Source organism: Plebeiibacterium marinum (genome assembly GCF_026013615.1).
Lineage (GTDB): Bacteria > Bacteroidota > Bacteroidia > Bacteroidales > Marinilabiliaceae > Saccharicrinis > Saccharicrinis marinus_A.
Map to the genome: position 1 here is coordinate 1 of NZ_JAPDPI010000038.1, position 52559 is coordinate 52559.

A 52559-nucleotide genomic window follows, 5' to 3' on the forward strand; every position below is an offset into this window, starting at 1 on the left:
TTTGAAAATCATCAACGTCACAAATGTTTATAACATGTTAATTTATCAAGAAAATATTTATATTTTATTTTTACTCAAGGTTTCGAACACTAAAGGGCAATGTACTTACCCAAACGGCTGCAAAATTATCTAAAATTACGGTATGGCCGCAATTGGAGATAATAAGTCTATTCTTTTATCTTTTAAGATGAACCTCATATAATTAAATAACTTAAAACAACGTTATCAGAGGTCATTCAATTTGAACAACCTCTGATACATATTTTATTTATAGAGTGCCGAAGCTAGTGCCTCTAAATCTCCTTCCAGAGTTGGATAGGCTTTTTTAACAACAGCAACAAAACCTTCTTTTGTTTTTTCAGTTGACAAAATTTTGTTGACTTTCTTCAAATATTCTATTTCAAACTCTACCGTTTCAATATCTGTTGTTGCCATTCCGTGGCCTCCGATAACAACAGAGCAACCTGACGCTTTGACTTTTTCTAATTCTGAAAGCACAGCATTTACTGCATCCCGATTATGTATTTGTAGCGGACTTGGATGTGCTTTAGCTGGGGTAAAATGTGTGTAATATACTTTCTTTCCGATAATGATACTAGAAGCAGGAAAATCGGATGCTACACCAGGAGCAAATTGAAATTCAACCCCTGCCCAATTCTTTTTGGCATCTTTAGCAATAACTTCGGTTTCTGAGTATTTGGTAACATCCATTTTATCTTTGAACACATCGCCAAAATGGTTCATCATACCTCCATAAACAGCACCTTCCGAAAACTCAGGCATTCCTTCTACACGCACAAACAAAGACTCATCATAACCTGTAAATCCGGCAATGTGATAATCAGCAATTACTTTAACTACAGGTTTGCCTAATTGAGCAATATAGTCTTTCATCACTTTTATATCATCATAGAATGCTACTGGCTCAATAATTACAACTCCATTCTTACCTTCAATAATATAATTGATGTCGCCCAATGGGTCTCCGGTAACAAAGGAGTGTAATTTAAATTTGCCCAAATCTTTAACCTGGAACTTTTCTTGTGCTTGAACACAAACTACTATGCCAATAAAGGCTAACGCCAAAACTAACCTTTTCATAACTGTATTTTGAATGAGTTAATTGAATAAAATATTTACTTGTCGTAAACTCCATTAACTTCTTTGCCAATCACCATGATTTTATTGAAATCAGGAAGATGAGCTATTTCAGGAAGTATGGTTGTTCCGAAATCAATATAAACCAGTTTCTCATCCGATTCATTTTTAACCACGTGTGCACCTTTTTCTCCTGTAGGAAATCCGATAACATCTCCGGCTTTAACTTTTATTTCGCCATCTAAGGTACGCACAACTCCTTCTCCGCTGATAAAGTAGAAGACCTCTTCATTGGCTTCGTGGTAATGGTAACCATACGCATAATTCCCCGGTTCTACTTCTACAAAATTGGCTCTACATTTTGAAGTTTCTGCATCAGGGATAATGGTTTTTACAGTAAAGGCGTTGCCATCCCGGTCAATTTTTTCTCCATTTAAAGTGTCCAGGTTTTTAACGATTAAATTTTCCATAATAAATTTGTTTTTATTGTTATTAATGACACAAATGTGAAACATAAAATGAGTCTGTGCAAACGGGTTCGTAACCTAACAAATAGGTTAGAATTATTGAATAACAATGATTTACAGCTAAAAACTTTTTATAAAAAAGTTAATCACTAAATAAACTGTTGTATTCGTAATATTACATTACTCTCCAAAAGAGATTATTTTGTAATTTTGAAATCAAAAAATGAAAACAATACAACGATTAGATCCATTATACCCAACCTGCCCCATACGAAATATTATTGACCGCATAAGCGATAAATGGTCGCTTTTAATTTTGAGTACCTTGAACCAAAACGGTATTATGCGCTATAAGGAATTAAATAATGCTATTCCTGATATATCACAGAAAATGCTTTCCTGCACCTTGAAACGACTGGAAGCAAATAAATTGATTAACCGAAAAATGTATGCAGAAATACCACCCCGGGTAGAGTATTCGCTCACTGAAACCGGACAAAAGTTAATGCCTGCCATAGGTATGATGGTGGAATGGGCTTTGGAGCATTATGATGAAATAACAAAGTAAAGGGAGGATTTTAAGGATATTTTTAGGTTCTTGGCAATTTTAACTCTCAAAGAGGGCTAAAAATTGCCAGGAACCTGTATTTATTTACTAAAACACCTAATATATTTTTGGGCATATCTCTTGCCTAATTCCCTTTGAGCTGTACTATTAAAATGAACACGATCACCTTTCTCTTCCAAATCTTCTGCTTTTATTATTACAGCATACTTGTCCTTTCTCGCATATTTGCGATTTTCTTTATTTATCTGATGCCATAAATCTGGTTCTTTCGAAAATGCACCCAATTCACCTATCAATATAGGTAACTGATTGTTTTCAACATCATCCCTAAATGAGTTAAACAAATTTTTAAGGTTATCTTGTCGTTTTAAAATACCATTTTTATTAGCATCTGCTTCTCCCTGATGCCACAAAACAGCTTTTATTGTTCCATATTGTTTCCCCAGTGCTACTTTTTCTTTAAAGTTAGAATATAAAGGCACATTCCTGTGTGGAATATCTTTTATCCATTTATTAATTGAACTGCCCCCTACTGCTGTTGGAAGTAGCAAAAGATAAATATCTTCAGGAATGTTATTTAATAGATTTTTTGCAAAAGACAACCCGCACCCCAATCCTTTATAATCCGGGGTATAAAAGTGTATGGGTTCTTTTGCAACAATAACACCATTGTTACTGTTTATCGTTAAAATTCTATTGTTTGGCACTGTATCCTGGGCTTCAACAAGTCCACGACCTGCCATATTTGATTGGCCAGCTAATATAAATACCCAAACCTTACTTTTATCAGGTATATCTATTGCTTTTATTTCTTCCCTGGGAAAATACTTAGTTCTGTTGGTAGTTGCTTTTTGTGCAGATAAAATTAACACTTGTAGCAATATGATTAAAATCAGGACGTATTTCTTATAGTATGTTGTCATATCTGCTTATTCTTTTTTTTCATTATGCTTATCAATATCTATCCGGCTAATTGCAAGACCAGTATCTAACAGATATATTTTTATTTCTGCATTACCCTCTTTCTGTATATTCAAATGGAATTTTGCTTCAGCAAATCCTTGCAATACATGTTTCTTCCATTTGCCATCCTTTCGGTCGTGGTTTACATCAAAAAATTGAGGTTTGCTATCATTTATCACCAAGGCTAACAGCAACTTTCTACCTTTATGAATAGACCTGGAAGGCAAGCACTTTATGGAAACATCATAGTTACCTTTTTCTGCGGAAATACTGTAAGTTACACTTGGGGCACTTTTATAATTCTCATTCGAATACGAAGGGGTATTAAACGGATATCTTGAAATACTGTGCCCATCCAATCCGAGCCCTTTTACAGTAATGATTTCATTGCCTTCGCTATCTTGCTTGTCTACATACTGATCTGCCAGAAGGGAAATCTTGCTTTTGGCAATATTTAGCTCAAAAGGAGCGTCACGATGAATGTACCTGGTATCATATTCCTGCTTATAAAGGGATTGATCTTCCACAACTTCGCGCACTGCAACATCTGGCATTCCATATACCTTCAAATTTCTGGGCGAATCTGTAATAATACCATCCCACTTGCCATTCTCTATATTATGGTTATAAAAATCAGTCATTGCATGTATCTCATTAAAAGCATCTTTTGAATATTTTGAGAATAGTTTGGCTTTTTGAGGATTGCTTTTTAATACTTCAAAACTCATTGCTGCATAACAAATTTTTTTATTCATCAATGCCATACCCTTTACCGGATATTCTACCAGCTGGAAAAAAGCACTTAATAAATGTTCCGGTATTTTAGGCTTTATGTCATTCACCATTTCTAGCATTTTTTCACTTGCAGCAAGACGTTCCGTACGTGTTTGCTTATCGTAAGTTGCGGTAACTAAATGCTCTGGCTTTCCTGTTTGAGCCAGCTTATAATATTCCTTCTTTATTTTTGCAATATCAGAAGCCAGCTGAGTACCAAAGGTTTTGTTGGCCCAATATGTAAGATATTCTGATACATTTTGAGGATTCCATTTTTCTGCCTCCCAGGCCAAATCCATAAAAAACTCGGTTTCTAACTCGGCAGGTTTTATATCCCCTACATTAACCACCCACAAACGATCAGCACCAAACTGGTAGGCTTTAGTCATCTCGTATGATATCAGAGATGGAGAAATAGTACTTAACCACAAATAGTCGTGGGGACTTCCTAAATAAGATAGGTGATAATAGATTCCACTCGAACCTTTTCGCTTTTGCTCATCCGGGTTCGACAAGCGCCTGATATATCCATAGTTATCATCTGTCCAAACCAATGTTACATCATCTGGAATCTGCAAACCTCCATCATATAGCCCAAGTACTTCTTTATAAGGACAAAACAATTGAGCTACCTGGTCTTCCCCTCCAAAATGGCTTTTAAATATTCCACGTTGGTCTTTGATGATGGTATCCAACAAAGCTATTTTGTCTTCCTCCGTTTTTGGCCCCTGAATACCACCATCTCTAACCCCTCGCATACCAATGGTATATAACGATTCATAATCCTTAGTCTCAGCTACGCGATCATCCCAATAACGGAATACTTGTTTTTTATTAATATCATAGCGATATGGTTTGGGCTCTTCTGCATATTCATTTACAAAGTTTTTCTGCCATTCAAACGTATTGCTTCTTAGCATCTGATCGCAATGAGTAGATCCCATTACAATTGCATATTTATCGGCTACCACAGGATTATCTTTATAATAAAAAAATGCTTTGGTGCTATCATGCATTGCAGGCCATATAAAATTTCCCCGTAATCTTAAAAGTAATTCATATACAAGCGCATAAGTTTTAGGACCAATATCTTTTACATCTGTATCAATATTTTTTCCTGCCCATACATTAAGTCCCCAATCCTCATCATTTATAAAAATACCCCTGTATTTTACGCTTGGCTCATTTGAAATAAAAGTACCATCTGTAACATACAGTTCATCTCTTTTTTGAGGCTTTACATCAGCCCAATACACCCATGGAGAAACACCTGACATTCTGGATAATTCAAAAAGGCCATAAGCAGCACCTCTTCTATCGCTCCCAACAATAACAAGAGCCTTATCAACACCATCAAAAGGCTTAATTACTGTTGAAATAGAAAAACATTCCCATTTATTTTTTACTGCAGATACATCAACCTTTCCTTCCGATATAAAGGCATCAATATACTTGGATCGTCCAATTGTTCCTGCAATAATTACAGTTGCTCCTGCTTCATTTTCATTATGTATCACGCTTGGTTTTTTACCTGTAATATGATTTATATCTCCGGCTACAGCGTTTGCAACGATAGAAACCACCTCCGCATCTCCTTTATCAACTAATATTGATGAAACAAACTCTTTATTTACAAGGGGCATTGCTCCTGAAGTATCAGAAAACACCACATGTAATTCTTTTTCAGTACTCTGCTGACAGGATACCAGTATAAATACCAACAATAATCCCGGAACTATACATTCTAATAATTTCATATTTCTAGCTTTATCTATTATTTTAAATAACTCATTTCCTTTAACCACTTCTCACATAGCTCAACACACAGCTCAGTACTTCCAGGATTGTTATTCATGTAAATATGATGCCCTCCATAAGGGAAAATATGGGGAGATGAAAGAATTCCTTTTTGGCAAAGAGCCTCATAAAACAAAACACTGTTCATTACGCTCACTCCATGATCATTAGCTGTATGTACAATAAATGCCGGAGGAGTGGATTTTGTAACCTATTGTTCGCATGAAAAGCGTTTGATCAATAAAATTTCAGGTTTCTCTCCCAGCAAATTAGAAAGGCTTCCTTTGTGTCCAAAATAATCCATAGTTATCACAGGTGAAATTAATATCATAAAACTTGGTATAAATGGAATACTGTCGAGTTCATCATTAATTAATGTAAAATCATGCAAATATGTACCTGATGTTTATAAGCACCTCCCGGACAAATTAAAACTGCAGCTCGTTTATTTTCTTGTTTTGATGCAAAAAAAGTATAGATACCCGGTTGACCTACTCGTTTTATTCTTTCATTTGAAATACTATCAACCATCTGTATTCCTTTTGAATTAGGCATATTACCTTCTTTCCCAATTGCATGAAATTGCTGAAAAATAGATCAATAGTGCAGAAAAATACAATACAAATACTAACAAGTAGTGAACTTCTTATTTGAATCTTCATTATAAATTACCAGCTTATTTTTTATTCTGAAATAGAATTATTAACTAAGTTATTCTCTCGAAAATAGCTTGATAAATCCAATTGTTGTTTATTAATTTCGTCCACAAACAATCGGGCTATTTCTATAGCACCTTTATTATTTAGGTGAGTAGAATCTTGTTTTCTACTCGTATAATTGTATATCTCTTTAGATTTCTCTGGCCCCATTTCTGTCACTAACTTACGGGTTAAAGTCTCCATATCAACATAAGGTACCATAGATTCCTCAGCCACTCGTTTTGAAGCTACAATATAATCACCATGGGTATCCTTTAAGCTGCCATCTTCATTAAACTGCCGGCGAACAATAGAAGAACAGATAATGGGTGTACCTCCTTTAGCTTTAGATTCTTTAATAAACCTATCCAAATTAGCCTTAAACGATCCATAAGGCTCCGTATGACGTGCTGTATCAGGCTTCTCATCATTATGCCCGAATTGAATAATAACATAGTCTCCTCGTTTAAGGCTATCGCATACTACCTGCCAACGCCCTTCATTAATAAAACTCAACGAACTCCGTCCACTGGCTGCATGGTTATGAATAGTTGCCTGTTCATTAGTAAACAACTTCAATCCTTCTCCCCAACCCGACTCAGGTGCTCTTGATGGCTTTTTCCAGGCCATAGTTGAATCTCCAATTAGCCATATTGATGTATTCTTTTGAGATGTACAGCCAAACAAAGAAATGCAAATAAAAATGTAAATAAAACGCTTCATGATACTACATATTTAAGTTAATTTCCTTCCGGTTTTTCTGCATCAAAAGCTGGGGTCAGAGGCCAGTAAAAATTATCCACAAGATCAGGATTTGCCGGATTAAAAGGTTTAAAATCATCAACTATATAATTTTTAAACTCATTCATGCAAATCATTTTGGAAACAACACATTTAGCAAGTTCATATGCCCTATATGCATTAAAATGGGTATTATCTTTCAATTCTCTGTTTACTCCGGGAAAAGTGTTGAGAGGATAGTGAACAAAAGCTTTTTTAGAACCTTCAACTCCTAAAGCTTCATATAAGGTTTTAGACATTGCATTTAAGTCAATCAACCGAATGCCTTCCTCTATAGACAATTGTCTCATTGCATCAGGATAGTCTCCGAGTGTATTCACTAATTTTCCTTTTTCATCAAATTTTCTTCTATTGGTTGAGGTTACCAAAACAGGTATACCTCCTTTACTTTTAGCCTCATTAATAAAAAAGCGCAATTCATCCTGATACGTGGTAAATGGCTCTACATAGCACGAGCCTTTTTTTTGATCATTATGGGCAAATTCCATAAAAAGGTAATCACCAGGTTGCATTACACTTATCACCTTTTTCAATCTGTTTTGGTATTTAAAAGATTTAAGCGTAAGCCCGGATTCTGCATAATTGGCAACCACAACCTTGGGTGACAAAAAACGGGGCAACATTTGCCCCCATGAAGCCCAAGGTTCTCTTGCCTGATCGGTTACGGTTGAGTTTCCTGCTAAAAAAATAACAGGTAAATCTTTTACCTCCTCAACAACAATTGATGATACAGATGGCCATGATCCGTTAAATTCCAGACAAAGATTGTTATCCCAGTTTGTGGAGCCAAATTCTCTTTTATTTAACCTTATACGCAAACTATCATTTATTTCAGGCCTGCGTACATCCACAACAAAGCTTTTTGTAACAGATTGACCTTCAGTCGTAGTTATATTTTCCAACATTAATCTGCGTGATTCGGCTTTTACTGTTGTTTCTGATTTCTTTGATGCACTCCCAAGTGTTACCGTAACTTTGTATCTGCCTTCTTCCAGATTTAATTGAAAAAAAAAGGGTTGTTCTGAAGTTATACAATCATCCATTAACCTATCCCCTTTCTTTGCTTCAACTGAACAAAGCTCTCCATTTGGACAAAGCATACCATACCCCAAGTTATCGGAATAAGTTGTCTCGGGAGTTACGACAACATATCCTTTTTCAACCTCGCTGCTTCCAAGGTCAAATTTCCACTGTTTATTAGATTCTGCAATTAATGGTTGCGTAAACTGTATTAAAAGCAACATACAAACTGCGAATAATATATTTTTAACTCTGAACATATCTGATAAATTCATTCATAACTATTTCAAATTATTGTATCATAACCTTTTCAGTGGCCTTTTTACCATCTTTATCATACGCTACAATTACAAAAACACCAGAATTGTATTGGCTTAATGATATTATTTCCTGATCCGATTTAACAGTTATGGATTCCTGTAGCTGACCTACAATTGAAAAAATATTAATTTTTGTCAAGCCCTTCATTGATACCGTAATTTCTCTACTATTGTAAAACACTTTCAAATCTGTTTTATCTTTATTGACATAATTTGTTGATGTTGTAATTCCGCTTAACCTGCCAATTTCACGCATAAAAATATTATGAGCTTCATCTGTATATCCATAGTAATTGAATACAGTCATTCCATCAATCCTTATATTATCATTTCCAATACCAAAAAATACGCGTTCACCTTTAGGAGTAGCAGGACTACTACCATTATGGCACGCCTGATTTGCAGGGAAACGCACGAAAAGCGGGAATCCATAACTTGTTGTTGCCATCACTGTTCCGCTACAAATATCTGCAGCAACATCTGGTAAAATATCATATTGCCCACTCCACCATGCAACTGGTGTATTTATTCCTTCAAAAACTACATCTGAAGTTTCTAATATAGTAGCCTCCAAAACTGCCTCTTGTGTATTGTCATGAGAAGCTGTAGTTGTATTAAACCACCCCATTTTATCAGAACGTAACGCCCAAAGATTAGTGCATATAACGGGCACTTCCAGATTATTCCAAAGATCAGCATTCGCACCCGTAAAATTGCTACTACTTATTCCCCTTCCTATAATTACCAATGCAGCATTTTCCAATTGAGCTTGTTGTTCTGTTGTCCAATCACTAATAACCGGAAGGCTAATTGCAGTAACTTCATAACCATATGATTTAATACGATCTACTACTTCAAGATCAGCATTAATATTTGTTCCTGCATAAACATTGATAAGTGATTCGGAATCATTATATATATAAATGATACCGGTTGATTGAGAATAAATACCTGTACTATAAAGGCACAATACTATTAAAATAAATAATTGTAGAGTCTTTTTCATAACTAAAATAATAAAATGTTAATATTAAAATGTAGTAAACAAAGGTTGCATATAGGAAAGCGTTAACAACATACTTTATAATTGTCATTTAACACTTTCCATCTTTATTCTGGATACTCTATTGTTAATTAATTGAATATTTATAATACATTATCAGTTCTTTACAACCTTAAACTGATGTATTTCCTCATCAATTAAAGCACGTATTACATATATGCCTGAAGAAAGCCCTTGAAGACTTAAAGTTATTTGTCGGTCAGATGATGATATTGTGGAAATATTTAATCCATCCATGGTATAAAGGCTAACTATTTTAACATTATCTGTTGTAAATGAAACATTGACAAAATCTATTGCCGGATTTGGATATACCGTGATTTTCTCCCTGCTTAAGTCCTCTATTCCATTGCTAATGGTAACTTTAATTATACCTTGTGTTTGTAATTCACTGAGATCCCATACCAAACCGTTTCCCGGTGTTGCTGGCGTAATCGATTCAAACTCGCCAGTTATATCAGCACAATCAAATAATAAATATTCATCCCCTGCTGCAAAAACTTCAGTTCCAGGATTGACTATATTTAAGCCTCCGGCAATATTTACACTTCCTGCTACTTGTGTGTAAGATGATTGTTTTAACGAAGGATCCAATATCACTTTGTATACAGAACCAGTCATAAAAGAAAGGTTATTAGTCAATGACATTTTTGAGTTTACTACTCCTGTCCCCGGATAAAAAGTACCTCCATTATTAATAGTAACTGCACCCGAAATTATACCTCTGCCACTTAATGTTCCTGTTTCATTAACTGATACAGCTCCTAAACCTGTAGCACTTCCTGATGTATTATTTACAGTTAAGATACCTCCATTAATTTTTGTAACTCCTGTATATGAGTTTTCATTGCCGCTTAAAGTAAAATTACCTGTTCCTACTTTTTCCAGACTCCCCGCAGAGATCTCCCCTTCAAATTCTGTATCAATATTTTTGTTACCTATGATGTAATTCTCTGAACCACCTAAAATACCTGAACCTGACAATGCTCCTAAAATTAATGTAGTACCTTTTTCATTTGATGTATATACACGTGTATTAACAATTACATGAGCATTGGGTAAACCACTGCTATGGTTGATTCTTAATTTTCCATTGTATTTACTTGAATAGGTTGAAACAGCATTTAAGGTTCCATAGAACTCGCTCATATCGCCGTTTAAATCAGTACGGACATATGGAATATTCATATTTAAGTACCCTCCTCCAAAAAGCTTACCTGTATAATACCCACGGGCATCCATATTTATTGTACCTGTTTTATCCTCTGGAACTTCAATATACCAGGCCAATGTATTATATGAATTTGCATTACTATTACATTTTACCGTTCCTCCTTGAATAGAAATCGTATCTCCTGGAGTAACTTCATCATACAATAACTTAAGAGTACCTTCTTGCAATACGGTTTTTTGAATATTAGGATTTTGCACATAAACTAACTGACCTGCTCCTGTTTTTGTTAAAACACTTCCTTCAATTTCCTCATTCCACTGAACATCATTCAAGGTATTTATTGTAGCCCCCTTACTTCCTATTGAAATAGCCCGGTCTGAGTTGCTTGTCTCATTAATTGTGACAATTCCCCCATTAATTTCGAATAGTGAGGCGTCAGCACTAATTGATCCTAGCGCTCCTTTATTTTGTACAGATGGCATGCTATTAATAACCAGTTCTCCTCCTAAAACAGAAACTTTCCCTGAAAAATCGTTATCATTTAGAATAGATAACTTTCCACTGCCTGATTTTGTAAATGATACACTGCCTGAAATATAACCCTCTCCATCAAAATTATAATCTTCAGATGCATCAACAGTAATTGACGAAGGTGTAACTTCTGACGCAATATTTACATCCTTGATTTCTGCATTATCATTGAATATTACCTCATCCTGATCAACGAAATAATATGATTCGCTATTGTTTAGAAAATTATTTGTAATAGCTAAATCCCAGTCGTTTGAGCTACTAACCCCATTCCATGTAATTATTGCATTTTCGCCTCTAACAGGCCATATATATAAATAAACTTTCCCATTCTCTACCAATATTTTTGCTGGAGTACCAGATATACCTTTAACGGATATATTTTCAATTGCTCCATTAATATCTCCTGTTACAGTTACTAATAAATATTTTCCAGGTTCTAATTTTTCAACTCCATCAGCAAGGTGTGGTCTTATATTAAATACAACTTTATTGCTAAAAGAAAAATTTCCGGTAACAGTCAAAACATCATTTTCCGTACTCTCTGGTGTATATAAATCAAATCCTAGTGAAGATGCTTCATCCATAGATAAACCATTAGTAACAGAAAGACTTCCGGATTGGTCACCTGATCCTATTTCCAATGCTGAACCATATTTTAATGTTAATCCGTTTTGTAATGCTCCAACTGCATTTAGTTTACCAAAGAATTCTAATTCAACCGGACTACTCTTTATGGTTCCATTAAAATCCAAAGTTCCATTCCATATTTCAGTTTTTCCAGTATAATCATGAGTACCGTTCAAGGAAAATGACCCTAATCCTTGTTTGATAAGTTTCATTGATCCACTTAATTTACCAACTGTTGCATCCAATGAATAATTACCAACAGAATTAACTGTAACAGATTTAGGATTTACTGTTTCTGCTAAAGAGAGACTTACATCCTCACCGGCAGAAACATCGAATAAAACTGCTCCACCATCAGTATATGAAACATCGTTTCCATCCAAATTAAAATTAGTAGATGTTGTATTCCAATCTCCGGTTGTATAAACATATTTTTTATTAGAAATAATAGGAGGGGGAGGCGCTAAAAGTCCTTCTTTTTCTCCTACAAAATAACTTACATGGGGAGGTTGATTGTAACCACACATTTGCCAACATATTGCCTGACGATACTGATGATCGTGCATTAGCGAATAATTACGGTAAATTGTTGGATCAATTGTAGTATAAATACGAATCTCTGTATCATCTTCGCTTCTCCAAACAACTTCTTCCCTCCAATCTCCAAATAAGTCAGCCTGTAAACATGGCGTTCCTTTTGTATAATTACACGATATAGCTCCATCTGCAACCAGAATATTTCCTTGCCCATTCTTAATAATACATCCTGTACCATAGCCTTTAGTTGATGTAAAGTTGGTATGATTAAGTGTTTCTTCTAATAAATCACCATCCCAAAATATTCTAAAATTTGATGCTCCTTCAATGCTTCCAATATCCTCTCTGGTTGTGGCAGAATATTTATGAACACTACCCCATAGTTCTGCCCCATAAAATTCATTACTAACATTAGCAGCCATACAACGTCCACAATCCCGTCCAAATATATCATGAATCAATATCTCTCCAGTTGCTCCATCGTATAATGCTGTACCAAAAACAGGATTTTCTTCTAAACACCTCCAAATTTCAGTTCCCTTTCTATAAGGATCTAAATCCCCAACATGCAAAGCATCTCCATGCCCCATTTCAGTTGAATATAATCCATTACCATCATCATCAACAGTCATACCTCCCCATACAATTTCATCTCGTCCATCCTGATCTACATCAGCCACAGTATAATTATGATTTCCTTGTGCATAGTATGGATCCGATTCAGTCGTTGCCCTAAATTCCCAACGTGGAACTAACTTCATATCAACAACATCATAGGTTCGCATAACTGTTTTCGTATAGATACCACGACCAATAAACAAACTGGGATGTTTTCCATCCAAATATGGAGCACCAAAGAAGAACTTATTTGCACGATGTCCATATGAGTCGCCCCACCATTCGGCTGAAATACGAGGTATAAAGTCCACTCGATCAAGTTCAACTCCGGTTTCTCCATCTATCAATGATAAAAACTCCGGACCTTCCGTCATGTACTGCATATTGCTATTCTGATTTACTGAATATCGATAGTTTGTAATCCCATCACCATCGGTATCTCCTATCTCAGTACCATCTCCAAAGATGGTTCCTTCCGAAGTACGCATAAATACTTCTGCTTTTCCATCCTCATTAAAGTCAAACGTTGCAATATTAATTTCCACACTACCGGGAGATAAAATATTTGGACCAACATTGATTTCCCATAACAATGTTCCATCTAATTTATAAGCTTCGAAATATGAAAATTTAGTTTCGTTCTCTACACTAACATCCTTTTGTCTTCGTTTAACAATGATTTCATATTCACCATCACCATCCAAATCGGCAGTTGTCGCATCATTAATCTGATAATCTTCAGTATTTCTGACTTTCATGGGTATAGACAAATACTGCTGAGCTAATGGTGATATTGCATCACATTGAGATTGCTCAATTCCATCAACAATTGCACTTACTGTATAAGTAGACTCTGATGTCCCATTTGCATCTTCATAATTCGAGACACTTAATGGTTCTGTATTAAGTTTGGTACCATCACGATAGATATTAAAGTTTACTCCATCCCATTCATAGCCGAGTAACCTCCAACTTAAAAACACGCCGTTTGTTGTTTTAACTGCAATTAATCCTCTGTCTAATTCTTCCATCTTTCGTTGCCCAAAAGAGTTAAAAGAAATCAGTATAAAAATTGCTAACAAGCTAAAAAGCAAAGAAATTCTTTTCATTTTTTGTAGATTTTAATTTTATAGATTATTTAATATTTATTGATCATAACTATTAAAAAATGGAGCAAATGGTTCCTGAACATTTTTAGGTTGTCCAAAAATTTTCTGAAGTGATTCTGACCAATTATTTTCTAATGGAATTATAGTAAATTCTCCCCTAATTTGTTTACAATTCTCAACCCTTATCTTTTGTTCTGGTGTACTATTTTTATTAAAACGTCCTGACACTTTTGCATTATGACTTACAACAATTCCTTTTTGTGAACGCTCCACTGCTATATTATCTTTATCCGATATCAATGCGAGTCCACAACCTAACGAGTCTGTAAAAAGTGCCAATTCAACCTCTTGCCTGTTACCCTGATAGTTTAAGTCTTGAGAATTCATGTGATATATTCCAAATTCAGAAAGTCGACTTTTTCCCGGATAGGCAGGATATGGTCCTTTTCCTACCCATCGGAATTCACTTAAACGATTGGGAATGATAAATGACATACCTAAATCAAGTGCAATACCTTCTGCATCTCTGGGTGTTAGGGTATAACTAACTTCAATACTACCATCATTATTCAGTGTATATGTTACCTGACCATCAATAAATTGTCCTTTTACATCCACTCTCTCAAAACTATAGTTGATTACTTTTTTGTTTGGAAGATTTAACTCCAATTCTTCGTTTTGTGGATGCAATAAATAAGGATTCCAAAGCGGACAATTTCCTTCTCTCTTTTTCTCAATAATCGTAATTTCAGACATGGTAGTCTTTCGGCCCATTCTTGCTAACAAACCCTTAATTATTAAAGGATCTGAAGACGCATTTTGCAATTGAATTTGATTATTCTGAACATCAATTATCGATAGCTTTTCATCATTGCGTCCCTCTTTATCTGACTTAACATCAAAAAGTCGGGTTAAATTTTTATCAAAATCTTCAATAACTATTGGATATGTTTTTTCATAAAACGAATAATGCTTTGTATCTGTAAAAGTTAGCTTTAAAGCATAAAACGAAGAGTTTAATTCTTTAGGAAGAGCAATATCCATTGATACATATGAAGTATCGTGTGGCTCACCTTTTAATGATAAGTTTCCTTTTGAAAGAATTGAAGTATCTGCTAGCAGTTCCCAATTACAAACAATTTGATCAAGATTGGTAAAATTATAACGGTTACTCAAACCTAAGGTTACCTCATTTTTTTGGTCTCTTTTTAAATGTAAGGTATCATCAAGGGCCTTAACCGGAGTATAAACTTTACGCATTTCATAATAATCTACCTGAGGCACCCGGTTGGCATACATTACACCATCAGCCCCTTTATTACCATAATTATCATAACATGTTGTTGAATCTATCCATACAGATGTTGTAAATTCGTCAGCATTGATTGCTGTATCTGACTTTACAAGAATACCCTGATCATAAAGATGCCAAACTGCACCGCCAGCAAAAACAGGATTGCTGTACATAATTTCCCATAATGATTCTATCCTATCTGCATCAAGACCAAGAGCATGAGCATACTCTGTTATAATCATCGGTCGTTTAAATTTCTTAGAATACGATTTTAAATGTGCAGCTACCGGGTAATGAGGTGATAAAATATCAATTTCTTTGGGTATAGTGTCACAAATTTTTCTAAAATAAGAACCTACTTGTGGGAAACTATACGGTCGGGTTGGATCAAGTGATTTTACATAGCGCCCAGTTTCAAGACATATCTTTGTTAGTGGATTTTCATTACCTACACTCCACGCAATAACACATGGATGGTTTTTATCGCGTGCAATAGTTGCTCTTGCCCGCTCTTTCAAGTCCGAAAGGTATTCATCTTTATATAAGTGCTTATCTCCAAAACCAAATGGTACTTCGTCTATAATATAAAACCCTAAAGAATCACATAATTCCATAAAACGAGGGTGAGGAGGATAATGTGATGCACGGATAAAATTGGCATTTCCTTCACGAATCAGTTTAAGATCTTCAAGCATTTCTTCCTCTGTCATGGAACGACCATTTACAGGCGATAAATCATGATGGTTTATGCCTCGCAGTTTTACCACTTTCCCGTTTATCTTGTACACACCATTCTCCCAGGTTATCTCCCTTATTCCTACTTTTTGATTATATGTTTGCAGTACTTTCTTTCCTTCAGTTACCTCAACTTTTAAATTGTACAAATAAGGTGTTTCTGATGTCCATAAATTAGCTTTATCCAACTTTAAAACTTGCTGGTATGGTATGGAATCAAGCCTATCAATATTAGATAAACCATTCATTTCTGCCGTTGTAACTATCTTTCCATTGGCATCCTGCAATTTCAAATAAACCTTCTGATTCTTTTTAACTTTATTTGTGGCAATAAGTGCTTCAACATTAACATCCGCATTACTACCATCAACATGGGTTGTTATTGTCAAGTCCTTAAGGTGCGTTTCCGGTACACTATATAACGTTACATCTCTGAAAATACCAGAAAGCGACCAACAGTCGTTGGTATCAAAAGCCCAACCACGAGAGCGGGTGGAAACTTCCACAGCAAGTTCTACTTTTGTTCCCGACTCTACGAAGGAGGATATATCAAACGATTTACGGTTAAATGCACTATTATATTTACCAACATATTTACCATTGATCCAAAACTTGTAACCATAAAGTACTCCATCAAAAGCAATATGTATTGAATTACCTTTCCATTCTTGCGGAACATTAAAAGACGTGCGATACAAGCCTGTCCCCTCTTGTAACTCTTTACCATAATAAGGTTTGGCAAAACCCTGTAATTCCCAATTACCAGGTACTTTAATATCTACCCAATCCGTATCAACCACATCAGTCAAACAAAATACCGAATCTTCTTTTAACTCAATAGAATTCAGATATTTAAATTTCCATATTCCATTCAACAAAACCTTATCTTTTGTGGAAGAATTAGGGATTAACACCTGTGCTGTTAAATCACATAATCCACAAATCAATCCCATAAGAAATAATCCTACTGCAAATAATCTTCCTTTCATGTGTTTATAATTTTCTTTCATTTGCCACATGGAACTCTCAAAAAATTTTAATCATTACCCTGCGTGTAATTTTTAAGATTAAAATTTACATGTTCGTTTCACCTGTTTATAAATAATTTTCAAATTTTCCTTCTGTAATTTTCGTTGCCTCTACGCTCTTTCCTGCACTTTGCCCTTAGCTCTCCGCACCATACCACTAAAGTCTTTTATCTAACGATCTAATGTCTATTAGCTCTATTTTTCATTTACTGTTCCCCAAAGATTCACTTCTCTCGAAGTTTGAATCTTAATATCTTCCATAGTTATATCACTTACATTTCGGATGATGCTAGCCTCTTTTGCATTTTCTATTACAATATTTTTTAGTTTAATACCCGATATCTTAGAATCTTCATATCCTAATAAGAAAAGAGGGAATCGCAGACTTTTACAAGTCACATTTTCAAGCCATATATCCTTTACCTGGGGTGTATGCTCATGCCCTTCACCATCTTCATAAAACAGATTAATTTTCAACAGAGACTCAGAAACCTTTCCAACTTCAAGATTTCGCATATAAACTTTTTCAATAACTCCACCTCTGGCCGAATTTGTTTTGATACGTATAGCTCTTGTCAGGTGAGGGCTATCCATATTACAATCCTCCACAAAAATATTTTTTGCCCCGGCTGAAATCTCACTCCCTACAACAAATCCGCCATGTCCATCCTTCATTTTGCAATTGCGAACAATCACATTTTCTATTGGTTTATCAATTCGATGACCATCTTCATTTCTGCCCGACTTTAAAGCAATACAGTCATCGCCCGTATTAAAGGTACAGTTGTCAATCAATACATTCTTACAACTTTCTGGATCACAACCATCAGTGTTTGGTCCTCGACTATCCACGTTTACACCTTTTATTATTACATTATTACATAACACCGGATGTAAGATCCACATGGGTGAGTTTTTTATAGTAAAGCCCTGTAGCAAAACATTTTCACATAAATAGGGTTGTAAAAACTGAGGACGGAGATAATGTCCCTCTCCAAAAACTCTTTCAGAGACTGGAACTCCCTTTTTGCACATTTCAAATAGAGCAGGTCTGTTTTCCGGGTCAAATTGATTTGGATCACCTTCTTTCCATCCATTTTTTGTACGGCCATGCCATGCCCACCAATTTTCTTTTGATGCCTGACCATCTAAAATGCCTTCTCCGGTAATGGCGATATTTTTTTCTTTGTACGCATAAACCAGTGGAGAATAATTCATCAACTCCACACCTTCCCATCGTGTATGCACAACAGGTAAATAATCATTTGGATTAGTAGAAAACATTATTCTTGCACCTTTAGCCAAATGAAGGTTAACGTTGCTTTTTAAGTAGATTGGTCCGGTTAAATAATCGCCTTCTGAAACAACAACACGCCCACCACCTGAGTTATGACATGCATCAATTGCATTTTTAAATGCTTTGCTACAATCTGATATACCATCAGCAATTGCCCCAAAATCTGAAACATGAAATGTTTTATCCGGAAAAACAGGTGCTTTAATATCTTTTAGGATTTCATTTGCTTTTTGCCATGAATCCATAGGTTTGGTTTGTTCTTTAGAATCAGAATATGAGCATCCACCTATCCACAGGGTAAAAATTAAAAATACGAGTATAATAATATGTCTTATATACATGATTATAAATATGATTTATAGTCTTCAATTTAGCGAGGTTATAAAACAACAACAAGCCTTACACTAACATCAGTATTTTTTGAATAAATAAAAGATGCCTGCCGGAATTAACAACACATCAAAGGCAGGCACCTCAGAGTAAATCTATTTTTAAATAAGGAGTGATAAATCAGTAATTCTCATAACCCGGATTTTGCTCTAACACGGCACCGGTGTTTCGCTCAATTTCACTATATGGTATTGGCCATAAGTTATGATACTCTGCAATATTTTCGTAATATGAATTACACCGGGTAACTCTATCATATAATAACCCTAACCTTTGTAGAGTTAACCTTCTTTTCTCCTCAACGCCTAGCTCTCTCATTCTTTCATCTAAAATATAATCCATATCAACATCAGCAGCATCAACCGGAGTTGCATTTGCCCTGTTTCTGATTACATTAATATCAGCTGCAGCTAAACCAGCCTGATTATCTTTTAAATAGGCCTCAGCTCTCAACAAATAAGTTTCTGCTAATCTAAACATATACTGATCCGTATATGTTGAACCTGCAGAACTTTTTAATTTCCCGGTTTCAAAATCCTCATATAAACCATCAGGATGATTGCCTGGTGTTGTTACCTTTGATTGATATGCATAAATATCCCGACTTGGTATTGTTATACCTTCAGGAGGATTCATGGTAGATAACGTTTCACCATAAAATTCAGGATACTTTGGATTGTTATAAGTATATACTCTAACAAAATTATGATTTGCATTTCTAATATCATTATCAAAGTCACTTTCCCATATCGTATTACTAAAATAGGTTGTAGAAATAGCCCAACCAATTCCACGGCCTCCGGTATAATCACTTACCGGCCATAAAAACGGACTGGCTCCATCTACTCTTACATTTCGCATAAAAGGTGCGTGATGTCGCTCTAAATAACATCCACCTTGTTTGCTGGAGGATGTTCCTCCACCTTCAACATCAGTCTCGAATTGAATAACCCAAATACCTTCAGTATTTCCTGTAGCTCTGTTTTGGTTATTCATCCTGTACAAGTCCCAATAAACATCTCCCGGAGTTTCACTTGAACGACTACCAAACCTGTTTTGCATTAAAGCTGTATTAGGATCATCAATAACTTTAGTAGCTTCAATTATAGCTTTTTTTGGTTCATCATTAGCTAAGTAAATTTCTGCTAATAAATGAGATGCTGCTAATGTACTTATTTCACCATCTTTAACTTCAGTAATTCCATCCAGATGATTTACAGCAAACTCCGCATCTTTGATACATTGTTCCAGCACATCTTTTTTTGAAGCTCTGGTAAAATCATACTTTGGCTCTTTTACTTCTTCCAAACTTAGAGGCACACCTCCATAAAGATAAGCTAACGTTCTATATGTAAAAGCTCTAAAAAATCTGGCTTTTGCCTCCAGTTTTGTTTCCTGTTCCTCTCCCAGATTAACATTTTCTAATCTTGATATAACAGTATTTGCTTCTGCAATAATTTTATATAAGTCCTGCCAATGTACCTGTGACTTTTTCTGACCTCCGGACGGGCGCATCGCATTGGTATATGGAGTCCATCTTCTTTCACTTGCCTGACCATCATAAACCAAATCAGTTCCGTATAAATAGTCCAATGGATAATTCTGATCCTTGCTATAAAACTCCTTTCGTACTTTATTATATAAGTTGTTTATAGAAAGGTTAAAATCATCATAAGTTACAAACGCATTCTCCGCGGCAATAAAATCTACCGGTTCTTCTTGCAGGAATTCATCGTTGCATGATTGCAAACAACCTGCTATTAACAATATAAAAATATATCTAAATCTCATCTTCTTTCCTTTTTAAAACGTTACATTTAATCCCATTGAATACCCTTTCAATACAGGACGACCACTATCTGATAATCCATGTCCTGTTTCAGGATCCCAACCTCTCCATTTTGTCCATGTTGCAAGGTTTTTACCGCTTAAGAAAATTTTTGCTGCACTTATACCAACTTTATCTAAAATATTTTGAGGCACATTATAAGCCAGACTAACATCCTGTAGTCTTATAAAATTTCTGCTGTGCAATTTATTTGCTGAAACCTTAGGATTTGTCATATATCTTGGATTTTCACCATCCGGATTTGATGGCCCCCAGAAATCTGCATCATCAAGGCAGTTCAATAAAATAGAATTTTCATTAAGCGCTCCCCCTGTGTTAGGTTCATTAACTTTCAAATAACCATCTTTTCCTCCTTGTACCGTATTTAAAAAGAAACTCAAACTAAAATTTTTATAGGTTACACTATTCAATAAACCGGCTCTGTATGCAGGTTCTGATCTTCCTAAAATAACCTTATCGTCGATTGTAATTTCTCCATCTCCATTTTGATCTATAACCCTACGGGTTCCCGGATAATAACCTTCAGGAATTTCATCATCAATCTGGTAAATATCTCCTGCCTCATAACCATAAATTGCACCAATTGACTCACCAATAAATAAATCATCAGCAATAATATCATCTTCTTTTCCATCCCCATCTTCATCCAGACCAGTTAAGGTAACTATTTCATTTCTGTTAGTAGAAAAGCTTAATGTTGATGTCCATAGGAAATCTTGCAATTCAACATTTCTTGATGTCAATGAAAACTCAAAACCTTTATTTCTGATGTTCCCTAAATTCACATTAATAGAAGTAACACCTGTAATTGATGGTACAGATCTTTTAAATAGTTGATTTTTGGTTTCTGTATTATAGTATTCTGCATTACCCATAATCTTTCCACCAAACAACCTAAAATCCATACCTAAGTTGATTCCATCTGTCGATTCCCACTGCAAATTACTATTTGCTAAAGTACTAACATATTGTCCAAACTCAGTTGTACCACCATCTCCAAATAAATAGGCATCATACCTGTTCATTGTCGCCAATGAAAAATATCTACTTGTTAAATTACCGATAGATCCATATCCTCCTCTTAACTTTAAAAATTCAATTATGCTTGAATTAAAAAATTTTTCATTTGTTACAACCCATGCCAATGAAGCAGAAGGAAATACACCCCACTTTTCATTCTCAGCAAATCCTGAGTAGCCATCTCTCCTCACAGTTGCTGTAAATAGGTATTTATCATTGAACTTATAATTAACTCTTCCCATCTGATAGTTTAATGCCTCATCCCATCCATCTGAAGAAACAGACTGAATTGTTGCTTGTTCCAGGCTGTTATAACTTAAAGTTAAGCTTGTATACCCTTGTCCACTTGCATTTGTAGACTCTGATTCTCTTTCAGTTGCTCCATATAATAATGTAACTGTTAAATCATGTTTGTCTGCAAATAACCTTTTATATGTTAAAATATTATCAAGAGTATATTCATAACGAGAAGTATGGTTTTTATATGCAGATCCTGTTTCTCCTGCTCCATATTCGCTAGAATAATAATGCTTATCCCATCTCAAATTATTTCCAAAGTTTAATCTATAAGTCAGCCCTTCAATAAAAGGAATTTTCATATCTGAATAAAAATTTCCTGATAGGTAATTTGAAGTTTGATAATCATCTGTATGATATGTCATAAAAGGGTTAGCCATTACTGTTTTTGTTGGATAAGGTATTAGCTCACCATCTTTATCATAAGGAGTTAATAATGGAGAGTGACGTATAATACCACTTTGTGTAGGCTCTTTACCACTATAGTCAGTAAACGTTGCAAACGACTGAGTTCCAACGGTCCACCAATCCTTTAAATCAACATCAATATTTGCTCTAAAGTTTTGTCTCTTGCATAGGTCATTAATAATATAACCCGATTGATCTGTATATCCTGCAGAAAGTAAATAAGTAGTATTTTCGGAACCACCAGATATACTAAGCTTATATTCTTTTATTGAACCATTTTTTGTTGCAGCATCCCACCAATCAAAGTCATTATCTAAAATTTCCCCATTATCATCCAATACAGCAACATTTAAGTAATCCTTTGGATCAAAATCAGGATTTGCCTGCGTATAATCTGGTCCGACATATGCTTCTGACCAGTATAAATCTCTGATTTTTTTGTATATAACCTTCACGATCCAAAGGCCTGACTTTTCGCGTTGGTGTTTGAGTAGTATAGGTTGTTGTTAAAGAAATTCGAGGAGCTTTATTTTTCTTCCCTTTTTTGGTTGTTATTAATAATACACCATTAGCACCCTGAGCTCCATAAATTGCTGTAGAACTCGCATCTTTTAAAACATCTACTGATTCAATATCATCAGGATTTAATGAGTTAAGAGAACCTGTATACATCACTCCGTCAACCACAATTAAAACGCTTGTATTTCCACCCAACGAAGTTTGTCCCCTGATTGAGATGCTTGGCGTACTACCTGCACTATTTACCTGGCCAATATTCAATCCCGGTATGGCACCTTGTAAACTTTGAACAATGTTAGGATTAGGAGCATCCTCAAAAGCTTTTAAGTTTGCTCTGGATACAGCACCTGTAACATCAATCTTTTTCTGGGTTCCATATCCTACTACCACAACTTCGCCTAACTCTTCCAGATCATCAGATAATTCAACATTATAACTTGACTGTGCACCTATGATAATCTCTTTTGTTGTCATTCCTATGAATGAAAACTGTAAAACATCACCCTGCTTTGCTTTAATAATAAAATTTCCATCCAGATCGGTTTGTGTTCCGTTACTTGTGTCTTTTATCAGTACATTTACTCCTGGTAAAGGACTACCACTTGAATCATGCACTCTTCCAGAAATGTTTTTTTCCTGGGCATTTATTATTTGCCCCACAAACATTAATGAAACAAGAATGCAACACTTTAATAATAATTGCTTCATAAATTTTTAGATTTAATTTGTAATAATCATATTCAATTTTACTTATTGAATACTTTTTTCTGCTTTGCTTTTAAAATGTCATACAACAAATTAAATCCTTAATTATTACAGGTAAAAGGTCGTGCATTGACAAATGAAATCACATCTTGACAATACAACAACACAACCCCTTTCTTCTTAATTTTCAATCACATAACACACTTAACCTGATAAAAATATCACATCCTGAAAGTTTTAATTTTCTTTTATTGGCAAAACATGATCGTATTTGTCAATACTTGATTTATCCCTGTAAAACGATTTACTCCAAGCGAATTTTTAACAGAAATGGCAGTATACTGAGAGGTAAATGGAAACAGGGTTTCTTCAAGGTTCCTTCAAGGTTTCTTCGAGATTTCTTCAATAAAAGACCGTTTATATTGAATGAAATTAAAATAAATTATAAATTAATTTTTTAATATATAGCTCCAGGTTACCTATTAAACCCATCGCAATATGCTTTTAATTTGATAGTTCCTCAAAATATTTATCTGTTTTCACACAGTCTGTTTAGTGCAGACATATTATAAAAACCGGATATTATTCGGATTTTCTTTCATGAATTTGTACATACTTTGTTGGCCGGCAACCAAAATGCTTGTCAAAAGTGCGGGAAAAATTTGTGGGCTCTGTATAACCTAAAGAATAGGCAATTTCAGCTACTTTCATATCGGTAGTTAATAACATTTCAGCTGCTTTATCCATTTTTACACGTACAATAAAATCGTGGGCAGTGCTTCCGGTAATAGCTTTAAGTTTCCGATACAATTGGCGTTGACTGATTTTAAGCTGGTTGGCTACAATCTCAGAATTAAAGCCAACAACATCAATATTTCTTTTTATGATGCCAACTACCTTTTCTATAAATTCGTTATCTATTGTATTTATATCTTTGGCAATATCGTTAATATGCTTCTTTAACCCTAACTTCTGCTGTAACCGTTTCCTGTTTTCTAAAATACTGTCAACCTGGGCTTTTAAAACGTCTATATTAAATGGTTTGGTAATATATGCATCAGCGCCACTTTGCAGGCCTTCTACCTTGTTATCCTCCGATATTTTAGCCGTTAGCATTACAATAGGTATATGACAGGTATTTTCATCATTTTTTAAAAAGCGGCACATTTCAACGCCATCCATTTCATGCATCATCACATCTGATATTATGATATCCGGGATATTTACCATGGCTATATTTTTACCATCACTTCCGTTAAATGCCTGTAATAAATCATACTTTTCGCCTAATTCGGCTGCTAAATAATCCTGAACATCCCTATTATCCTCAACAATCAGCAGTGTTAATTTTTCATCTTCAATTTTAGTCTCAAAATCAAAAAGCTTATCCTCAACAACATTTCCTTTCTCTTCCGGCTCTGCAAACATCAATTCACTAACTTTTTTGTATGGGAGCTTTACGGTAACCTTCGTCCCTTTCTTCCGCTGGCTTTCTACAAATATGCTTCCCCCCATTATATCTATCAGGTTTTTGGTAAGAGGCAAACCTATTCCGGTAGAATTTCCATAAAAGGGATTGGTTCCTTCATTGTTAAATGGTTGGAATATTTTTTCCAACGAATGCTTATCTATTCCAATGCCACTATCTTTAATGCACATATGCAACACATTAGCATCAGTATCATTATCTACTATAATTGTTATAACTCCACCATTGGGTGTATATTTAAATGCATTGGATAATAAGTTCAGAATAATCTGGTTTAGCTTTTCTTTATCAAAATAACCAATGATTTTATTTTGGTTTGCTTCCAGATTTAATGAGATATTTCGTTGGGCTGTATTGTTATGAAAGGATTGAACACAGCCATTGATAATTGCATAGGCATCACATATTGAATATTTTGGAGACATCATGCCTGCTTCCGACTTCCTGAAATCCAGGATCTGGTTTATCAGCTTTCTTAAATAATCAACATTTCTACTGATAATACCCAGGTACAGGCTTTTCTTTGACTCACTCAGATTACCTTTTTCAAGTTGCTTAACCGGATCAGCAATTAATGTTAAAGGAGTTCTTAATTCATGAGAAACATTGGTAAAAAAATCAATTTTCTCTTTATTAAGTTCCTCCATTTTTTCAATATTAATTCGCTCCAATACCAGCTGGTTTTTAAGCTGTTGACGAGAAACAAAAAACCTTGTAATAAAATATACTATTGAAGAAAATATAACAAACCATACAATTAAAGCCCATATGGTTGAGTACCAAGGCTTTTTAACATGTATTGCAAGATTAACCTCATCCGATTTAAGCCCATCTTCGGTAAATAACCTGGCTTTAAAACTGTATGTACCTGAAGGAACCTTTGTAAAAGTGATCACACTATTTATTGATTTAATCCAACCATCATGAAATCCTTCCAGCTTATACAAATAATAACTTCCTTTGCCCGACGATTGATAATCAATGGCATCCAACGCCAAGGAAAAACTCCTCATATTAAAATCCAAACGTAAGCTATCCTTTTTTAACAAAGTTTTACCCAACAATAAATCTCCATCCACTTTATCCTCTGTTCCAACTATATTTGACCTGACCAGCAAGCCTGACAGCAATACTTTTGGCTTATAAGGACTTTGCTTTATTATGTGTGGAATAAATCTCACTACACCTTCCCTGGCTCCAACATAAATACAGTTTTCGGCTGTATCGTTATATATTGATTGTTTTAAAAAAGCCCAGTACACACCTTCGCTTTCTATCACAGTATTTTCTGTATACCTGCGAACCGGATCTACTTTCATAATACCATTTTTATGAATAACCCATAGGTTTCCATCGTTATCGCCAGATAAAGCAGTTACGTATTTATTTGTTAAGCCATTGATATTATAGGATGCACTATCCACTTTCATCGAGTTGATGTTGATACAACTTACACCCTCTGTTGTTCCAATCCAGATATGACCACATTTGTCGTTGTATAACGAATAGGCCATATTTCCCGTATACTCCTTAAACTTTTCATTGAACAATGGTTTTCTTATCTGGCTAATATCGCGAATGTGATATGTATTACTGAAACCAATTCTTAATATCCCCTTACCCTCGGTAGCAATCCAAACATTACCCATCTCATCTTCAAGCACATCCATTATATAGCTGGATCCTATCTCCTTCTCAAAACGAAAAACCTGATATTTTCCTGTTTTAACATTTACCCTAAGCAGCTGGTTGTGAACAGATGCCCATAAAAATTCTTTATCCTTTGATTCTGCAATAGCATATACATATTTTCTAAAAGAATCAGGGAAGTCTGATTTCTTTAAGATAGTTGTACACTTATTGATTACTGGATCATAAACAACAATTCCCTGTTTACTTCCTATCCATAACTTACCATAAATATCTTCATAATAACAACGAACATTATCATTATCAAAACCTGAAGAAAAAAACGGGTGTTTTTTTACGGGCTTACCATTTTCATAAAGAACAATCCCACCTAATTCCGTACCCATCCATAGTTGGCCCTGATACTTGATGATTGCACGAATCGGCCTGGCTTGCTTATGCTCATCTCCCCCATCATATACATAACTGAGCAAGAATTGCTTACGGCTGGTATTGGCTTTATAAATTGCACCACTCTTTGTCCCAATCCATATAATATTTTGATCATCGATATAATAGCAGCTAACAAACTCATCTTTTAAGTTGCCCTGCTGCCAATGGTCTGCAAAATAAATATACTCCTGATCTAATACGGTATTATATGAAACTAACCTGTTATTATTAATAGAAAAACGATATCCATTAATAGAAATATTACTATAGAGCCTTGTTGAATTGCTTTTTAAACGGTTAACAATTGTAGTATCGACTTTTGAATCCGGGGTATTATAAAACTCATCATCATTGTAACTATATTTGGAAATTTCATTATCATAAGTGAGTACCCATAATTGTTTCTCGTTATCAACAATAACATTTCTTATACAGCTGTTGGGGATGGAAGATGAACCTTTTTCGAAGTGTTTATAGTGTACAAAACTGTTTCCGTTATACCGGTATAGTCCGTCATATGTTCCAAACCATATGTACCCGATAGAGTCCTTTACAATTCCGTGAATTTCGGTGTTGGGTGAATTGGGGATTCCACTGACTTTTTCAAAAAACAGATCCTGAGAGGACAGTTTTACTTGTTTTCCAATCAAAAAAACTATCAAAAATAGCAATCTCCACTTCATACAACTTAGCCTTTGAACCAAACATACCATAACCAAACTACTTGATGTGCAATTTAATTGATATATTTTTATTTCAAAATTAAAAGTTCTGCCTACAAAATTAAAGATCAACTATAGACAAACAGGATCATGCTTTGCCATTAATATAAGTAACCTGTATTTAATTTACATTTCTCCTAAGCCACGCTGACATTGCATCTAATGTTTCACCGGAAATTGCCTCTGGCAGGTTAGGGATTTCTGCCTGAGAGCACTCTTCACAATGTTGAAACATATGGTTGTGATCTGGCAAAAGGACTGTTTTAAAGTTTTTGTTATTTGCCTTTTTAAGCAACCTTTCAATATTATTCAGGTTTTCTTCAGGTGTTACCATAATATCTTTATCCCCATTAAGTGCCAACACCGGAATTTTGATATTTGAAATAAATTCTTCAGGATTATAGCGAATCATTTGTCGGTACCATGCCTTTTTAGCAATGTTCTTATACCTGTATAAAAATCCCTGATCTCTACCATCATTCATATGCATGGCAATTAAATTCTCTTCAGATTGTTCAGTCTTCCAAATAGTAAAAACACTATCCAATACAGGTTCTATATCCTTTTCGAGTGGTGTATTTTTTACTGCTTTAAACATGCATGTATACAAGTTCATATATAAATCCACATCTTGTGGTTTTACATACTTACTATTTTCAAGAATGGCCCTGTTCTGTAATATCAGGCTTGTGTATCCATCAACAGCCAAACCTGCCAATGAAACCATAAATTTCACGTCTTTATTTGAGGATGCTAGTATAAAAGCTACTGCTCCCCCTTCACTATGACCGATCAATCCTATTTTATCTTTATCAATATTAGGATGCTTTTTAAGTAACTCAATTTCGGCTTTTACATCAGAAACAAAATCCATTGTTGTAGCATCTTCATAAACACCTTCGCTTTCGCCCACACCGCGGTCATCCATTCTTAGTACGGCAAAACCTGCATTATTCAAACATTGGGCTATTTCAAAAAAAGGTTTGTGTTCGGCAAAGGAACCATCCCGGTCTTGTTTGCCGGTACCTGAAATAATTATTACCGCAGGTAGTTTTTTTCCGGACTCCGGATAACTCAAAGTACCTTTCAAACAAAGTGAGTCTGACACACACACTATTGAATCAGAAATTATGGTTTGTCCTTTTACGTTATATAACGATCCAATTATCGTTAGTAGTATCAATAAATTCTTCATGTATTTTGACTTGATACATAAAAAAACGCCACCTCTTTTCTATTGTTATAGTTGAGAGATGGCGCTTTGATTTATGCGGAATTATTAACCTGAGTTGGATTAAAATTTTAGAATTCAGATTATTATTTTACCATTAGTTTTGTTTGAGTTTTACCACCTGTTATAGTAGTAGTCTCCACAATATAAATTCCATTGGTTAATTCTTCTATATTTACGCTTTCCACATAGCTATTATATACAGCAGCTACACTACCGGATAAGGTATAAATTTTAACCATAACAGGTTCTGTAAAATTAACATAGCTGCTTGCCGGATTTGGGTACATGGTTACAACCGATGTATTCACTTCAAAATCATCAATTGCAGTATAAGTACCATCCACAGCATTTACAGTAACGGAGTTTGAAGGATCGGCAATACCTGTTGTGTATATGGTAACCACATATAAATTAACATCAAGACCTATTTCATCACCAAATTCATCCTGACCAACAGCATACCAGCTTGGTATATTAACTATTCCACTTGTTTCTGTAAATTCAGTATAACTATATTGAGAATAATAAACCCTATAGCTTGTAATTTCAGAATCTGATACAGGAGCATCCCAGGATAATTCTACAGGATAAGCTCCTGATTCATCTGGATCACTAATAGATACAACAGATAAGTTTGTAGCAGGAATTACCCCAGCATCAGCAACGTTTAACGTAACTAAATCAGTAGCCGTACTTGTTTTTCCATTTACAACAGCTACTACACCAAACATATGATTACCATTTGTTAACGCTGAAGTAGTGTAAGTTGTTTCCGTAACAATACCTTCAACCAAATTATCTACAATTACCATATAACCTGTAACATCGCCCGAAGTAGAGGCATCCCATGTTAACTGAACCGTATTGGGAGCAATACCCTCTCCGGAAATAACCTGTGCTGCAATATTAAGAGGTAAGTAATCTGCACTGTAATCATGATAATTGTAATCATTTACAGCTACATAATTACCCCATCGGCTAATTGAGCTATTGGTATCTGATGTTAGGTTGCCCTCTGCATCATAATCATAGGTTATCACATATGCACCTTGAGCGGTATTATCATAGTTTCCATCCACCACTGGCGAAAACGCTTCACTTTCAAGCAAATCATTTGTATAAACATATTCTATTTTACCCAAAATAACAGCATCATCTTCTGCACTTGGCTTATATTTTTGAATCGTAGTTTCAAGTACCCCGGCATTAAAAGTGTACTCGAATTGTTGCCAGTAATAAACAGTAGAACCATCAGCCGACATGCTTTTGCGATCCTGATATTTACCGTTTATATAATTTTCAAATGATGTATATCCGGTTATTTCACCCGCCTCGTTTAAAGAGTTTTGGCGAACAATTTGATTTGAAGCATCATACTCATAACTTGTTTTTGATGAAAACACCCATTGGTTTAAATCATAACTTGAGTAATAAGATACAGCTTCTGATAAAAGCCCGGATTCGTTGTAGGCATAGGTTGTTAGTCCCGATGAAGTTAATTCAAAACTAAGCACCCCTTCACTGTTATAAAACTTTTGAGTTGTTGAAGACGGAGTTGCTGGTTTCTCGCCACCTTCAGCATAATTGTAATAGTCTACTGAACCCACCTTTTTGTCGGCAGCATACATTTTAAATTCCGGCACCAACAGCATCATAGTACCCAATAACAAGAATGTAAATAATCGTGTCATATTATTTTATTTTTAGGTTAATAAATTATGTTTAAACTTCTTTTTTTAATTCTTCTATAATAAATGAGATTTCATCAGCCAAAGCAGAAGGGCTTCCATAATATCCGGTTGAAATCCAACGCACTTTACCTTTTGCATCAATAATTAACTTTTGAGGAATTCCGGAAAAACCAAATGTTTTGGCATACCTGCTATATGCATAATCGCCTTTATCTGTTTGTGGATTTTTTTTATCCAAAAGAACCGTAAACTGGTAATCCTTTTGTTTTAAAAACTTTTCAATTTGGCTCTTATAATTTTTTGCCGACTCCATGGTGGAGATGAAATAGAACTTAACACCATCATCTTCTTTGTATTGCTGATAAGCCATATTCATACCGGGCATAGCAGCTTTACAAGGACCACACCATGTAGCCCAAAAATCGAGAATCAGGATCTTTCCTTTCATATCGGCCATATTAAAATCACCCCCATTTAGTGTTTCATAAGGATATAGTTCTATGTCCTTATTAATAAAGGAATCCTTGATTTCTTTGTGGTGTTTTTCAATTTCCGTCAGCGGTTTCAAACCTTGGTAGTAGGCTTCAAATCCCTCTTCTGATCCATTTTTTTGTGCATAAATGCTTTTTAAACGAGCAATCATCCCCGGTGAAACGGTATTTGCTGCCACACCCTTAAGAATAAGATTTTCTGCTTTTTCAGAATGCCCTGTTTTATCTAATATAGTAAGGTAGAAATCAGTGAATTTAGAGGAGCTGCCATTGAAATAACAATCAACTTTTTGCAACCAGGTATAAGCCTCCTCTACCGAACCGGTTTCATCAAGTATTAAGGCATAATCCAAAATGGCATCTTTATGTTGGTTTAGAATATGATTATTCCATTCACGATCGGTATATACCAAATCTTTTTGAGTGCGCTGGCGGTTGAATATCTCTGTCATAAGCATATTAGCGGTAGGCAGTAACTCCTGTGCTGATAACATTTCCTTTTCGTAAGGAATTTGTATCATATGCCAAAACGAAGTCGTCAAATTCATAAAGGGAACCTCATGTAAGTATTCCTTAGCCAACCCATAGTTATTGTGCTTTATAATTTGGTTATAAATGACGCTTTGGAAATTCTTTCCCAAATACATGTCCGAATTATAGGTATTAATATCTTTCCATTTTTTATATGGGAATCGTTTTACAAACGCGGCCATGGCCTCTTCTTTTTCCTGAATATCGGCTATTCGGAATATGCGTAGAATTTCCTGATCGCGAGCTGCTATTCCATCAGGATATTTATTTAAAGAAACCTCTTCAACATGGGCTGCTAAAGCACCATTATATTCATAGGTTTTGGCCATTTCACAGGCATGATACAGATCTAAGTCAGTAGCTTCACCGGCACTATCCAAAGATAATATCAGATTGACATCATTTTTAATAATCGCATTCCCTACTGCTTTACCATTCATTTTCATGGCACGGGCAGCCAGGTATCCAATATTCTTTTGCTCCTCCGGATGTACTTTTAACTCCTGATTAATCCAAAAGAAAAAGATCTGTTTTGTATCAATTTTAGCAGAATCGCTAATATAATTTGGAATTGAAAACTGTTCAAAACCGGGAGCTCTAAGCAAACACCAACTCATAAATGATGATGGAGGGTTTAATGTATCCTGATCAACAGTCAACTGCACATATTGAGCCAGACCATTAGACGTATCTTCTTCGGTACCGGAAACAAACTTAAAGGCCACTAAAGCAGCACTATCGGGAACATGAACCTCCCCTTTCCATAATCCATGCTTTTTAGTAAGGTTTACATCCTGTGCTCTCCAAACATAGTTACTGCAATAATAAAAAACGGCGTTAATATCATCTTTACCTGCCAAATTGGTTTTACTATCATCATATGATATAGATAGTGGTTTTCCCATAAAGGCCATTTGCGGCTCTAATACCAGTGGAGCATCCTGTGTTTCTATGGTTTCTTTACAAGAAATCAGGCATAGCAATCCCACCACAACAAGTGCGTAATTAAAAATTATTCTCATCTTATTATTATGTTTTTATCTTATATTCAGGCTATGAACAGCCCCAATTCATTTAAAAATTATTTAATCCAACCCTTCCAGTTTAACACTCATATCTACTATTTTTCCAAAACCTGTAAATACATTGGTTGGGGCATTAGGATTTACAATCCCATCTATTTCTTCTTTGTTATTCAGTCGGCCGGAAGCCCTGTTAATTTTAAATTCATACAGCTTTCCTTCTGATCCATTCCATGTGGCCACATACAAAAGGGTAGCATTCACATCATCCAAAGGATAAAACCAATCTGTATTATATATTTTCATGGAAGTAATCTCTTCCCCATCAGGAAAGGCATCATTAATTAGTGTTGCCACCTTTTTTGATGCAGCATAACTATAAGTGTAAATATTTCTATCTGAAGCATATAAAAAGAAATTACCTAAGGGTCCGCATGCATAAAATTCGGCGTCATATATTTCAGGCAAGGCACTTAAATCATACGAATTAACTGCAAGATTATGAACCGCTTCATTTTCATATGGTTCTCCATTTTCATCGTATAATGGATTAGTCTTATTAAAGTCGGCCCGATATAATTCCCTGCTCGTTCCATCAGTAAATACTGCAAAACCGTGACCTCTGTAACCTTTCTCAAAGAATATCAAATCTTTACCGATATTATTTACATCAAACTTGATACTGGTTTGATCCGGGAATCCAATAATTGAAGCTTCCTCCCAGAATGAAAACTCCAGTCGTACAAACCTTTTGTTTAATTGATCATACATTACCCCAGCCTGACCAACCGTAGTAGCTGAGCAGTTGTCTGAAAAATAAACATACGGTGCTAAATCTAGTTCCCCACCCAAATTACTACTCGGAGATAATGGTCGTGAAAACTGAACATCCCACGCTTGAGATGCCTGGTTGTTAATATTTTGTACCTGCCCATTATTAATCATAAGTGTTACATAATGACAATCCGGGCCATGCCCTACATACTGAGGTATCACAAACTCCTGATCTTGTTTATATAACTCTAAATCCTGATGCTGCAGCTCAAAATTGGTTCCGCTTAGCTGCAAAAACTGCTGATCCGTTACCACATAAACATAGTCTATTACCGATCTGTTTACCCTAACAGTAGAAACAAAATCAGGTTCCCCGATAATTTTAGAGCCGTTCATAGCTGAATATACATTATGCAACCATTTTTGCTTATCTAAAGTTGGCACTGCATTAGTTGTAGCAATGTAGTCCAAATCACTTTGGCCGTTGCCATCGGTATGCAATACCATTAAACCGGAAACCACACTGGGTAAGATACTCACGTTGTATTTTACCTGGGAAACCGTGTTGTTTTGCTTATTGGTTACATATAAAACCACAGCATATGCATCATCATCAGGCTCCTGAGTAATTTGAACTTTCAGATTTTTTTCAGTAGACAACTCCTCTGCATAGGATTCATCTTTACTCCAGGCATCAGAGTACATCACCCACTTAAATTCCAGTTCGCTTTCATCCACATCTTTAAGCGTAAAACTAATATCAGGAATGATTGACAAGGTATCGAACTGATCCAAAGCAAAGATCATATCCACCCCCACAGTGTCAATATACACCTCGTTGATTTCTCCATAGCTATAGTTCCCCTTGTCCTCATAACATGAATGCAAAGCAACAAGAGTAACTGCTAGCAATAATGCTTTATATATATACGTCATCATATTTTTTGCTTTATCTTGAGCCATAATATATTTCCTCCAATGTTTCGGCCTCGTCATATACATAAATAGGCCCGTTTTCTTCACGATATTTTTCATAGGCTTCATTCAGGGTAATTGCAAACCCCTGTACTTGCGATATGGTATACACACCCTCTTCCGGACCGGTTGTAACCCTTGCAGCTTGAGGCCAATTGGTAATACCCAGCACATCAATAGCAAAACGATATTTATTGGTACTGTATACCCCAAAGAAATAGTTGGGCCAGTTATCAGGTTGCAATAATATATCACCCCATGTAAGTTTAAAATTCAGGTCATCAACATATCCTTTTCCAAGATCACCTTCATCTGTTAATTCTAAATGAATAGTAACAGCTTCTTCCTGAGTATCCCCGGTACGAAAAAGCACTACTGGCAGGTAAGATATGTACGAATTGGCTTCCATAACACCATCTAAAAGCTCATAATGAGTTCCTGCTATTGCTGTGCTGGTTTCCGGTAACACTTTTGCTTTAAATGATCTGTCGTAATCAGCTACATTTCCCATCAGGCGTACCTTAATTAAAAAGGTATCTGTCATTAGTGAAGAATTTTGCAATGCAAAAGAAAAATTCTTTTCCGACACTCTGGATTCCACCGTATTTAAAACGGTACGTTCATAAAAATACACTTTCCCATCTTCGGCGTAATCCATTACATCATTCTGCTCACAGGAATACTGTAATAGCACAAGGCTTATTATCCCAATAATATTAATTATACTAATCTTCATCTTAACGTCCTCCATATTCAATTTCATCATCAGGCAAAGGCAATACATAATTTGGAACAACATAACTATATGTCAACGAACCTCCTGAAACAGACGGAACAGGTATATATTCAGTATTTCGTCTTTTGAAATAATAAAACAACTGACCTTCACACATAAATTCTTTAGCATACTCTTTATATATCTCATCCAACACCTCGGCTTTTGTTAAACTTTCAGATAGTTGATCGGGAATATTACGTTGCAAGCGCACTGCGTTTAAATAGCTTACAGACTGAGTAATATCTTCCTCATCCAAAGCACATTCGGCAGCAATATAATACGCCTCACTAAGGCGCATCATTGGCATTTTATATAAATAAGCCGTTCCGCTACCTGTAGGTTGTTTCAGTTTAGTTGAAAACCTAACATCCACATCAGTAAGAAGCTCTGTTAAATAAGTATATCTATAATCGCCATAATAACCGGATTTATGTAATTCAAATAAACCTTCATAGTTTTCATCATTCATATACAACCCATTATCGGTGGTAAAATATGATGTATAAGCATCTCTCAATTTACTATCGTATAAGGCAAAAACAAGCTCTTCACTTAAAATATAATTCCTGCTATCTTCATCAGAAGTTGTAATTTCCGTTTCCGGAGTCCAGACAAAATAAGATTGATTAATTACTTCCCGAGCTGCCTCATAAGCATTGTCATAATCCTGCTTATACAAATAAATACGTGCCATTAACAGCTTTACTGCATAATAGTTAAACTTATAAAACCTGTCACGCTCATAAGATTCATCATCTGTGGCTGTGGTACTATTGGTTTCAATTACCGGATCTGCAAGCAAATTTTCCTGAGCTATTTGTAAATCATTTAAAGCATAATCAATTACTTCGCTAACCGAAGAAGTAGCTGTAACTGTTGTTCCCAAAGCTGAAACATAGGGTATCGCATCTCCATCCGGATTAGCCGAATACGATTCTCCAAAGAGTCTGAGTAAGTCGAAGTGCAGAAGAGCTCTTAAACCATAAGCCTCACCTTTGATCAGTTCGTAGTTACGACCGGTAAACATACCTTTGTCGGCTCTTTCCAGCTGAGCAATAAGTTCATTAAGATTGGCAATGGCATTATAGGCACTACCCCATATATTATTGATAATACTTACACTCGAATTATCCGTATAGTCATATTGAGCAGGATAATAATAAGCATGTGATGTTTGATATATACCAGTATAATATTGTGCCAACACATCCGTAAAGCCAAACGTTAACTCTCTACCATACAAAGACTCATCGATCATTAACAGATAAACACCTGTCAACGCATCCTTGAAGCCTTGTTCCAATTCGAAATTATCATCCGATTTAATCTCTGTTTTAGGACTTACATCTAACCATTTTTCACATGAAAACATTGGTAAAATAAGTAACAGAGTAAAAGCTATATAATAATATTTCTTCATATTCTACCTCTTTAAAACCTTGTTTGTACTGAAAATGAAAATACCCTGGCCCTTGGATACGACAACCCAAACTCCTGTTTTACGGTTGTCAGCCTACCTATATCATTCATATTAAAGGCAATCCTCAAGTATTCAACGGGGCTCTCTTTAAGCCATTTTGCACGAGACAAATCATATGCAATATTTACAGAAGAGAAAATCACTTCATTTAAATCTTCAACAAACCGCGAAGTTGGCTTGGTAACTGAATTATCTGTAATGCTTTTAAATTTAGCCGGAACTCCCGGTGTATTCCACCTGTCGGTCAATACCCTTTTATCCACATTATTGTTTAACACATCTACATTTTCAACCTTATTTACCAAAGTAGAGTTATATATCTGGCCTCCATATTTATATGAAAACGATAAGTTTAAATCCCAACCTTTATAACGGTAATTCCCTCCAAAGTTTCCCCTGAATTCGGGCGTTTCGTCGCCACATACCACCTGATCTGCTGTACTCCAGTCAAAAGTATACGACCCGTCTTTTTTAATAAACACTTCCTGTCCTGTTACAGGATCAATCCCTTTGGAGCGGACTGCCCAGATGGCTGACATGCTCTGTCCTTCTTCAAAACGGATTGAAGGTGTTTGTTGTGCCTCTACTTGTTCATCAGAGGTTCCCCCCTCATTTTTAGCAGCATCCTGCGCTTCATTTAATTCTTTTAAAGAATCTGAAATCTTTGAAATTTTGTTTGTATTATGGCTGACATTAAAAAATAAGTTAAGCGAACTTCTGTTATCCGGATTAGACCAGACACGGTAATTCAAACTCAGTTCAAATCCTTTATTTTCAGTTTCCCCAAGATTTTCGCGATAAGAAGCAAATCCCATTGAAGGAGGAAGGGTAATATCTGTTAACAAACTGGTTGTTGTTGAATTATATACATCTAAACGAGCAGATAGTTTATTGTTAAAAAAGGCCATATCTGCACCAATATTTCTATCATAAACCTGCTGCCACTTCAGGTGATCATTAGCTAATCCCAACAAAATCACCCCCATATCGCCATTATAGGTTCTATCAGTAATATACGAGTAGGTTGAGATAGCCTGATAAGAATTGAAGTTTTGCGACCCCGTATACCCTAAGGAAGCCCTCAACTTAAACATATTAATATTTGAAATTTCTTTAAAGAATCCTTCCTGATGCACATTCCATCCAATACCCAGCGACCAGAAACTCCCCCAACGTTCTTTAGCCCCAAACATGGAAGAACCATTTAACCTGAAAGATCCATCTGCCAAATACTTATTATCATATGAATAATTAAACGAACCAATACCCCCAACACTACGAGTTGTACTTTCACTCCCTGCAGGACTTCCACCATCTATATATTGACTACCAAATGAGATGTAGTCCATTTTATCTGAAGGAAACCCTACGGCAGTCATACCACTGGTTTCAGATACAGATTCCTCTAAATTGTACAATAGGTTTGTATATAAAAGATGTTTGTTTTTATGAAACGAGTAGGCAACCCCTACATTAACCAATAGATCAACACTTTTACCGTTAGTCTTATCATACTGGCCCCTAAGTAAATATTCATCCGAAGTTGCTGAAATATTTGCATAATCGGTATGCGAAGCAGGCTTAAACACATCTGATTCGCTGTGTCTTTGGGTATACCCAAAACGACTTGTTAATTTCAGGTTGTCTGCAACATTCCATTCTCCATAAAAGTTCTCTGTTATCAAAGTATATTTGCTTTGATCCTTGCTATCAAGGCCTGCATTGTACAAAGGATTATAGATACTGTTATTGTAACCCCTGATTAAGTTGCCACTTTCGTTATAAACCCTGTAATATGGGTTCATAAATGAATAATCGGAAAAACTACCATAAGGAGAATTCTCTGCCTTATTATTGTCAATTGTAAGATCATTTCTAAAAAGCAGCTTTTTAAACCTGTATGAGAGCGTAACATTACCAGAAGTTGTTGTACGCGAGGATCCTTTCATCACCCCGGCAATATTATTATAAGAAAGATTTGCAGAGTATCGCATGGCATCATCTCCACCATCCAGATACATACTGTGTTTCTGCCCCACACCCAATCTTAGCGGCTTAGCCATCCAGTAAGTATCAACCCCACGGGCTATTTCCTTATATAATACATTGTATTCCTCGGTTAAACCAGCCTGATCATAGGCATTGTTAGATGTATACTTTCCTGCCAGCACTTCAGCCTGAAGCTTTTCTGCTGCATTGGTTAAGTTATAAGATGTCAGATCCGGAACTGTAATATCTATACTCCCATTATAACTGGCTCTCAACTTACCTTGTTCGGGCTGAACTGTTTCAATAATGACAACTCCATTGGCCGCTTTTGAACCGTAAACAGCTTTGGCTGCTGCATCTTTTAAAAGTGTAATACTTTTAACCAGGTTCATGTCCATGTCATACACCTTCTCCATGGTTGTTTCAAACCCGTTTAAAATAAAAAGAGGTTGGTTCGGTGAGTTTTCATATTCCCCTTCTAAATCAACATCTAATGTTGTAGGTCCACGCATCTGAATATCCGGGAGTCTGTTAGGGTCGCTACCAAAATCAACGTTCTCAATAATATTAAACGCCGGATCAATATTTTTCAGGCTCACCAGAATGTTCTGGTTACTGATGGCCTTTAGATCAGCACCCCCATAGGTAATTGCCGATCCGGTAAAAGTTTCAGTTTTTCGGGTAAACATACCATTACCAACTACTGCAATCTCTGAAAGTTCTGCAACATCATCTTCCATGGTAACCAGCAATAAGGTCTGTCCCTTATATTCCACTTCCTTGGTTTTCATCCCCATAAAAGAGAACTGCAGAAAATAAGCACTGTCGTTGGGTATCCTGATCTGGAACATCCCACTTTCATCCGAAATACTACCTTTATTGGTACCTTTTAACCAGATGTTTACTCCAGGAATTGGCAACTCTTTATTATCAGTAATTACCCCGGAAACATTTTTATATTCTATCTCTTTTTTTGATGCCGATGGTTTTTCTGATGTCTCAGGTACATACTTAATCCCAATGATAGTCCCTTTTATTTGATATACAAATCCACTCCCCTTAAAAACAAGGCTTAAAACCTCCTCCAATTCTTTATCTTTTACCTTAATGGTGACAGGTTTCATTTGTACAGTATCTTTCGAATTGTATACAAAACTATATTGGGTTTGCTTCTGAACTTCATCAAAAAAATCCTTTAATGTTGCCTCCTTTAAATCTAAAGTCACCTTTTGCTCTTTATTTTGGGCAAAAACACCTTTTGCCCCTATAAAAAGGAAAAGTAACAACACGGCAAACTCTTTTAAATAACTTATTTGCATATTATGTATCGTGTATTTATTAATGTATTTAAAAATTTGTACCAGAACGCAAGTATCAAGTGTATCAGGAATGATAAAAGGTGAGCTCTGAACTTTTCATCTTCCTGTATACCTAACACTTAAGCTCATGATAGTTTCTAATACTTTTTCATTCTATTGCTTCATTTTAATTATCCACCACTATTTTTTTATTCTTTACTGAGAACTTCACATCTGTTGTAAATTGAATGGTATTAAGGATGTTTTCTAAACTTTCTTCTCTGGGGATATTCCCTGTATATCTTAATGCCATCAGATCTTCATCTTCAAATTGAAAATCAACATCATACCACAACGACAAATTCTCCATAATCTCTACCAGTGACATATCATTAAAAATGAACTTTCCTATATTCCATGCTATATATGGATCTATATCCACATCTGCCAAAACAACTTTTTTACTGCTTTTGCTATAGGTAGCCAGCTGGTTAGGTTTCATTACCTGTTCTTTAGTAAAATTATCGTGAATCAAACTAACCTTCCCATGCACTAGTACCACTTCCACAAAGTCTTTTTGCCTGTTTTTTACATTAAACGCGGTTCCATACTGCTTTACTTTAATCTCATCTGTTAAAACATAAAAAGGCCTCTTTTTATCCCTGGCAATTTCAAAGTAGGCTTCTCCTGTTAATTGAACTTCACGAACCGAATCATTAAAGGCAATTGGATATTTTAAAGAACTCATTGAATTTAAATGAACCTTTGTACCATCCGAAAGAGTAATTCTATATTCTCCTCCCCTTGGTATTATTATGGTATTATAACTGTTTCCTGGTTCTATATCACCGCCCACATTATAGGATATATTTCCTCCGGAATTGGTTGCAATGATGGTATTATCAAATTTAATATCCTTGTTGGATTGCTCCTCCAGGTTTATTTCAGTACCATCGGCTGACAATAATATTGCCCTGGGTTGTCCTGGCACCACTTCCTGACTGCTGTTCTTCCATTTATAATATGCCGGAGTTGCCAGTGCAATCAACAACACAACTGCTGCAGCATATTTAACCCAAGTGTTTAACCATATTTTCTTATGGGTTTGACCTGTTTTACGCATAAAACCGTCAAAGGCCTGCTCATAATCTATTTGTTTGTAGTTTGAATATGATTCCGAGATAAATTTTGAACCACATACCTTTTCAAAGAATTTCTTATTCTCGCCGGAATCATTTATCCACCCATCTAATATTTCTTTCTCCTGCCTGGATATATCTCCAACCAAAAATTTAAATATTAATTTATTTATACTTCTTCGTTCCATACTACCTCACTTTTCCTATAAACAACCAACTATAGAAAAAGGGGTACATATTATTTGAAAAAATATTATTTTTTTTGGGCTACATTGTAATTATTCGAATAAATATGGCACCAACAGCAGTATAACATGGGGGTCTATTTTATTTTTAAGCTTTTTTACAGCCCTTTTCTTTTGCGTTTTTACAGTCTCAACCGACAACTCTAACAGCTCAGCGATTTCTGCATTCTTTTTTCCTTGCAGGTGTAGCTCTAAAACTTGTTTGCACCTATCCGGCAAAGTTTCAATAACTGCATATATCTGACGGTAAATCTCATGCTCGTCCAATTCTTCATCCAGATTAAAAGTGCTATCAGATTCTGCCTTAACACTGGTAACGTATTTTTCTTTAACATTAATATGTTTCAGATAATTCAGCGACTTGTTTCGAGTGGAATTATATAAATAAGTAGTAAATGCATGTATATTATTGAAATCCAAATCTTGTTCCCATAATGAAATAAACAAGTCCTGAACAATATCCTCTGCCACCCCCTGATCATTTACATATTTCATGGAATACAACACTAAAATCCTATAGTATTGAAAATAAAGTTGATTATAGGCTGCCTTATCCTTTTTTCCCAACTTTTGCAAAAAGATATGTTCTTCTTCTGTTTTCATTAATACAATATGCTTTCTACGTTAAAATATTATCACAAACGGATTACACTGGTATCCTCTACAAAACACTTTATATCTAAATTAAACAATCCTTTAAAACTACCCTTTATTTTTGTTTCCACACCATCATTCCCATACTGATCTTCATAAACCAGACAATTAAAATCAGCTATTACTTCAACAACCCCATCTTTCTCGTCACTAACATATACATCACAACCATACACTTTATTATAGGTACACCCAAAAATTTCGCAATTCAGCTCCACACTATGGGGCACCACTTTTCCCTTTGCCAGTTCGTATATTTCCTGCTTTATATCCAACTCTATGTATTCCATCTACCTTATGTTCATTTTGACTTACAAAAGTAACAATACTTATTTTATACAAAAAATTGCAAGCTGTTGGCATGAGTATATATTTCGCTTAAAGTACCATTATACATTGAAAAACAAAGAAATATAAAAGTCAACAAAACATGCACATAACAAATTTCATTCATAATAAGGTTAACCGTATTTTATTTTTGTGTTAAATGAATACTTTTGCATCATAAAAACAAATTGTATTATTATTCATGGAACTAAACTGGGGATCATTGTTGGTTCAAGTATTTGGAGGGCTAGCCATATTTTTATATGGAATGGCTGTTATGACAGATAATTTAAAATTAATCGCCGGAAACAGGCTCCGGTCATTTTTGGGAAAGATGACATCTAACCGGTGGAAAGGACTTTTTGCCGGAGCATCGATTACCGCCATTATTCAATCTTCGTCGGTTACAACTGTACTGGTGGTTGGTTTTGTTTCTGCAGGACTACTTTCTTTTCAGAACACCATTGGAATCATATTGGGAGCAAACATCGGAACTACCGTAACCGCTCAGATAATTGCCTTTAAAATAACTAAGGCAGCCTTGGTTTTTGTAGCTATTGGTTTTTTAATGCACACCCTTTTAAACAAAAAAGTTATTAAGGACAGTGGCCTGGTTTTACTTGGTTTAGGCTTAATTTTTCTTGGCATGACACTTATGTCTGAAGGAACAGCACCTTTACGAACCTATGAACCCTTTGTTGATATAATGAGAGGGCTTGATAATCCAATTACAGGAATATTAATGGGAACAATTTTTACTGCCATTGTTCAAAGCTCCTCGGCAACAACTGGTATTGTAATTGTTATGGCTGGTCAGGGACTCATTAATATTGAGGGAGGAATTGCGCTAATCATCGGAGCAAATATTGGGACCTGCGTAACAGCCATATTATCTGCAATAGGAAAACCCAAAGTTGCACAACAAGTTGCCTTAGCACATATATTATTTAATGTTATCGGAGCACTGGTTTGGCTATTTTTAATACCAAACCTGGCGCAGCTAGTAGGTTATTTTTCGCCAGACCACATTGCTCGCCAAATAGCCAATGCCCACACTATTTTCAATGTCATCAACGCTTTCATATTCATAAGTTTTACAAAAATTTTGGCTGGAACAGTTGAATACATCATTCCTGACGAAAAGAAAATAAAGAAGAAGGTTGGAGAACTTGATCCTTATTTTTTAGAGGATAGTGCCACTGCATTTGATTTAGTAAACAAAGAAATTAACAAGCTCAGTAGTCTGTTGATCGATATGATACACTCTGCTCCTTCAATTGTTATCAATGGAAATGCAAAAAGAATAAAGGTAATCCGAAAAAAAGAAAATGTGATCAACACTGGCCATGAGAATATTCTAAACTATTTGGGCGAACTACAAAAACTCAACCTGAATGATGAAGAACTGGAACAGCTCCAGCAACAATTAACCAGAGCATACACAATTCAATCAGCATCTGATATTATTTCTAAAAACCTAATAGATGCTGCCGAAGACAGAATTAAAAAAGGTTTGGTGATCAATAAAAAGACCAGCACAATCCTTCTTGAGTTATTCAACACAATAACCAATATTTTGACTTCTAAAGAAGCCCAGGCACCATCTAAAGGAACATTTGAAAAACAGATGAAGCAAGCCCAAAAGCATTTGGTAAAACAGCTGGTTAACAAAGATAGCAACAGGGTGGCCACTTATAGATTCGAAACAGATCTTATTGAATCTGCTGACAGATTATATGTTTTGAGCGACCGCATTGGCAACGTATAACCATCTAACAAACAATAAATTGAAAATATAGCTATACCCACATTTTATATATAGTTCAAGCTAACATATAAATATTAAAAATGCCAGTGTAAGAAAACTACTTATACTGGCATTCTTGCTTATAGCTATGCTATACTGTTAAAATCTTCACAATTTATAAGAGGATTTATATTTTACAATATTTAATTACCATCCGGTTTTACCAAATCAACAGAAGGACTTAAAGGCCAGTTAAAATCGCTGAACGAATCAGGGCGAGCAGGATCAAAACCTTTAAAATCACTATTTACTAACCTTTTCAAATCCGGATAATTTTCCTGAAATGAATTAACCACACATTGAGCTAACTCATACGCTCCAAAGGTGCTGAAATGTGTATTATCAGCTAATTCTTTTTCCTGTCCCGGAAAAGTATTGGCCGGGTAATGAACAAATAGCCTTTTTGACTCTTCAACTCCATACGCTTCATATAGTGTTTTTGTCATGGCGTTTAAATCAATCAACGGAATATCTTCTTCTTTTGCCAGTTGGCGCATGGCCTCGGGATAATCCCCCAGTGTATTTATAATATTTCCTTTTTCGTCAAATCTTCTTCGATTGGTAGAAGTAACCAGCACCGGAATCCCTCCCTTTTTTCTGGCTTCATCGATAAAAAATCGAAGTTCATCCTGATATGTTGTAAAGGGTTCTACATGACACGATCCCTTCTTTTGGTCGTTGTGGGCAAATTCAACAAACAGGTAATCTCCTGCTTTCATTTCACTTACAATCTTCTTTAACCGGTTTTGATATTTAAATGAAATTAATGTCAATCCGGATTGAGCATGATTAGCCACCACTACATCGGAAGATAAAAACCGAGGTAACATTTGTCCCCATGAAGCCCAGGGTTCATTATTTTGGTCGGTAACCGTTGAATCACCTGCTAAAAAGATGACCGGTAAATCATTTGCTTCTTCAATAACAATAGAGGATACAGACGGATTTGAACCATTAAACTCCAAACACAGATTGTCATCCCAGTTTTTAGATCCAAACTCCCGTTTCTTTAGCCTCACGCGTAAACTATCATTGATTTGAGGTTTACGAACATCTACTATAAATGTCTTTTTTATGGTTTGTCCTTTGGCTGTTTTCACATTTTCCAACATCAAACGACGCGACTCAGCCCTTACTGTTGTACAAGATTCCTTTTCGTTACTTCCAAGAGTAACTGTTACTTTATACCTACCTTCCTTAATATTTAAAAGGAAATAGAACGCCTCTTCTGACGAGATACAGTCACCCGTAAGTTTATTGCTCCCTTTGCATTTATCTGGTTTAAGCACTCCATCCGGACAAACCAATCCATATTCAATTCCCTCACCATAAGTCGTTTCTGGCAAAACTAATGAATATCCATTTTTCAACTCTCCGCTTCCCAAATCAAACTTCCACTGTCTCTTCTCTTTTGCATCTACAGTTGCCATAAAGCGCACAGCAAAAAGCAAAAACATTACTAACAATACTTTTTTAACTTCAAACATATTTAATCTATTTATTTACTAGTTTTACTTATTATTTAAATACGCACTTAAAGGCAGATGCCGTGCTTTTATTTCTTTTACAAAAAGCTCTGCTACTCTTACGGCACCTTTAACATTAAGATGAGTTGAATCTTGTTTGCGACTGGTGTAATTATATATTTCTTTCGATTTATCCGGCCCCATCTCTGTTACCAACTCGTGGGTAAGATATTCCATATCTACATACAGAATTTTGGTTTCTTTCGCAATCTCCTCTGCAGCTGTAATATAATCACCATGAGTATCTTTTAATGTTCCATCAGGATTAAACTGTCGGCGAACTATAGAAGAACAAACAATAGGGTTTGCTCCTTTTTGTTTAGATTCTTCAATAAATTTTTTCAGGTTTTCTTTAAACGTTCCATAGGGAGTAGTATGCAGCTTCTCTTTTGTTTTTTCATCATTATGTCCAAATTGAATAATAACGTAATCCCCCTTTTTTAAACTATCAACCATATTTTGCCACCTCCCCTCATCAATAAAACTTTTACTGCTTCTGCCACTGGCTGCATGGTTATGTACCATAGTATTTTCATTAACATAAAGCTTTAATCCTTCGCCCCAGCCCGATTCTGGCGAGCGTGAGGGCTTTTTCCATGCCATGGTAGAATCTCCAGCCAGCCATATATTTATAGGTTGTTGCTTACACGCAACAAACAAGAACAGAAGTGTAATAACAGTTAAACGAGTCATAATTTTATATTGAGTATATTTTCAGTTTTAATAATTCATCTTTAAAAGGATCTTTCCTCCATGTGGATCAAAATCGAAGAGTGCTTTATCTGCACATATTTTTACAGGGATAATTTTGCCGTTTTGTTTTATTCTGATCTTTTCTATTCCTTTTTTATTTACCACCATGGTAAGCGGTTGACTAAAAAGATCTTCATTGAGCGATAAAGAGGGCCTGATCATAAATTTATTCCCTTTATTCTTAACCTCTATAGCAACAGAATCTCGTTCTTTGGTATATGCAGCAACATCACGGAACGGAGCAACCCAAATCTGGTCTTCCAGACGTTTTACTTCCTCTAAATGATTCCATAAAATATTTTCTGATTTAAACACATCGTACCCTTCATTTATTCCATGAGTCATCGTTACCCACCATGCACTATCGTTAAGTATTGTAGATATTTTTGCTTGCAGATTCTCGGGTGTAGCCTTTCCTCCTAATGACTGCTGGCGCGTACGCGTACCCACCCGATTTTCAGAAGCCAGCCTAATAGCCATCTCATTCTTCCGGTTACCCGCATAACAGTAAGTAACAGGTCTGACTCCAACTTTTTCCTCAATAATGCTGTCGTTTTTCGCTATCTCAATACGCGCCTCCTCTTCTGTACATTTTGTAAGGTTTTTATGAGCCCATCCATGGTTGGAAATCTCATGACCATCATCGGCCATTTCCTTTAGTTGTTTCCACGAAGCCCGGGGAAGTTTATTATAAATTCCCTCTTTCTCAGCTTTATTGATGGTATTGCCATTTATCCAGAAAGTACCTTTAAAACCTAATTCATTCAATTTTGGATACACTAAAGTAAAATGCTCCATAGTTCCATCGTCAAAGGTGTAACTAATGGCACATTTCTTATCATTTTTATATTTTGCCACATAAAACATACTTGCACTCTCCTGTGCATTTACATATGCTATTTGCAATACAAAAAGAACATTTACTATAATGATTTTCCCGGCTAATTTTATTGTCATGCTTTCGATATATTTCCTTGTAATGATTTACGTCAAAATTAGGCACATATTAATGTCTTGGAAAGGTCATATCCCGCCAAACCATATCATATCTTACCAATTCATCCACCATTTCGGAATTACAACAACAACAAACCTGGAGATTTTACATATTCATCCACACCCCCTATTTTCATTAAAAAACAATCAAACCTTTAACCTTATCACATTTCACACCCCCTTATTTTAACCACAAACAATCTTTTTTTTAATTGTTTTTACCATTCCTTACCATAAAATAACTAGGTCACATTTATATATTTTGTATTTTTACATTCAAGTATTAGCAGATTCAGTTCCCACCTGACTGGATATTGTAGTGTTAACCATTAAAACATTTGATTATGGCTTCAAAATTTTGGTTTGATCAGGAAAAAGATTGGAAATTTTATTATGATGAAGGAAAATCCTATTTAAAAACCTGCAAAAAGTTACTTATTAAAAGAGGGCCTTTTGATAATGAATTTATTTACAATCTATCCATATTGGCAGGTGAAAGATTAGTTTTGGGAACCTTGTTAAGTTACGATTACATCCCGGCTTCCTCTTCGTTGTTGGGCATGCTTAAAGAAGCAGAAGAAAAATTTACTGTTGATAATAACTTGTTTGATGGAGCAAAATACATTTACAAGTTTCAGCCATTTTGCTCATTAGAAGTTGAAGATTTTAAAATCCCTGATGATAGCGAGATTAAAAAAGTAGTGGATTATTTTCTATCTATAGAAAACTTATGTGAAAAAAACCTGTGCTCAAGTGCAATGGTTAAATAATGGTTAAGCCAGAGATTTTGGGATTGCTCAGAATCTCTGGTTCAACTATATTCGTTAATTAATCAAAACCTTATTTTACAACTATAGTAGTTTACCTTTCATCCATATGTACAACAACACACACTCCTTCTGTAACACCCAACTTAATCTCTTCCAATATTTTCATTTTAATACTGTTTGTTTTTACAGTTTTTTTAATTAAATTACGATAACTGATCCGGGGATACGCACACCTACACAAATTAAAATCCCGCTCTTTCTATATAGTACACTACAATAATCAAAACTATTATACTATGAAAACCATACACCTTGAACCAACAAAAACTTCTCCTCAAATTACTCTGGATGCCGACCATGGCATTATTGAAATGAAAGGAAACATTATTTCTTTAGATACTTCAGCTATCTTTGATCCCATTTTTAACTGGATAAACAAATATCTAAATAACCCCAAAGACAAAACCACCATTAAGATTAATTTAGAATATCTGAATACGATCGGATCAAAATATTTATTAATCTTATTCCGAAAGCTTGAAGGCCTGCCAAAGCGTGGCAATGAAGTAACCATACAATGGGCCTACGATCAAGACGATGAAGACACGCTGGAACTCATCGAAGACTACAAAAACCTATTACATATCAACTTTGAATTAATTGAAAGCAATTAAAAATAGCATTCTGATATGATCTGCTCAGAATACATTGCTCTGTAAAGTTTTATTATATACTTTTGAGCAACTTTTTTTATTGCTATGAATTTACTGGACTTTGCTGATTATGCAGGAACATGTGCCTTTGCTATTAGTGGCACCCTGTCTGCCCTGGAGAAGAAACTGGATCTGTTTGGGGCTACTTTTATTGGTGTGGTCACTGCTGTAGGCGGAGGAACCATCCGCGATATACTTATGGGCAACACCCCTGTTACCTGGATTAGCAACGTTGAATACTTTATATTAATATGTGCGTCTATTTTCCTGACTTTTATTTTTTACAAGAGGATAATTAAGCTAAAGCAAACTTTGTCTTTATTCGATACCATTGGTATTGGTGTTTTTACAATAATCGGAATTGAAAAAGCGATTGTATTTGGACTATCTTCACCAATTTGTATGGTAATGGGCTTATCTTCAGCAGTTGTTGGAGGAGTTTTGCGCGATACACTTTGTAATGATGTGCCACTAATTTTCCATAAGGAGATTTATGCCACTGCCTGTATTGCCGGAGGTACCATTTATTTGATATTGCATTATTACGGGGTAAACCTATATTTTTCCCAAAGCATCACTATCCTGTCTATTATTGCAATCAGATTATTGGCCATAAAATTCAATCTTAGTTTGCCCAAAATCACTGTATCTGAAGAATGATTCCCAACATCATTCCCCCAAAAAAAGAGAGGGTATCTTTCTAAAAAGACTCCCTCCTCTTTACATACAAATCACTTTTATTTATAATGACAACAAGACAAGACTATTTTCACTGTTCAAAGAAACAATCCCTTTTTCCACCTTCACCTGTTTACCTGAATAATAATCAGTTAAAACTTGTCCTTCTTCAAATATATCTTTTACCGGGATTTCTTTAAGTCCTTTGTTCATATCTATTCCTACAACCACCTTATTACTATAATCTCCTTTTACCAATTCCCTTTTAAAAATGTAAGGATCGGCCAATAGTTGGGTATGCACCCCGGCCCCAACAGCAGGATTGGCAGCCCTAAACTGTCCTAATTTCTGATAGTGGCTAAGCAAATCCTTTGTAGCAACTCCATGAACATTTGCGTTACTTTCAATATCTTCCCAATTCATAAAAGAACGCAAGGTGGCATCCCCTACAGTCCCTTCAATAGTTAAATCCCTGTTTGTTTCATCACCGTAATAAATTTGCGAAGCACCAGGACAAAGCAGCAACATATTGGCAGCTTTAAAAGACTTTTCCCTTTCTTTATCAAAAGGCTGGCCATCATCATGGGATGTCATGTAATTTAATATCGATTGCCCCTTTAATTCATTGTTCAAAAGTTGCGAATATTTAGAAAAAACAACCTCATAATCCTCCTGAGCATCCACCTTTAATCCAAAGTTAATAAGAGCATCCATCCCGTTTGAATAATAATCAACCTGAACACCGCCATTGTCAAACATGCGACCAGTACCAGCATTGTAATTATATACTTCCCCCACCGTATAGAAGTCATTATTATCCAATACCTTTTCCGGGTTTGCAGCCTTCCAGTCAAGAAAAGCTTTTGAAGCCCATATGTTTAGCTCGGCCCAAATTGACTCCTCAGTATGCTTGGCTGTATCTATTCTATAACCATCAACACCATAGTTTTTAACAAAGTCGATCAACCATTTCATAATATAAAAGCGTGGAGCTCTTGGATAACCGGTTTCTGCAAAAAAGGCATTCAATTCATCCATTTCCTGCTGCAACCTTCCCTCTTTTTCCCACTTTTCGATTAAAGCGTCTGGCAAATCAACCTCTTCATTGCTCTCTGTTTTAATATCCGGTAAATTCTCAACCAATGTACATGTAACGGTATTTTCATAGGTGTCGTACTTACATTGCGGACCAGTCCTCACCCACTCCTGATTATAAACCGGATCCTTTTCTGTTACCGGACCGGTATGATTAATTACCACATCCATCACTATACGGATTCCCTTTGCATGGGCGGCCTCAACCAATTCTGCAAATTCAGCTTCGGTACCCCAGTTTGGGTCAATACTGGTCCAATCTTTAGCCCAATAACCATGATAGCCATAAGTATTCCCAGTCCCCTCATTTACCGAACCATGAATTTGCTCTGCTATTGGAGAAAACCAAAGAGCATTAACTCCCAGCTTAGTAAAATAGCCATCATTAATCTTATTTATAATTCCTCTGAAATCACCTCCCATAAAGCCTCGCAACAACCCTGTTTCTTTCGTCCTTTCAAAGTTTGAATCATTTGAGGGATCTCCATTGCTAAATCTATCTGTAAGCAAAAAATATACATTGGCATTTTCCCACATAAACGGGACTTTTTCTATTGATGCATCGGATGGCTTTTTTGACACATTACATCCAAATAAGCTTGCCAAAATAAATAAGGGTAAAATTCTTTTAATCATTGGTATTTTTTTTGATTTTAACTGATTTTGAATTCAAAGATAGTAATTAGAAAGTCCCCTCAAAACCGCTACACACCTACCATACAAAGCCATAAAGCAAGACATTCAGTTTGCAACCGTTTGCGATCCACATGAATTTTTTTTGATTTTTTTTTGAGGTAAGGGGAAATAGCTATTAGCTATTAGCTATTAGCTATTAGCTATTAGCTGATAGGACGGCTACGCCTTTAGGACGCTACGCTTTAGCTTTAATTCTTGCTACCAATACACCTTTTTGCTCAGGAATAACATCTCCCGGTTCCGGATCAGATCTTTATAAGCGCCCTGCAAATAAGATCGGATCCTTAGAAATAGCTGATAGCTGATAGGACGGCTGCGCCTTTAGCACGCTGCGCTTTAGCTTTAATTCTTGCTACTAAAACACCTTTTGCTTAGGAACAACATTTCCCTGTTCCGGATCAGATCTTTATAAGCACCCTGCAAATAAGATCGGATCCGTATGGTAATAGCTGATAGCTGATAGGACGGCTGCGCCTTTAGGACGCTGCGCTTTAGCTTGATTGCTTGCTACCAATATACCTTTTTGCTTAGGAACAACATCTCCCGGATCCGGATCAGATCTTTATAACCATCTTGCAAATAAGATCGGATCCGTATAATATAGCTATTAGCTGATAGGACGGCTGCGCCTTTAGGACGCTAAGCTTTAGCTTGATTGCTTGCTACCAATACACCTTTTTGCTCAGGAATAACATCTCCCGGTTCCGGATCAGATCTTTATAAGCACCCTGCAAATAAGATCGGATCCTTTGAAACTTATACCTTATGGTCGTACGTACAATGAGTTATTCTTTAAATAACCCCCATCCCCATGCCTGTTGCATGGTACTTCCCCCTTGCCTCAGGGCAAAGAGGAAGATTGGTTTTCGTAGGAGAAGGCTGCTCTCCGCTCTC

Annotated in this window: 34 protein-coding genes; 5 read left to right on the top strand and 29 right to left on the bottom strand. The window is 35.6% G+C overall.

Going from position 1 to position 52559, the window contains the following annotated elements; genetic code table 11:
* Nucleotides 1–264 precede the first annotated feature (264 nt).
* Nucleotides 265–1101, bottom strand: a complete 837-nt coding sequence (locus tag OM074_RS15840; RefSeq protein ID WP_301201196.1) for a hypothetical protein — start codon at nt 1099–1101, stop codon at nt 265–267.
* A gap of 35 nt (nt 1102–1136) precedes the next feature.
* Nucleotides 1137–1568 (bottom strand): cupin domain-containing protein, encoded by a 432-nt coding sequence (locus tag OM074_RS15845; RefSeq protein ID WP_301201198.1) that lies wholly within the window; start codon nt 1566–1568, stop codon nt 1137–1139.
* A 220-nt stretch (nt 1569–1788) separates the two neighbouring features.
* Here OM074_RS15845 and OM074_RS15850 point away from each other — a divergent pair, with 220 nt between their 5' ends.
* On the top strand, nt 1789–2133 hold the full coding sequence (locus OM074_RS15850) for a winged helix-turn-helix transcriptional regulator (RefSeq protein WP_301201200.1): 345 nt from the start codon (nt 1789–1791) through the stop codon (nt 2131–2133).
* 80 nt (nt 2134–2213) lie between these two features.
* Here the strand turns inward: OM074_RS15850 and OM074_RS15855 are convergent, their stop codons facing one another.
* The 23 genes from OM074_RS15855 to OM074_RS15965 form a co-directional block, all read right to left on the bottom strand.
* Entirely contained in the window at nt 2214–3056 is an 843-nt protein-coding gene (locus OM074_RS15855) for a sialate O-acetylesterase (protein ID WP_301201202.1), read from the bottom strand.
* Between the two features lie 6 nt (nt 3057–3062).
* On the bottom strand, nt 3063–5627 hold the full coding sequence (locus OM074_RS15860; protein ID WP_301201204.1) for a glycosyl hydrolase 115 family protein: 2565 nt from the start codon (nt 5625–5627) through the stop codon (nt 3063–3065).
* 412 nt (nt 5628–6039) lie between these two features.
* A complete protein-coding gene (locus OM074_RS15865) occupies nt 6040–6198 on the bottom strand; it encodes a hypothetical protein (protein ID WP_301201206.1) in 159 nt (52 codons plus the stop codon).
* Nucleotides 6199–6350: 152 nt separating this feature from the next.
* Nucleotides 6351–7088, bottom strand: coding sequence for a rhamnogalacturonan acetylesterase (locus OM074_RS15870; protein WP_301201208.1), 738 nt, complete (start codon nt 7086–7088; stop codon nt 6351–6353).
* A 17-nt stretch (nt 7089–7105) separates the two neighbouring features.
* Nucleotides 7106–8410 (bottom strand): rhamnogalacturonan acetylesterase, encoded by a 1305-nt coding sequence (locus OM074_RS15875; RefSeq protein ID WP_301201209.1) that lies wholly within the window; start codon nt 8408–8410, stop codon nt 7106–7108.
* A gap of 67 nt (nt 8411–8477) precedes the next feature.
* The gene (locus OM074_RS15880) at nt 8478–9512 is read right to left on the bottom strand and encodes a hypothetical protein (RefSeq protein WP_301201211.1); all 1035 of its coding nucleotides are present in this window, start codon (nt 9510–9512) and stop codon (nt 8478–8480) included.
* 153 nt (nt 9513–9665) lie between these two features.
* Nucleotides 9666–14168, bottom strand: coding sequence for a rhamnogalacturonan lyase family protein (locus tag OM074_RS15885; RefSeq protein ID WP_301201213.1), 4503 nt, complete (start codon nt 14166–14168; stop codon nt 9666–9668).
* Between the two features lie 36 nt (nt 14169–14204).
* Nucleotides 14205–17186 carry a glycoside hydrolase family 2 TIM barrel-domain containing protein gene (locus tag OM074_RS15890; protein ID WP_301201215.1) on the bottom strand — a complete coding sequence of 994 codons (2982 nt, stop codon included), beginning with the start codon at nt 17184–17186 and terminating at the stop codon, nt 14205–14207.
* A gap of 234 nt (nt 17187–17420) precedes the next feature.
* Nucleotides 17421–18863, bottom strand: a complete 1443-nt coding sequence (locus tag OM074_RS15895; protein WP_301201217.1) for a glycoside hydrolase family 28 protein — start codon at nt 18861–18863, stop codon at nt 17421–17423.
* 169 nt (nt 18864–19032) lie between these two features.
* A complete protein-coding gene (locus tag OM074_RS15900) occupies nt 19033–20703 on the bottom strand; it encodes a RagB/SusD family nutrient uptake outer membrane protein (protein WP_301201219.1) in 1671 nt (556 codons plus the stop codon).
* A 12-nt stretch (nt 20704–20715) separates the two neighbouring features.
* A complete protein-coding gene (locus OM074_RS15905) occupies nt 20716–22941 on the bottom strand; it encodes a SusC/RagA family TonB-linked outer membrane protein (protein WP_301201221.1) in 2226 nt (741 codons plus the stop codon).
* Nucleotides 22859–23713, bottom strand: coding sequence for a carboxypeptidase-like regulatory domain-containing protein (locus OM074_RS15910; protein WP_301201223.1), 855 nt, complete (start codon nt 23711–23713; stop codon nt 22859–22861). Before OM074_RS15910 ends, OM074_RS15905 begins: the two co-directional genes overlap by 83 nt.
* Before the next feature lie 579 nt (nt 23714–24292).
* Nucleotides 24293–27964 carry a hybrid sensor histidine kinase/response regulator transcription factor gene (locus OM074_RS15915; protein WP_301201225.1) on the bottom strand — a complete coding sequence of 1224 codons (3672 nt, stop codon included), beginning with the start codon at nt 27962–27964 and terminating at the stop codon, nt 24293–24295.
* A gap of 160 nt (nt 27965–28124) precedes the next feature.
* Nucleotides 28125–29198, bottom strand: coding sequence for an alpha/beta hydrolase family protein (locus tag OM074_RS15920; protein WP_301201227.1), 1074 nt, complete (start codon nt 29196–29198; stop codon nt 28125–28127).
* A gap of 122 nt (nt 29199–29320) precedes the next feature.
* The gene (locus OM074_RS15925; RefSeq protein ID WP_301201229.1) at nt 29321–30928 is read right to left on the bottom strand and encodes a T9SS type A sorting domain-containing protein; all 1608 of its coding nucleotides are present in this window, start codon (nt 30926–30928) and stop codon (nt 29321–29323) included.
* 31 nt (nt 30929–30959) lie between these two features.
* Nucleotides 30960–32972, bottom strand: coding sequence for a TlpA family protein disulfide reductase (locus tag OM074_RS15930; protein ID WP_301201231.1), 2013 nt, complete (start codon nt 32970–32972; stop codon nt 30960–30962).
* 63 nt (nt 32973–33035) lie between these two features.
* Nucleotides 33036–34685 carry a PKD-like family lipoprotein gene (locus tag OM074_RS15935; RefSeq protein WP_301201233.1) on the bottom strand — a complete coding sequence of 550 codons (1650 nt, stop codon included), beginning with the start codon at nt 34683–34685 and terminating at the stop codon, nt 33036–33038.
* 10 nt (nt 34686–34695) lie between these two features.
* Nucleotides 34696–35487 (bottom strand): DUF4843 domain-containing protein, encoded by a 792-nt coding sequence (locus OM074_RS15940; RefSeq protein WP_301201235.1) that lies wholly within the window; start codon nt 35485–35487, stop codon nt 34696–34698.
* Nucleotides 35459–36919, bottom strand: a complete 1461-nt coding sequence (locus OM074_RS15945) for a RagB/SusD family nutrient uptake outer membrane protein (protein WP_301201237.1) — start codon at nt 36917–36919, stop codon at nt 35459–35461. The genes OM074_RS15940 and OM074_RS15945 overlap by 29 nt, the downstream gene beginning before the upstream one ends.
* A gap of 11 nt (nt 36920–36930) precedes the next feature.
* Nucleotides 36931–40287, bottom strand: a complete 3357-nt coding sequence (locus OM074_RS15950; protein ID WP_301201239.1) for a SusC/RagA family TonB-linked outer membrane protein — start codon at nt 40285–40287, stop codon at nt 36931–36933.
* A 166-nt stretch (nt 40288–40453) separates the two neighbouring features.
* Entirely contained in the window at nt 40454–41593 is a 1140-nt protein-coding gene (locus tag OM074_RS15955; RefSeq protein WP_301201241.1) for a FecR family protein, read from the bottom strand.
* Nucleotides 41594–41683: 90 nt separating this feature from the next.
* Nucleotides 41684–42253 (bottom strand): RNA polymerase sigma-70 factor, encoded by a 570-nt coding sequence (locus tag OM074_RS15960; protein WP_301201242.1) that lies wholly within the window; start codon nt 42251–42253, stop codon nt 41684–41686.
* 32 nt (nt 42254–42285) lie between these two features.
* Entirely contained in the window at nt 42286–42594 is a 309-nt protein-coding gene (locus tag OM074_RS15965) for a hypothetical protein (RefSeq protein WP_301201244.1), read from the bottom strand.
* Between the two features lie 239 nt (nt 42595–42833).
* On the opposite strand from OM074_RS15965, the gene OM074_RS15970 reads away from it, so the two are divergent.
* Nucleotides 42834–44399, top strand: a complete 1566-nt coding sequence (locus OM074_RS15970; protein ID WP_301201246.1) for a Na/Pi cotransporter family protein — start codon at nt 42834–42836, stop codon at nt 44397–44399.
* Nucleotides 44400–44581: 182 nt separating this feature from the next.
* Here the strand turns inward: OM074_RS15970 and OM074_RS15975 are convergent, their stop codons facing one another.
* From OM074_RS15975 to OM074_RS15985, 3 genes are read right to left on the bottom strand one after another with little or no spacing between them, the layout of a single operon-like run.
* Nucleotides 44582–45925 (bottom strand): rhamnogalacturonan acetylesterase, encoded by a 1344-nt coding sequence (locus OM074_RS15975; RefSeq protein WP_301201247.1) that lies wholly within the window; start codon nt 45923–45925, stop codon nt 44582–44584.
* 24 nt (nt 45926–45949) lie between these two features.
* Nucleotides 45950–46657, bottom strand: coding sequence for a rhamnogalacturonan acetylesterase (locus tag OM074_RS15980; RefSeq protein ID WP_301201249.1), 708 nt, complete (start codon nt 46655–46657; stop codon nt 45950–45952).
* A gap of 27 nt (nt 46658–46684) precedes the next feature.
* A complete protein-coding gene (locus tag OM074_RS15985) occupies nt 46685–47674 on the bottom strand; it encodes a polysaccharide deacetylase family protein (RefSeq protein WP_301201251.1) in 990 nt (329 codons plus the stop codon).
* A gap of 383 nt (nt 47675–48057) precedes the next feature.
* Between OM074_RS15985 and OM074_RS15990 the strand changes: the two genes are divergently transcribed.
* From OM074_RS15990 to OM074_RS16000, 3 genes are all read left to right on the top strand, one after another.
* Nucleotides 48058–48483, top strand: a complete 426-nt coding sequence (locus OM074_RS15990; RefSeq protein ID WP_301201253.1) for a hypothetical protein — start codon at nt 48058–48060, stop codon at nt 48481–48483.
* 296 nt (nt 48484–48779) lie between these two features.
* Nucleotides 48780–49157, top strand: coding sequence for a DUF1987 domain-containing protein (locus tag OM074_RS15995; protein WP_301201255.1), 378 nt, complete (start codon nt 48780–48782; stop codon nt 49155–49157).
* 84 nt (nt 49158–49241) lie between these two features.
* Nucleotides 49242–49856: a trimeric intracellular cation channel family protein gene (locus OM074_RS16000; protein ID WP_301201257.1), complete on the top strand. Its 615-nt coding sequence runs from the start codon at nt 49242–49244 to the stop codon at nt 49854–49856.
* 81 nt (nt 49857–49937) lie between these two features.
* Here the strand turns inward: OM074_RS16000 and OM074_RS16005 are convergent, their stop codons facing one another.
* On the bottom strand, nt 49938–51605 hold the full coding sequence (locus tag OM074_RS16005; protein ID WP_301201259.1) for an alpha-amylase family glycosyl hydrolase: 1668 nt from the start codon (nt 51603–51605) through the stop codon (nt 49938–49940).
* Nucleotides 51606–52559: the final 954 nt, after the last annotated feature.

Bases quoted from the DNA above. Each gene is read 5' to 3' on its own strand.
- OM074_RS15855 (WP_301201202.1), bottom strand. From the start codon at position 3,056: ATGACAACATACTATAAGAAATACGTCCTGATTTTAATCATATTGCTA.
- OM074_RS15935 (WP_301201233.1), bottom strand. From the start codon at position 34,685: ATGATGACGTATATATATAAAGCATTATTGCTAGCAGTTACTCTTGTT.
- OM074_RS15965 (WP_301201244.1), bottom strand. From the start codon at position 42,594: ATGGAATACATAGAGTTGGATATAAAGCAGGAAATATACGAACTGGCA.
- OM074_RS15960 (WP_301201242.1), bottom strand. From the start codon at position 42,253: ATGAAAACAGAAGAAGAACATATCTTTTTGCAAAAGTTGGGAAAAAAG.
- OM074_RS15885 (WP_301201213.1), bottom strand. From the start codon at position 14,168: ATGAAAAGAATTTCTTTGCTTTTTAGCTTGTTAGCAATTTTTATACTG.
- OM074_RS15985 (WP_301201251.1), bottom strand. From the start codon at position 47,674: ATGACAATAAAATTAGCCGGGAAAATCATTATAGTAAATGTTCTTTTT.
- OM074_RS16005 (WP_301201259.1), bottom strand. From the start codon at position 51,605: ATGATTAAAAGAATTTTACCCTTATTTATTTTGGCAAGCTTATTTGGA.
- OM074_RS15980 (WP_301201249.1), bottom strand. From the start codon at position 46,657: ATGACTCGTTTAACTGTTATTACACTTCTGTTCTTGTTTGTTGCGTGT.
- OM074_RS15970 (WP_301201246.1), top strand. From the start codon at position 42,834: ATGGAACTAAACTGGGGATCATTGTTGGTTCAAGTATTTGGAGGGCTA.
- OM074_RS15850 (WP_301201200.1), top strand. From the start codon at position 1,789: ATGAAAACAATACAACGATTAGATCCATTATACCCAACCTGCCCCATA.
- OM074_RS15940 (WP_301201235.1), bottom strand. From the start codon at position 35,487: ATGATGAAATTGAATATGGAGGACGTTAAGATGAAGATTAGTATAATT.
- OM074_RS15915 (WP_301201225.1), bottom strand. From the start codon at position 27,964: ATGAAGTGGAGATTGCTATTTTTGATAGTTTTTTTGATTGGAAAACAA.
- OM074_RS15990 (WP_301201253.1), top strand. From the start codon at position 48,058: ATGGCTTCAAAATTTTGGTTTGATCAGGAAAAAGATTGGAAATTTTAT.
- OM074_RS15930 (WP_301201231.1), bottom strand. From the start codon at position 32,972: ATGAGAATAATTTTTAATTACGCACTTGTTGTGGTGGGATTGCTATGC.
- OM074_RS15895 (WP_301201217.1), bottom strand. From the start codon at position 18,863: ATGTATATAAGACATATTATTATACTCGTATTTTTAATTTTTACCCTG.
- OM074_RS15865 (WP_301201206.1), bottom strand. From the start codon at position 6,198: ATGGTTGATAGTATTTCAAATGAAAGAATAAAACGAGTAGGTCAACCG.
- OM074_RS15975 (WP_301201247.1), bottom strand. From the start codon at position 45,925: ATGTTTGAAGTTAAAAAAGTATTGTTAGTAATGTTTTTGCTTTTTGCT.
- OM074_RS15910 (WP_301201223.1), bottom strand. From the start codon at position 23,713: ATGAAGCAATTATTATTAAAGTGTTGCATTCTTGTTTCATTAATGTTT.
- OM074_RS15920 (WP_301201227.1), bottom strand. From the start codon at position 29,198: ATGAAGAATTTATTGATACTACTAACGATAATTGGATCGTTATATAAC.
- OM074_RS15880 (WP_301201211.1), bottom strand. From the start codon at position 9,512: ATGAAAAAGACTCTACAATTATTTATTTTAATAGTATTGTGCCTTTAT.
- OM074_RS15955 (WP_301201241.1), bottom strand. From the start codon at position 41,593: ATGGAACGAAGAAGTATAAATAAATTAATATTTAAATTTTTGGTTGGA.
- OM074_RS15945 (WP_301201237.1), bottom strand. From the start codon at position 36,919: ATGAAGAAATATTATTATATAGCTTTTACTCTGTTACTTATTTTACCA.
- OM074_RS15875 (WP_301201209.1), bottom strand. From the start codon at position 8,410: ATGTTGCTTTTAATACAGTTTACGCAACCATTAATTGCAGAATCTAAT.
- OM074_RS16000 (WP_301201257.1), top strand. From the start codon at position 49,242: ATGAATTTACTGGACTTTGCTGATTATGCAGGAACATGTGCCTTTGCT.
- OM074_RS15995 (WP_301201255.1), top strand. From the start codon at position 48,780: ATGAAAACCATACACCTTGAACCAACAAAAACTTCTCCTCAAATTACT.
- OM074_RS15925 (WP_301201229.1), bottom strand. From the start codon at position 30,928: ATGACACGATTATTTACATTCTTGTTATTGGGTACTATGATGCTGTTG.
- OM074_RS15900 (WP_301201219.1), bottom strand. From the start codon at position 20,703: ATGAGATTTAGATATATTTTTATATTGTTAATAGCAGGTTGTTTGCAA.
- OM074_RS15890 (WP_301201215.1), bottom strand. From the start codon at position 17,186: ATGAAAGGAAGATTATTTGCAGTAGGATTATTTCTTATGGGATTGATT.
- OM074_RS15845 (WP_301201198.1), bottom strand. From the start codon at position 1,568: ATGGAAAATTTAATCGTTAAAAACCTGGACACTTTAAATGGAGAAAAA.
- OM074_RS15950 (WP_301201239.1), bottom strand. From the start codon at position 40,287: ATGCAAATAAGTTATTTAAAAGAGTTTGCCGTGTTGTTACTTTTCCTT.
- OM074_RS15870 (WP_301201208.1), bottom strand. From the start codon at position 7,088: ATGAAGCGTTTTATTTACATTTTTATTTGCATTTCTTTGTTTGGCTGT.
- OM074_RS15840 (WP_301201196.1), bottom strand. From the start codon at position 1,101: ATGAAAAGGTTAGTTTTGGCGTTAGCCTTTATTGGCATAGTAGTTTGT.
- OM074_RS15860 (WP_301201204.1), bottom strand. From the start codon at position 5,627: ATGAAATTATTAGAATGTATAGTTCCGGGATTATTGTTGGTATTTATA.